The following is a 56,712-nucleotide window of genomic DNA, read 5'->3' as shown; positions in this document are numbered from 1 at the left end:
TGATCGCTTGAACTACGATACCAGTTAATACAACTAAAATGCTCATAGCTGACGAAGTGATAATGCTTGTGATTTGATTCATGCTATTTGTCCTCTTTCTTCTTTATCAATTTTTTAGGCTCTTTCAAGCCGTCCTTGAGTTGAAATTTTTCATGATCGATATTTTGCTTAATAAAGTGATCGAGGCCGGGAATTTCTACCCCCAGCGCCGAAAGACTGGCCAAAATACTTGAGCCGTATGCTGCCATCATCGCAACGATAAAGGTATCAATCACGGGTCCAAGATTCATGTATAACGCGAACGGATAGCCAACTGCAACAATTAAAATCATAGCTGTATGACTGACTAGCCCTTTCCGCCATTTTCGGCTTGAAAACTCATGATAAGCCCATGCTCTGGATACCCCTAAAACGATATCCAAAGCAACAACAACCATCAAGACAAACACGATCATGTGTTCATCAATCCCGTGATCGTAGAAATCACGGACTATTTCAATAATCCCAAAAATTCCGTCTGGTTTTTGATCCATTAATCACCCTCCCTCCTGTCAAGCTACTCGCTTACTGGACTGGTTGAGTTTCAAGCTCTCCTGCCGGTTTTGGCTCGTCCGCTTTTGGCTCTGTCCATTTCCAGATCCCGATTTTTCCGTTCTGGTGCAATGATTCGAGCTGGTCAAGCGTTTCTCCTTGGTAAGTGAACGGTTGATTTACTTGGACCATCACGCGCTTACCTTCACTGAATTTTTCAACGTGGTTAGGATCCTCAAGTGCAAAGATCGCTTGTGCTGGATATGTTGTGCCAGTTTTACCAAGATCAACCAACTCAAGACCGCGTTTATAGACTGTAGGATCTAGTGGGTGGTCAACGTCAGTCACACGAGCGAGTACGCTCCATTCTGCCACGTCTTTCACCTTTTGGATCTCTTCGTCTTTCTTCGCGAGTTTAGCTTCGTACTCTTGGGCCTGCGTATGCAAGTCCTCTTGCAATTTCTTAACCCCTTCCGCTGGGTTTAGCTCGGTCGCGACTTGACCGAGTACAGCTTGGATCAGCACTTCATCTGATTCGTTTGTACGGTCCCCGATCAAGACACGCTCAAAGGCTGTGTAAGGGTTCGCTGAACGAATTGATACAAAAGTACGACCTTCTTCTTGCAAGTATTTGTTAATGATTTTAAATTCCATATTTTTATTTACCTTCTTCTAATTTTTGAGAGGCCTCATCAAAGAGGTCCTTGAGTGCTTGATCGCTATCCAAAACATCGTTAAATTTGCTCAATAGCTCGTTTACGCGTTGATATTCCTCGTTTACGCGCTTGTTTTCTTCGTTTGCTTCCTCGTACAAGACCGAATACTTTGTAGCCTCAACGATAGCATTTGCGAGATTATGCGAGATCGCATTTATAATTTTATCTGATGTATTCATCTATTGCCTTTCTATTCTAAAGTGAGACGTCCCAAAAACCGGGAGAACCCTCGCCGTTAGCAACACGAAATTCTTTCAACCTCTTAAAGTTATCGTTGATATCTCTAAAAAGATCTACCAAAGATTTTGAGGGGGCATTGTTTGATACAGAATCTTTTACAATATGTACATCACCAATAATGACGACCTTGCGATGGCCATATTGGTTAAAAATTTTCAATCCTGTAAAATTAGCGTTAGGGTTACCTTCCCCACGGTCGTTTACTCCCAAGGCGAATGCTGCGTAGTTAGTCCCGCTTGAAATTGTAGGAGCAAGAAACGCTTTTCTTCCGCCAGAGTTAAATTCAAGAGAGTTATAAGGAGATCTAAACTCAATTTTAGCTGTACCGTTATAAGTCGTTACGTTTGAATTTAAGTTAATCTCGGTATTTCCGTAATTTCCGCGAATAATACCACCTTCGAAAGTTAAACCTTTAAACGTTCCAGACGTTACGCTTTTAGCGTTTAGATTGATTAGGTTTACTTCGCGAGCGTCGATGGTCCCAGCGGTTACTTTGTTAGCAGATACGTTAGCGATCATACCGTCTTCTATAACCGCGTTGTCAATAACAGTCTGTCCTGTGATATGCGTTAGACTTCCATCTATTCGGTTCGTACCGTTAGCGAGTAGGTTGATAGAGTTGAGTACGTCGCCCGCGCTACTTAGATTTTTGACCGACCAAGAACCAGCGAGCTGGCTTACTTGTGTGCGTACTGCTTCGATAGGTTCTGCGCTGTCATCTGGGCTTGGTTGCCATAAGCGATCTGATGAACCTTCGTAAAAGTCCAGCTCTGTCATAAATAGACCAGACCAGCCGTTAGGATTTCCTTGATAATTAAATAATAGATACCCTTCATCAAAAGCTCCTGTGTTAAAGCTGAATGATTTTTTGATAGCTCTATCTGAGTTGAAAGCTGGTGATCCAGTTTCGTCAAAGATTATTTGCATTTCGTCGAAGTCATTCGTCGATCCTTTTCTACGCTTACAGAATGCAATTTTAAAGCGTGCTGTGTTAGCATCAAAAGCTATCAAATTAAGCATATAATTTGTATTTTGTTTGATGATAAATCGCGGACTGTGGACAAATGCTCCTGATCTTAGAGAAAACATCCTTTTTTGACCGTTGAGGTAAAATTTGTGAGCTGTGAAGTTCAACCGTCCATTAGCTTCAGTCCAATATTTCAAGCCATCATCAGCGCGGGAATTTCGGAGCATATTCGGTCCACCACTCGTCGAATACTTCCCGACCTCTGTCTGGAATATCTCGCTCGACATGACAAGCCGTGAGAGCTTGTCCGGGGCTTCGGTTTCCGATTTACCAAGAATACGCTCATAAATTTTGTTCGACTCTGTGAGTTTGTTGAATTCGAGCGTTTGTGTTTCGATTTTTTTAGAAAGGGTTAGTAAATCACTCCCTTGCCTATTTTGCTCGCGATCTATATTTTCAAATTGATCTCGTGATGCAAAATTCTTTGCTACCTTCGAATACACTTTGCTATAGATCGTGTCACCATTATCCGCATTGTTAAACGTCTCTGTTACCTTACGACCCAGATCTGGACTATTTAAAATCAGTGTTTTAATCTGATCAGATAACGTAGCCGTGTCTGGAATTGTACCAGCTTTTATCAGCGCTTCCTGTGCCTTAGCGTTTGCCTTTTCAATTTCGATTGCGGTTGACTGCTTGGCTTGTTCAAGCTGTTTATCAACCTCTTTTTTGATCTTATCGACATCTTCCGTGTCGATACGCTTTTCCCACTGAGATCCGTTCCAGACATACATACGGTCATAGATACCGTTCTTCTCAAACCAGATATCACCGACTTTATGCTCTTTGTCGTCTGGTTTGTTGTACCAAACCTTGTTACCTTGAGCGTTTAAGAGGTAGTCTGGCAAGCTATTCTCAAAGTCCTGCTGTGCCTTAGCGATATCATCAACTCGTCCAGCTAGACCACTCTGCATGGTCGCTCTTACGTTCGTACCGATATCACCAAACTCCACGCTTTCGTTTCGCTCGTTGACAAAATCGTAAGTAACAGTCGTTACTTTCGCAGTCTCGTCCGTAAGCCCAATCTGTGGATAGTAGATTGGTACGATATCGCACAACTCCAACTCTTCGATCCAGCCATTGTCTGCATAATCTAGCGTTTTAGCTAAATCAGCATACTCAATTTTGATGTTGATTTTAGGTTTGCCGATTGCATTGCGTTCCATGTAATCAATAGCGATTTTACGCAATTTATCGGGTGTTGGGATATCCTTACTCTTGCTATCAGATTTAAATTCGCTAGAAAAGTCTACGACTTTAATTCTGCGATGAGCGTATAGAGATTTGTACTTACTATCTATATAGTTTTCTGGGATAGTAACCGTGATAGGGTCTGGTTGACTATCGCTCGTATCACCCTCTGGTTTGTCTGGTGTATAAGTCGCAAACGGTAACACACTAGTGTATGCACTCTCGATTGTTTCATCAAGTTCAGCAGATAAGATATTTCTGCCGTACTCTAATACAGTTGGTGCAGTACGACCTAACTGCTTATGCAGTCGCACGGTCATATTGTCAAACTCGTATTCCCCACCGTAGATATCAAGGATAGACCCCTCAACACCACCAAGTGCAAGACGGGCATTCTCCATTTTAGAGATATCAAATACACCCTTACCAGTGGTTTGAATATCCGACCATACATCAAATGTTAGATCACCAATAAGCGCACCTCTCCAAATAGATAGTGCGCTAAATGCTGATCCATTAAATGCAGTGGCATTTCGCAATACCATATATTCCAGTTTGTGACTGATGTGCTGGCCGTAAATCTTAACAATGTTACTGCTATCCTTGACGATACGAGAGATTTCAAACGTTTGGTTCTTCGTCCTTAATCCAGCGTCTGCCTTGAGCTTCATTTCTTTCTCAATGCTTGCTACCATTGGATCGCTCACGGGAATTTCAGCATATAGCGTATAATTCCCGTTACGTTCCCGTGTGACTGTACCCTTGGTTACGTTAAGCTCACCCAGACCGTAAGTGTCAAAAGCAGTCTCACTTTTATTAAATAGTATAGGTCTCATAACTTAACCCCCCAATTCGGGATCATCTCAGCAGTAAAACTGCCGTCCCAGCTAATGAGGTTACGACCATAGTCAAGATATGGCATCTGAAATTGTGGAGACCGCACAACCTTGTCCCACGCTGGAAGATTGTCCTTGTATACTTGGTTAGCTTGCATATCAAGTGTTATCTTACCTTGTACGTCTCGCAACTTAGTCTTGCGTCCATTAATAGTTAGTGTACAGTCGCCACTGCCCACAAGCGTGATAATAGGTTTTGCGTTAACGTTACCCATACCGTTAAGTGTCGCACCATTCATTAATTTCTGAGTGGTATGCCCTTGCTTGTAGAATTTGACTGGATAGCACACAAAATTAATTGTTGTTTTCCCAAATTGTCGCATGGTTTCTTCAATACTAAACGTTTCAAGGTATGCAGCACGATAGATAAAATCTGGATCATAGGAGATAGTTAAATCCTTATAACCTGCCACATTTAACCATTCAGAAATTTTATAAACTTCTGTAGCGATCAAGCCTTTTTCTTTTACAAAATTCACTGGAAAGCTCAATTCAGCAGAATTAAGACGGTTATTACTTATCAATAACTCACCGTCTCTCCCTGCTACTGTCACGCGCTCCACATCAAGGCTGGAAGTAGTGATCTTCTTGCCTTCTGCTATTCGTAAACCGAACTCAGTGTTTTTCTTTCCGTTGAAAGTAAATGTCGTCAAGCTAATCCCCTTCCTTCCTGATTAGTATAGTATGCTAGTTCGCGCATTAAGCGCTTCATAAATTCTGGTGTCAAATCTTGTCCAGTGCTATTTCCATGCACATTCAAGGTATAATTTTGGTTTGGTCGTTCATCACGATTGTTACCGCGTTTAACTTGGTCAATCAACTCTTGAATAAACGGTACAAGGTCACGCTGTTCATTATTCCGTTTCCATTCGTTAACATTCTTAATTCGTTGTGTAACGTTCGCAACTTCCGAACGTTTCCAACCTGCACCGTCTGCAAAGTTCGGTATACCTAATTCACGCATAAAGTTTTTAGTCAAACCAGCACGCATGACCTTTGATCCTCTTGGAAGATCAAGGATCACGTTACGACCTTCTGGGATAAATGAGCTTCCGTCTGGTAGTGTGACCATTTCTTTGTAGAGCGTACCACGTTGGTCATTGACCATTGCAAGTCCACCTTCGTGGTAGTCTGTACCATCTTTAAAACCAATCGCGGCTGCTGCTCCACCAATCATCCGCCTTACGACATCAATGTATACTGTCTTACCTTGAACGCTATTGATATTTGATTGAGCGCTCCAAACAGGGCCTGCAGTATTATCTTGTGCATTGATGCCCTTGATAGGACTTGGAGTGCTATTCCAAGCGTTTTGATTTTCAATAGCTTGCCGTGCAGCAGTTATCGCACCAGTTGGATCACCCAACTGCGGTTTAACTGGACTAGGTGTACTATTCCACTCTTGCTGTTTAGCAATTGCTTGGTTAGCAGCGTTAGTTGCGTTACTTGCATCGGCAGTAAATTGTTTTGTAGGTACTGCGAATCCGTTATACAATCCCAAAGCGCCCATAGCTTGGTTAGTTCCAAGGGTAACACCGTCTGGAGTTGCAATCAAATCCGTCTTATGGTCAGTTGGTAACGTTAAGATGCTAGACATCGCACTAGCGATAGCGCTCTTGGTCTTATCTTCTGCATCCAAATTGACTACGTGGGCCATACCAGTTAGTGAGTCGACTGCTAGTCGTACACGTTCGGCTTTATCACTTGCAGCATCCTTTAAGATCAGTTCTTTCTGCTCTGGTGTGAGTGTATTCCAGCGTTCGATGATTGCTGTAGCACGTTCACCAGATGAGAGAAAGTCAGTGTTCTTCATCAAGAGTTCTTTGACTTCCGCTGGCATAGCGTTGTACTGTTCCAGCAATGTTTTACTATCAAGGACGGCTTTCATACCTTGGTTGTTACCGACTACTAACTCTTTCTCTTGTGGGGTTAAGCTATCCCACTTGCCAACCTCGACCAATGCTTGTCCGATTGTCATCTTAGCATTTGTTTCAAGATTTGCGTGCTTGAGGATAAACTGCATATTCTCCCAGCCATTTTCAGCTTGGAGCGCTTTAGTTACTTCCTCTTGCGCATTGGTCTTGACTTGTCCAGTCTTAGGATCAAATACTAATCCATTCCAGATATTGTTGGCATCTTTGGTCTCCTGTGACATATTTTGCACGCTCTTAGCAACCATACCAGACGAACGACCCACGATGTCGGCGAATTGGTCTGCCTTGGCCATCATCTTGTCGTAGTCAAGTCCAAGCTCTGCCCAACTCTTACGCATTTGATCAAAGTACAATTGACGTTGTCGATCATCGCCAAAATTAAGAGGGACTTTTTTACTCCATTCTTGTTGCAATGCTGCATACTCACGGCCAAATGCTTCCATCTTGGACTTGTGTTGGGCATTTAGTTTTTCCATTTCCTTGTTGTATTCGGACTGGCTATAAATCCCCTTTTCGTGAGCATCTTTCAATGCAGTCACTTGCTCATCATAGAGCTTCTGTTCCTCTTTGAGCCATTTAGCTACAACCCCTGTACCTTTGCGTAGTTGAGTTTCATTTAGATCACTAATCTGGCCATTCATGGCTTTCATGATGGCAGTACGTTCATCAGCAGAATATTTCTGCAATGATAATTGTTTATCAATAAATTGATTTTCGTAGTCGTAGATAATCGCTTGTTCTTCGCGAGTGATCTTTCTGTGTTGGTCAGATGCGTTTTGATAAATCTGCACAATCTCATCTGTCATCGACTGGATGTTTTTCTTTTGCTGTTCTGCTTGCGCTACAGCACGTTTTTGGATTGTTTCACTCGCACCAACTTTTTCAAGACCTTTAAGAGTTTTTTCAAGGTCTTTGTCAATCGCTTTTTGGATATCATCAGCAAGTCCCTGTACGCTCTTACGTACATTCTCAACCGCTTGTGCGCCACCTTGACCAAATCCAACTGTTGCTTGATGCACTTCATCGACTTTGGATTTCAAGCGTGACAACTCTTGATCTTGTAGTTTGCTTACGCTCGTACCCCACGTTTGCGTACGTTCGTTGGCTTCTGCCATTTCTTTGGCGATGATGCCGATACCAATTAATGCAGCACCACCAGCCAAGACACCCCAAGTAACTGGATTACCTAACAACCCAACCGCCGCACTCCACAATCCTGTACTTGCAGCAGCACTCTCTGCAGCCGTACCAGTAGCAGTCATACCAGTAGCCATTCCTTTTAAGCTGTTGATAAATCCATTACCCTCAGAAACAGATTTTAGTACACCGCTAAATTTACCAATTCCTCTAGCGACTGTACCAATTCCTTTAGCAAAAACACTGATGACACTTGCGCCAGTACCCAACACTTTAAGCGCTGGGCCAATTGCAGCAGCAAAAGCACCCCACATTAAAATGCTTTGCTGTTGCTCTGTTGACATTTCACTAAACTTCTTAGCCATGTCTGATAGAGTTTGTAACCACGGTTTAGCAGCGTCCAAACTACTATTTAGCGCTTTTAAGAGTGGACCACCAAACTCAATAGCAATGTCAGTAAGTTTATTCTTAAAAATTTTAAGTTGTGATTCTGTGGTTTCGTAGCGTTTACTTGCTTCATTAGTAAGTGCGTTATTTTCTTTCCAAGCGGTATTAGAGCGACTGACTGCCTCACTCATCTTGTCTGATGCAGAAGCTAGAGATTTCAGCATATTCCCTTGACGAATACCTGTCATTCCAAGTTCATCAAGAATGCCATCCATATTCTTGCCTTCATCATGGGCGCGTTGTAAGCCTTTAATAAATGATTGCAAGGCTTCCGCTGGTTTCTGTTTCCAAGCGGTAGAAAATTGTTCCGCAGTCATTCCTGCTGTTTGTGCGATAACTTCAAGTTTTTCTTTTGCTCCTTTACCTACACCAGACACGGCTTTACCAATACCAGTAAGGGTCTGAGTCATTGCAGTTCCCAATTATGTTATCGTTAGGCTCTTTATCCTAACTTCTCATAGTTTCCTATAAGTTCAGACTATATCATCACCTTCGACTTTATTCGCTAAGGTGTTAAGCGCTCGTGGATATTTCGTCATGCAAAAAAGCAACCTAAAATTAGATTGCTTTTTGTTTAGATTACTTTATCTAGTCGTTGCACCTTCCTGCCGTTTCCGTACAGGCTTGGCTCATGATTGTCATAGTGTTTATTTTTTCTTCGATATTATCGTGATAATCAATTACTAATAAAGGTATATTATTCTTTTCACAATAATCTCTTTTTATTTTGTCATTTCTAACTCTGGAAAGAAAACCTTTCTTTCCTCCAAAGTATTCAACAACTCTATAATGTTGCTCTCCTTGAAATTCTATCAGTTGAATAACTTTATTATTTTCAAAGATAGCAAAGTCAAAAGGTAAACTTCTTATGTTTTTACAATCAGCGGTTTTCCACTGGATTTTAAAATTTATATTATTTTTTTTTAAAATCGACTCGATGGTTTTTTCACCGTGACTTTGATTACAATTAGGACACCTTTTGCCGTTTTTGAAGTTGTATGGTCTGATTTCCCATTGTGTTCCACAAGTTTTGTGAAGCATTTTTAAAGGTGTGCGATTATTTGTATATTCGCTCAATACTTCATACTCACCATTTGTTTCTTTCTTAACTTCCTCGCTGAAGTCGTAGTCCTTAACTCTTATACCGCCTTTGCAGTACGGACACCGCCTTCCAGTTGTTAAGAAATGCCCAGGAGTTACTTCGTAAGTCCTATTACATTTATTGTGAAACATTTTTACTTTTATGTGACCTGAAACATAATCCGACACAACTTCATACTCATCACCAACAAGATTTTTAATTTCTTGTTTAAATTCTTCAGTCGTCTTTTTTATGTTTCTTGCACACTTAGGACATCTAGTGCCATATAAAAAAGCGCTTGGTCTTACGTTAAAAACATAACCACATTTGTTATGTTTCATTTCTATTTTATTGTGCGCTTTTGAATACACACCTAAAACAGAATACTCTTCATCCACAAGGCTTTTGACTTCATTAACAAATTGTTCATGTGTTTTATTAACACCCATCATTTTTACCCCCCAGTAAAAATTCCCTTATAAAATATGGAAGGCAAGCGGGAACTTGCTTTTCGGGAGCTACCCTATCCACTACTTAATTATATCATAAACACCTTAGATTTTCCATGAATTCACTTAATTTTTTATGCTACTTGTTTCCAAGTAGACGGGCAGAATTGTTTACCCGCTTCTGCTTCAATCCCTACACTACTCATGGCAGTTGCAAGACCTAAAATTTCTGGTGTGGTCAGACCAGCGAGCTTACCGCCTGCTGCTAAACGGTTGGTCATTTCGACAATATCACGTTCAGTTGTTGAAAAATGGTTACCCAAATCTACAAGTGAAGATCCAAAGTGAGCCGACCATGTACCAAGGTCTTTACCAGACACTTGCATGATATTACCGATTTTAGCGATTGACGATGCAGCTTCTTCGGAGCTTAGGTTGGTAGACACTCCCAAATTAATCATTGTTTTTGAGAAGTCTTTAATCGCACCAATTGGTACACCCAACTGCCCTGCTGCTTCTGCTACGTGTGCAATTTCAACCGCACTAGATGGCATTTCTTTAGCCATTTCACGGATACTGTTAGATAACTGAGTGAACTGTTGTGGAGTTCCGTCCACTGTTTTTTTAACGCCAGCAAACGCGCTCTCATAATCAATCGCAGCCTTAACTGCCACTCCAGCCCCAGCAAGCAATGGTACAGTCAAGCCTTTGGTAAGTGTCGATCCAACACTTTGCATATTCTTGCCAATACCCTGCATCTTCTCGCCAAACGAATGCAAGCTGTTTCCAACTTGTGTCCATTTGCTGGACTGGATATTAATTTCTTTAGTGAGGTCAGCATACCGCCCCCTCAAATCTGACAAGGTGGTAGCGGTCTGCAACATCGCATTACGTGCGCCTAGCAAATCTTCTTTGTTCTTTGCACTCGCACTACTCAAATCACCAATCTTTGACTTTAGATTATTATAGTGTTCTGATTGTTGCTTCAAAATGCCTTCATAGGCTTTAATGCTGTTAGCAGTTTCACCCAATACGGTTTTCATTCCAGTTAGGTTCTTACCGCCTTTACCAACATTTTTAAAGGATTTTTCCATCGCAGATAAGGAACGATCCAGACCACGCATATAAGAGCTTAATTGCTTGGTATTCCCAATGAATGGTTGGATATCCAGCGATGCAGTTGCTACTAATTCACCTAAATTACTAGCCATTTATCCTCCTTTCTTAACCAAATAGAAGTGGAAATGCTTTATCAAGCGTGGTCTCTTTTTCTGCTTCCTCTTTCTTCGTCTCAAAGGCTTTCACCATTAAATCAAAGTCAGATAGTCGCATCTGTTTAATTTCAAGGATCGTATACCCTTGTTGCATCAGCTCTTGAAACCAGATTAAAAGATTATCACGCGCTTCTTCTGGGCTTATCCCTTTTTTTCATCTTCACCATCAAGATCTTCGATCACTTCTTCTTTGATTCCAAGCGCTGCGAGATAGATTTTTTCAAGTGTTTTTAAAATCGCGATATCTGCTTGCTTCAAATCTTCGACTTTAAACTGACCGCCAAACATATCAACAAACATTTTTAGATATGCTTCATTTAGTTTGCGATTTTCTTTTGGATCATTCGCCTTTTTAGGGTCTTGGATAAGTGCTGATTGTCGCACGTTTTGCTCAGTTGCTAGTAGATTATCCTCTACATTGATATATTCTTTGGTAAATTCTTTATCAATTCCACCGATTTTTAGCTTGATTGTATACATTTCCTACTCCTTAAATAAAAATAAAAAGCATGGAAATAAAATCCATGCTTAGAAAGTGATTATCCTGCGCCTACAGCACTAGCTGGTGCGGCGCTTACGACTTTGGGAAGACTGCAGCACGGAATTTTTCCAAATTGAACGCTGGGTTATCTTCACGGGCGATGATCATTACATCACCGTTTTCATCGTCACCACGGGCTACAAAGTTACCTGTTACGCTGTCTTCTTTAGGTGCTGGTGAACCGTCTTTGGTTTCAGTTTCCATGCCAGGAAGAGAGAATTTACCTTTGAGAAGACCGATCCAGATAGCTTTACCATCTTCTGTAGATGTACGGAAGCAGCAAGCCACATCTTTTGGAGTGAGGTTCTTATTGTAGACTTCCATACCGTCTTTAACTTCGATACCGTATAATACCTTACGTGCTTCTGTTGGCAAGTCAAGTACTGAGATTTCCAACTGTGTACCTGTGATACCAGATGACAATACTACGTATGGTCCATCATCGGCAGCAATCGTTACAAGTTCGTTCGTGATATCAATCTTGGCAGACTTCATACCAGTCAATTTCATAGTTGTTGGGACTTTGTTTTCAGCATTAACTTCACCAAATTCAAATCCACGCAATCCAAATTTAACTTTAGACATTCATTAATCCTCGTTTCTTAGTTTTTCAAGTTGCCAATCAAAAAAACGATACTTTCTTACATTTACTAGTAAGTCAATATCGTTGTCTCTGTATCTTGGCAGTTCATTAGTTGTGTAACGTTCAAAGCCGTTACCTTCTAAAATCTTATCCATCAATTCAGCAATCTGTTCAGACTGCTTAGCGTTCAAGCACCAATAGTTAATTGTGATCCTGTGTTCTGTCGAGATGGCTTTATCATCTGCAAACTCAACATCATTCTCATAAGTTGGATAGATACGCATAAATGGAGCAAGCTCCTTACTCAAAGCATTCGTAGGTCGCTCTGGGATATCATAAGTAAAAATGCCTTGTTTAAATCCAAGACCGAATTTCTTCCCTCGTAACTTATCGAGTAAGTTATTCAGTTCTTCATCGTTGCTTAATAACTTATAAGCTATTGTTTCTACTGTCACAATCCCAATCCCTCCTTTACTTTCGTAGCGTATATTTCCTTTACAATTGGTGTTGCTTCATTAATTGTCTTTTCTTCAAATCCTTGTGCTTTTTGGTATTTCGTACCATCGTCTGGAAAGTGTATCCGCCATCCAGTAGCACGACCAAAGCCGATATCTTTCGAGATTAAACCGTGGTCACCGCCTTTAAAACTGGTTACTTTCGTATCATCTTTGGCATGGACATTATCCATAACAAAATAAACAGGAGTATTTCGTTTTAAAATCTGTTCTGTTTCGTCTGCTGCTTCCTTAACCGCAGATCGTGCAGCCTTTGGAGCTTTGACTTGCAATTCATTCAGTCGTGATAAAATCTGATCCAGACCTTTCGTCATGTCCGCCTCTTGATGCTGATCTTATCCATGTCAAATGATGATTCATCCACATCGACCGATACGATATCATATTCAAACCCGTTAAATTCAACATGATCTGAGCTATCAAATGGTCGTTCTGGATTGTGACGAATATACAAGGTTTTTAATTCGCTCGAAGAAACAATTCCTTTAGCTTTCTTGTTGGCCGTCTGGTTTGCCCCCTCTTGAAAGTCTTTCAAGGAAGTTTTAGCAACCTCCGCCCAGCAAGTATAGAGGTTTTTGCGAGATGGAGAGACAACCTCACCATCTTCATTTTGACCTCCGATCTCACGGAAGAACGTGACTCTGTGATTCATTTTTCTTGTGATCATCGAGTTCCCTCCGTGTGCGTAGTTGATGGATAATATTAAGTACACCGTTAGCAAGTCCATGCCGTTGTGTGTCAGCAGACAAGCCACGATGTTCGTATTCCTCTTTCACTTGCTTTTTAACGGCAAGTGTAAACTTAGCATATTTAGCTAAATCTTGAGGAGTTACATCATTTCCGATAGCAAAACAGATTTCATCTTCTGCAGCTTCGATCATTTCTTCAAGCATTTGATCCTCAAAGTCAAAATCAATTTTGCAATAAAGTTTCACATCTTCTAAATCCGTTACAGCCATGCTATCACGCTCCAATCAATGCAAGTAATTGCTCTTTGGTTTGTGACGAACTGTATGTGATTCCTTTGCTATCGAGATAAGCCATGATGTCGGCTTTGGTGCTACTTGCGGTTGGTACTGCTAGAGTTACCGCTGACCGTGAGACACCCCCGCTAATTGGGGGAGTATTAGGGCATAGTTACGAAGTAACCAGCTTTCGCATCAGCTTTCTTAACATCAAAGCGTACAACCGCTTGCAAGTATTGACCGTAGATTTCGTTATCAGTCCAACGGAGACCTAATTCTTGACGATCTGCAAAGAGTACAGCACGTTGGATATCACCGATAAAGGCATGTGCTTCACCTTCAGCTCCAAGAGTTGTATCAGATACTACAAATACTGGACGTCCAAGGAACACTTTACCAGAAGCAGAAGTGATTGAATCTTGAAGCAAGTAACGGTCATTCTTATCTTTCATTGTGTCAAGTTTTTGGTAGAAACTTTGAGAAACTACAAATGATACATTGTAAGCTGGATCAAGTTTAGTGTTTAGAATCTTTTTAATTTCATCAAGGTTTGTAGCATTTTCAGCAGTAAATGATTTCAATACAGTAGCGATAGCATCATTAGTAGTATTTACTTTAATTTGTTCTGCTGCTTCTGATACCAAACCAAGAAGGTCAACATCTGCATCATCAATAGATTCTTGAGATACTGGAATAGCTCCACGGTAAGTAGTAACTTCCCATGTTACGTTTTCAAATTCTGGTTTAGCAAGAGCAGGGTTCTTTTCCAATTCTGCTGTGCTTGCCATCTTAGAAGTAGCGTGTTTCAAAATTGGGTATTTACCAGTTCCCTTAGTTGCTTTATGGATTGTAGCGAATTGTTTAAGGTCAAGAACAGTTTTTACTTCACGAAGTGGTGTAGTAACGATTTCTTCGCTAGTAACTGGTTTAGAGTTAGCTTTCTTCAATCCATCTGTAGCAGGGTCAACCGCTGCGTTCATAGGAACGATCAATTCTTTGCCTTCAAATTTCAATTCTTTAGATGCTACAGCACCTTTTGAATGAAGCCATTCATTTACTGCTTCACGCATTGTTTTTTCTTCTGTTTGGACTGCATGAGTTTCAGCAGTTTGTGGTTCGTTTTTCATTTCTTTAAACAAATTCAAATCCTCCGTTAATGTGTTCAAAGTTTCTTTCTTAGCATCGATAGACGCACGCATTTCTTTCGCTTCGTTAAGGTCAGCGTTTGCGCTATCTTCCAACTTAGCTTTCAAATCGCTTGTAGCAGTTTCGATTTCTGCTTTAGTTTCAGCGATTTTAGCTTCCAATTCTTTGATTTTTTCATCAAACATTTAGGTATATTCCCCTTTCCTTTAAAGGCCGTTTAAGATGGCCTCTTTTTCCAGCTCAAATAACATCGCTTGAGCTTCTTTTGCGTTCGATTTCTTCCGTGAATAAAAGTCATCGATGACAGCTTGCGGTAACAGTCCACTTTCGAGGCTTGCTACTGCGCCTAAATCTTTCTCAAAAGTCATGATTTCATCAGCAAAACCTTTTTCAATCGCTTCATTTGCCGACATAAAGGTTTCATTCTTCATCATTTCGAAGATTTCATCTTCTGATAAACCAGTCTTTGAGACATACGCATTAATAATCGATTGATCGCTAGATTTAAGAGCATTTACAGCCTTTTCTAAATCATCACTATTCCCAGATGCTCGTGTAAGTAGCGCTTTATGGATCATAATCTGAGCTGTCGGACTGATTTTGATTGTGTCCGCACCCATAATCGCAACACTTGCAGCACTCGCAGCCATTCCTGTCACTTCCACTGTGACGTGGCCTTTGTATTCTTTAAGAGCGGTATATATTTCGCTTCCTACTGTCACTAGACCACCGTTGGAATTGACTTCTAGCGTGATATCCTCGTTGATATCTTCTGGAAATTGATCTGTAATCGACTTTGCGCTGACTGCCTCTAAACCAAAAAACTCATACACTTCGTACTCGTTATTCGAGATCAGAGGCCCTTTCATCTTGATTCTCTTTGCCATTTTCATTCTCACCCCCTTTCATTGCTTGGTATTCCTCTTTCTTATCGAGGAACACGTAATTCAAGCTGGATTGATAACGATCCATGTTAGGATCAGACGAACGCTCTTTACCAAGCTCCACGCGCCCCTCATTGGGTGTGATAACTTGGTTAATAATCAACTTCGTGATTTCATCTACGTTCCGACCTGTTACGCTTCGAGTGTCAAACTCAATCTTAAATAGCTTGCGCTCTTCATCACCCAATACTTTAAGGGCGAGTTCGCTTGAAATAGCGTCAAAATAAAATGGCAAGTCGTTGGTAACGTAGTCTTTTGCTAACTGATCCACGGACTGGTTAGGACTATTCACACCCAGCTTATAGCTTGGTACTCGTAATGCTTTCGCAATTTGAGCGGTTGTAAAGTTATTGGATGTAATTAATTGCAATACATTCGTATCAATTTCGAGTGGTGTGTACTCTTGTGTATCGTCAAATACCAAAGGACTGCCACCAGTCGAACCCTCACGCATCTTCTCAAAGTCCATACGGGCTTTTTTGCGGGCTTCACCATTCAACTGAGCGCCTTTTAATTTAATAATTCCACTAGAGAAGCCATCACGGAAGAATTTAATTAAGGTATTCAATCCGCCATCTTGCAAGCTGATCTCACTGCCAAGGGAAAGTAGTGGAGATCGTCCTAAAATGGTATCGTGACTGAAAAACTTCCAATGGATAACATCAGAAGCGTCACATTTGACCGATACGCCTGTTAGACGGTCACGGAAGGTATAAATCAGTCTGTGGTCGTTCGTCTCTTCTACAGTCGTTTCTGAGGGCCTGTAGAACTGAAATTGAAGTGCCTTACCAGTCTTCGGGTCTCGTAAGATTCGAGAGAATGAATTCCCTGTTAAAATCGCGTTAACGGTCATGGCAAACTTCCATGTACGTGCTGACACGTTACCAGTTGATTTAACATTTAAGAGATAGTTCAAATCTGCATCTTGCTCGATATTCCCCGTAAAGTCTTTCTTTAATAGCGGAAATCGTGCGATATCCCCAGCGATGATGGTTACTGCGGTTAAGATATCACTGTTCTTTAATGCAGAAATTCCCGTGTACTCTGGGGAGTAGTTGCCAGATAACACGGACGAAATGTAATCATCATAAGAGGGCTTGGTTGATCCCAATGGTTGAAAGAAACTCATATAATCTCACCTCCTTTCTATCCATTGAAATCAATGTTTCTTATGTTTGCGTTCGAGTCGTTTGATTTCGTTACCTAAAAATTCAATGACATCTACTGTGTCTTGAGTGAATTTAAAAAAGTCATTCTCTAAATACTCAATACGCTCCAGCAACTCGTATTTCTTCTTGATTCGTTTCTTCATTGCGCACCTCCCCGATCAATGTAAATGGCTAAAATAATTAGGATCAATCCAGTCGAGATAAATCCAACCACTGGATTAATCAAGAAAAGACCGTAAATTAAAAATCCTATGCCAATCAGCAATAGGATTGTGTGTATATATTTCAGTAAGATCAAAACAGGCTACCTCCTCCCAAAATCTTTTCATTCGTCCAGTAACCAGACCCGTCAAATGGTTCAAGGTAGCATACTGCATAAGCGTCTAATAGGGCATCTAGTGGGTCAATTTTATTGCTATTCTTGTCCTTATCAATACGCATACCGTTATTATCAACCTTGACACGCGCATTATTAATAGCCATAGTAAGTAGTTGATTTCCAGCGTGCTTGATTGTGCCTTTCAAAACCTCATCTCGTAGTTGTCTGGTGGGCATATTCAAGACCATTGTGTTTTGTCTAACTTCGATTAGTGGCCATTCTGGATGTCGCTTCTCAATCATTGCGATTAATGAGCTAAACTGGTATGGGTCAAAGCATATCGCTTGTAATTCCCATTCATTCATATAGATCATCTCTTCCAACTTCTCAAGGACACGCTCATCATCAATCACGCCACTCTCAAGTGTGGTTATTTCACACTCTCCCATACGTTCTAAATTCGTATAAGAGACACCATCGCGTTTCTCTTTAGCAACTAGTCCATATTTAGTAGCTACAAAGGAGAAACTATCGCAAAACCAATAGTCGTCCATCTGGACCATCGTGGATATAGCGAATAAGTCGTTAACCTTACCAACATCGACACCAATCCAAACCCTACGCTTACGTGTGTTTGGTTTTTCATCGAGTTTAGCCTGTTGCCAACTCGATTTATCCATATATGAGCTTTCAGATGATTGTCGCCACATATTGAAGTTTTTAACCAGCACTTCATTCACTGTACCAGTCTCAAGTGATACTTTCCTACGCTTTCTTAGGTAGCTCATCATCTTATCATAGAGCGCTTCAACTTCTAAGATAGGGTTTGATTTTATCCAGTTGGCTTCATCTTTGATTTCATCTTCATTATCTTGCTCTGCGACAAATACAAAGTAACCATCATCGGTTATTTCTTCATTTAAAATCCGTTCGATGTATGGATACTCAACTGCGTGCATTGGTACGTTCAAATCAAATCCAGCGGTTGAGATAATTAGAATTAATGGATTATCCAACTGCCCTTGACCAGATTCAAGCAATTCAATCATTTCATTTGTTTTCGATGCTGCAAACTCATCTAAAATGCCTACATACGGCTCAAATCCATCTACTGCCCCTGTTTCACGGCTTAATGCACGTACATAACTTTCATCATTCAAGTTTCTGAGTTCGTCACGCACTATTTTAGTAGCCTTTCTGATATCGTCATTTTGACTTCTTAGCGCATCTAACTGTTTACGAACCATGTCATACGCGATACGTGCCTGTGCTCGTGTGTTAGCTGTACAAAATAACTGTCGTGACATCGCTGGATTACGACCAAATAAAAACTCGTATAAAGCAATACCAGCCACAAGAATCGTCTTACCATTCTTACGGGCCAGTGATATCAAAGCCTTTCTGAATCGTCTGATAGTCTTATCTGTTTTTCTGCGCCAACCGTATAAACTAGCAATGATAAACTTCTGAAATTCTGCTAGTGGATAAGGCTTACCAGTTTTGACATCTGGGAGGATTTCAATGAAATCAATCGGGTTCTGCGCCATGTCTGGAAAGTAGTCGTAGTCGCTATTAGGGATGTTCTCTAAATCTCTCATGTGTCGCTTGCAAGCCTTATAGACTTTCGCACTCACTCTACGCTTTCCGTCAAGCACTTCTTTAGCGTACTTATAAGCTACATCTTGATATTTCTTATCTACGATTGTTTCAATCCTCCTTTCTGACAAAATACAGACCGTGTAGGAATCGAACCCACGACTACAAGGTTGGAGCTTGTCATGTTACCTCTACACCAACGGCCTAAAATAAAAAGGAGGTGTTATCCTCCGAATTTATCAAATATACTGGTTTTCTTTTCTTCCACTTGTGGAACATACAACTTCATCCGACTGTCCACGGTCAAACCAAGTTGTGATGCTGCCCGTGTTAAGTTAGTAGTCGCACGTTCCAGACTGTATAGCATCTTATTCGGTAAGACTTTACCACTGCTTGTCTCGTACACATATCCCTCTTTCTGCAATCCACGGGATATTTCCTTGTAGACTGCGTACCATGTACAATAGGTCTCTAAAATCGCTCGATCCAGATTTCTGAGGGGTAGCTTTCGTAAGTCATTAATCACACGCTTGTATTCAGCTTTTGCAATCGCATCGAAGTGTTTTGGTGGTGTGATCTGCAATGCTTCCAAACCATCAGAAGCCTTATCTTCGATCTTTTTGCGTGCGATTTTTTCTTCTTTGGTTAAATGGCTTTTAGTAGTCGCCACTAGCTTCATTTTTCGTCCCAAATTGACACCTCCTTTACTGAAACGACTTTTTAAAAACGGAATTTTTCGTACAAAAGAGGCCGCGTCCTTTGAATAACGAACCATATAGCCCCGTTCATAAAATTGCGGGGGTAAATTCCGAACATTAACCCCATTTCTCTTTATCTTCGTTCACCCAAGACCCGCAGTCGGGTTCGGTTGGTTGACACGAATGACAATCACAATAGATTGTTCCGATAGAGAATTGCTCTCTTATCATTACATCTTTTGCAACTTGCTTTTAGATTACTTCTATCTAATCTTCGATTCCAATCAGCTTTCAATGGAATCACATGATCTGACATTGTTGCTTCGTCTCCACAATATTCACAAACATAATCATTCTCAAGCAGAACCAATCGAGATAATGCTTTCCATTCTTTTGAATTATAAAATGCTTTGGCTTCTCGATCGTACTTCCATCGCATACGATTGTATTCAGCGTATTCGTCTTGCCTTGAACCATAGTCAGATAAGACTCGCTTACCTCTTGACATCGTTAACTTCTGTGGTCTCATATTATCACCTTTTAAAATAGCAAAAGAGATCCACAAAGCTATTGCAGATCATTGGTACTAAATAAGGAGACAAAACAATTAGGCTTGCGAACGTTTCTGCTGCCTTACGAATCTCTTTCTGTATACTATATTATCAGGTCGTGTGTATCATTTGTTAAATGTTGGTTCATCTTTAATAACTAAATGTTCGATTGCTTTCGCTCTTGCTCTTTGGATTGTCGCATGAGAATAATTTAATTCTCTCTTGGTTTCTTGCCATGAGTAGCCATTAACGTACATCAATCTCAACACGATATTTTCCAACGGGTCATCTAAATCCTCGATGGCATTAATCAAGCGCGTGCGTTCTTCCATGAGCTGATGAATCTCAGCACGGATCTTTTCCACCCCGTCTATTATTTTAATGTTTAAATCTTCCGTTGCATTTCCTTGCTTACTGCCTTTCGGTTCGTCTGAATATACCTGCCCTTTTAAAATAGCTGACTTGAGGTTTTCGATCTCCTGCCGTTTGGATTTGATTTTGATATCAATATACTTTAATGCAGATAGTCTACTTGCTATGTTCACCACTTACCTCCGTTTTGATTTCCGAGAATTTAATTTCAGTCATCTCAAAATCATTCATGAATTTATCATAGCTGGTAACGTACTTCTGACCACTCTTGATAACTTTATAAATAATCATCGTACTGTAATCAAAGTCATATCTTGCGTTAAGAATAACACGTACAAGAGTTTCATCGCTTTTCTTCTTCCATATAGTATGTGGTATTGGTATCTCCATATTAAACCTTACCATGTTAACCTCCCACTCCATTTCTATCAGCCACCTCTTTCAATTCCTCTGCCCTTTGTCGTTCTCGCATTTGGTACTCGCTGTTTAATTTATTTAAAATAACATCCTGCGCATTATTCTGTTCTGCCAGTCGCTGGATAGATAGCTCATGTTCTTGTACTGTCCATTCCAGATCACTCACACGTTTGGTAAGACTTCCAATCCGTGCGTTTAAGTTAATACACACGATCAAAAATACCAGCGATACTGATGCGAGGATTGTATAAAATAGTTTAGTCATGCTTCCCCTTCCTGTTTTTAAAAGCAATCACACTAGCCCAGATCAAGCCAGAGAGCCAGACTGCTGCGAATAATAAATAGATAAAGTTTTGTAAGTTCATCTCGCTACCAAAGTACACCTTTCAATTTATTAAATTCTTCTTTTGAAATATCCTGTCTAATAGTTATTTCAAAAGTTTTAAAGCCAAACCCACTATTCGACAATTTACTTGCGTTAATATTTCCAGAGTTAATGACACTAGAATCTGGAATGTAATCTTCAACAACATTCCCCAGTGCAACAAATGTCTTGCCACCATCTGCACTAAATTTCAAACCTATCGGATGGCTGTTATATAATTTATGATATTTCCTAATCAATCGTTTTCTCGCTTTATTTAATGACATGTCTTGTCTCCTTTGTAATTCTATTTCTTTCTGCTCTCAATTTTAAACTAGTGTTAATGCCGAAATATACCAGTGTTATTTCTTCTTCCCACTGACTCTTAGTGTATGGGTATCTGTTTGGTCGTGTCATTCTGTTATCTCCTAAACTTCTAAATATAGGATTTCCATGTCGAATCCACTATTAATAAACTTGTGTGTCAATTCTTTGTTAATCCCATTTCCTAGACAATGATAAACTACGTCTACATTGATGTCCGCACCTAAATATTTTTCCAAACGCATACGATTGTCTACATAAAAGGCAATATTCCTTTTTTGTTGCTGATATGGCCTGGCTTTAGCTATATCCCTAGTGCACCACATCAACACCTTTGAGATAATATCTTTCTTGGTAAAACAGTCTTTTAAAGAAAAATAGGTGTTAGTTTTTGGGATAAGAATTAGTTCCAGTTGTCTATTTATAAATGAATCAGGAAATAAGCTCATAAGTTTTTCCAGTTCTTCATATACCTCATTGTTCATTCTTCCACCTTCTCAACTTCAATACCTTCACAATCAAACACCCAGCCAAAACCACTTTTTTCAATCTCTTCTTTTGTGTGTTTTCTGTTTTGTGTGTAAATGTTGTTATAAAAACGGTAGCTGTTAGCGGCTGTTTTCACAAGGTAATCATCTGTGTTTTTTAATTTAACTGTGTACCGCTTTTCTTGTTCGACCTCGTAGCCATTAATCCACGCTAGAGCGAATGTTTCTTGATTATCTGGATCATCCACCCAGCTATTAACTTTTCCCGGTGTGTATAAAAGAGATTTAAGTAAGCTCTTCCCTTTTGTTTTACAATCCTCAATCCAATCTGCCACAAACTGCGGTACTGTGACTTTCTCATGTTCCATAGTACTGTCAAACTTACCTTGCTCATACCCAGCTCTATATTTTAGTGATCCATAATCGCTACCCAACTCTTTTAAAATTTTATTGAGCCAAACTTCTTGAATCCCAACATCTAGGCTCTTAATTCGTGCGATGATGTCTTTTAATTTAATCGGTTGCGGTTCGTCTAGTTGTTCAAGCAGTTCAAAAACATCACTAATCGCTATATAATATCTGCTACCATAACCTCCATCGATTATCTTTAGTTTTTCAATTAATTCTTGTTTATTCATTCGGCAAATCCTCTTCTTTCACAAAACTTCCATCAATCCATTTACCTTTGCGGTCTTTGATTTCGTTATATGCCACCTCAAAGCAATCCGCAAAGTCGTAGTTAAGTGCCTTACTAATAGATTTAAGATAAGCTACCGCACGTACTAGATTGTGTTTGCACATTTCTTTGCTCGCTAAATCCTGCGACAACTGGAACTCTGAAATATTAGCGTTCAACAATTTAAAACATTCCATTGCTTCTCTTGGTCTAACACCATCTGCGATCTTGAAGATACTGTGTACATCCTCTTTGATTAACAATGCCAGCCCTACAATCACGACTGCACAATCACCAATACTGTCCTTGGTCAGCTTCTCATTTTGTTTGAGATACCCTGCGCATAGCTCGCCAAACTCCTCGCTTAATTTAAGAGCCTGCTTGTCCAATCGCCCACCATTCTCAAGGTCACGATCCACAAACCATTTCTTAGTTAACGTTACTAATTCGTGTTCTAATTCCATAAACTTTTTATTAATCCTTTCTTTAATTGCCCGTGATCGTCCAATCACTGCTGTTTTGCCGATGTTTTTTTTGTATGAGCAAGTCACTGCTTGTATCTTGTAGTCGCTGTCGATCCAGTCTGATTGACCGTTTAATTAAATCAATTTCCATAATAATCTCTATCTACTTTACTAAAATAGGGGAGTTGCTCTGCTCCCCTTCTTAGAAAAACTAGATAAGAGGGCCTTTCTAAATTTATAGTGAGCAATGGCCAGTAGATGGGGTTGCACCACCCAAGGAGTCTACAACTGGCCAGCTATCGGGACGGGTCGATAGCAGTGAAATAAAGAATGTATCATAAGGAGTCCTATTCCCGTCCTAATCCTATAGAGGGAATCGAACCCTCTGAGGTTTCCAAGCCTCATGCCAATATAGGATGTTAGTCGTAAGCGTATATCAGACTTACTTGTATGTAAATTCTTAAAGAAAGGACTCTCCTTTATTATTTATAGGTTGATATACATTTTTGAATCGTGTGTTAAGGCATAAAACCAGTAGTTTTATCACGATTCGTTTTGAAGCGCCCCACTCGCTTCGGCATCAGTGTCTTATTTTATTGTTTGTGAGGTTATGACTGACAGACCTGTTACAATCTGCCAGCCTTAATCAAGCGCCCAGCGCCCACGCACGTTCTAAATGCAGTTGCGAGGATAGCTTACGTTCTTTTCTTCGCCCCTGCTTGCGATATTTAAACGTGAATTCGTCCAGTGCCAAGTCCATTTTGATTGTCATTTTGTCTGGATAATTGTCACCGTAATATTGCATACATTTGAGTAGGAAATGATTATCCATATAATCCTCAAATCGTTTTAATTGCGTAGGCGGTGGCATCGTGCCATCTCTACGTGAGCGGTTGATATATCCACTCACACGTTTATCGCCAAGGATGGTAAAAAAATTACTAACACCACCGTATTCGCTCATGAGGTTGTCATATTCCTCAAAGAATTGATCTATCAGCGACATTATTCACCCTCATGCTTTAATGCAATCCGTGCCATACCACCGAGGATAAACATACCAGCGAATGAAAGAACCAGTCCACTCTCCGAACCTGTATTAGGGAGCGTGTGAGCGTTTGTTTTAGTCGGTTGATAAATAACATTCACTTGCTCTTTCTGAGGCTCTACGGTCGTTTTAGACGGCTTAGAATTGATTTCAACGGGAATGCTAGGTTTATCTATCGTAACTGTAGGTGTGTTTGGTTTTGGTAAGTCGATGATAAGTTCTGGTTTTTCCAATACTGGAGCTGGTGGCATCATTGGGATATCTTCAATATTGATCTCTGGTTTATCCAAAACAGGAGCGTCAAACGGTACTGTACCACCATTCCATTCTGGCTTGTCATATTGTGGTGCGTCCCACGGAGTTGTTCCGCCTTTCCACTCTGGAATATCCACAATAGGTGCAGGAGGCATTAGAGGGATATCTTTCAAATCGATAGATGGTTTCTCGTATTTCGGAGCGTCATTTGGAATTTCCCAAATTGGTTTATTCTCACCGCTGGCATCACCACGACCTCCGACCAACTGTACATAACTATATGAAACAGCACCATCAGACTCGGCCTTTAACTCAATCTTGTTAGTTGGATTAACTGAATCCTTGACTGCATTAACAAGTTTAGTCTTGTAGTTAACATAAATCATATGCTCTAGGCGATCCATTTTAATTGTGAATCCATGGTCTGATTTGGCGATTGATTTAACCAAGTCCATAGCTGATCCTTTATCAATCCACGGATCTACACTTTCAATATTCTTGATCTCAAAGTAGTCATCAACAAGTTTTTGGTTTTCACTCATTTCGTCAATGATAGTTACATAGTTCAAGACTTTTCGTGCGTAGTTCAAGCGTACAGTCCAGTTAATGACTGTAGGATCATTCTTATCTTGTGATCCCCATTTGGAAATGAGTTCATCTTTACCAATAACTTGTTCTGCACCAATTTGAGCAGTAACAAATGTACCGTTGAAATTAGCCGTGACTGGTTTTCCAGATTCCACTTTGTCAGTCCAAGTCGCATCCATCTTAAGTGACATCTGCTTATTAAGTGGATGATCTTTAAAGTAGTTATTGAATACAGTAGTAACTGTGTTAGTTGCCGTGTCAGTAGTAGCTTTACCAACTACTTGCTTCTCAGGATTGTATACATCAAAGTCAAAGTTTGTTTGAAACTTAACTTCTTCTGGAAGCGTGAACGTTACTTTGTCCCCTTCGTTGATTGTGAGATCGTCTGGAAATTCAATGTTTTTATATTCCACGCTAAAGGGTTGATACTTCCCTGTTCCATTTGACTGGTCCACCACGACCTCTGGATTCGTTACTTGAATGTCACTTCCATTTTTTGTAAATTGTGTAGCATTTCCCGATTGGTTACTATTGTCGCTTTCACTTCCTGTTTTTTCATTTGTAGTTTCAGTAGTTGGCTGTTCAACAACTGCTGTTGTATTATTTTGTTCTGTTCCTGGTGTTCCAACCACCGAAGGTGTGACTCCGCTTGTTTCAGTTCCTGTTCCAGTTGTTCCTTGTACTTCATCTGCTTTTACTCCTTGTGCTGTTCCGACCGCTGCGATTGTTGCGACTGTTGCTAAAATGATTTTTTTATTCATGGTTTGTCTCCTTTATGATTGCCAGCGCATCTTCTACACTACGTGCAATTCCTGCAAGTGCGCCACGCGCTTTTACTGTTTTAATAAATTGTTTTTGTTCTGGTCTCACTCGACCGTTTGCATTTTTTACTTCGATGTAAAATATTTTTCCATCGGGTCTAAATCCGTATAAATCTGGATGGCCCTTCGGTAGTCCCGTATCAAACCATCTGCCATCTGCGGTTTTAACTTTCCCGACATTCGCCCGAAATACTGTATAGCCATTTTCTGTTAAGGCCACCCGTATTTCATTTTGTATAGTATGTTCAGTTTTCACAATGTCCTCCAAAATTTACCGTTTCTGTTTTTTAAAAGGTAAACTCTGTTAGCCTTACAGCCCCAAGGGTTCGATATCACTTTTTTTATATAATTTACCGTTAACCTTACCGTTTCTCTTTATATATATTTTTATTATTTATTTATTTATTATTTTAATAGTAATAGAAAGGTTAAAAGGTAAATAAGGTAATGTAAACCCTTGGTATATAAGGCTTAGAAGTGTTTACCGTTTGCGATTTTAAACGGTAAACAAACGGTTAACGGTTAATTTTTTCATAACCTGTTGTAATGATTTTATTTTCATCATCGCCCCATGAAAAAACAATATAGTAAGGTGGAACATCCACGGACGGGACAAATTTACCTAAAGGCTGAAATTTTTTCTTTACCCATTCGGGAGGGATATTTTTTGCTAACTGATTTTCAAACTTCCGTTTAGTTAGTTTAGTAACTCCCTCATCCTTGCACCATTCCTGATACAACCACCACAAATACCTTGACGGGAGGCGGGTGGATTCGAACTTGTCGAACCATTCCATGACAAACGCTTTGACTGTGTCGTTCGATTCCTTGAAATCTTCGAGGGCTTCGAGCGATGCTTTCGGTTCGATAAACCGATCGAATGAAATTTCTAAGGCTTTTTTTAAAACGTACTCTAAGACTTCCTCACGGTAGATGTAATCATCTTTGATCGCCCAGTTGTCATCTTCACTAGAAAATGATTTCTTAAATGGGATGATTGCGAACCGTCTGTATGTACCATTCGTTTTGTTTTTAAACCGTGGTAATTCGTTTGTAGATTGGATAACAGTTTTCTTAAACACCGTTGTGTAAGGCTGTTTATTTTTTTCTTCTACTAAGACTGGTTCACCAGTTACCACGCTGTTAAAGTTTGAGGATTCGTCCACATAGATACCAGCTTGGACATCATCACCAATCACTACCGTTTTCCCCTCAATCATGGAAAGTGAGAAACGTTCTGCGAATTGATTGATTTTTAAACTAGCCACGTTTTTCATTCCGACTACGTTAGTGATTAACTGCTGGACTGTACCCTTACCATCGTTCCCCTCACCGACAAACCAAATTGATTTTCGGTATGAGTAGTTACCATTAAGACTAGCTGAGATAACTTGCCAGATGAGATGTACCAGTTCTTCATCACCACTCATTAAATCAAGTAACCAATCATCTACGTTCCAACCGTCAATGGTTGGAGACTTAGCAAAGTGATTGTATTCAGTAGCAATGGTTGAGAATGCTACGAATTCATGTGTAAATCCTGTAAGAATTTTCCTTTTTTTGTCGTAGATACCGTTTTTTACTAAGATAAAACGTTTAGGGTCTTTGTATTCCCCTGTGGAGAAGTTACATGAGAAGTGTTCGTGTTGGTTCACTCGTGGGGTAGCTGAGAGCATAAAGAGTACATTCTTTGCGCGTGCCTCGCTGAAATTCGGCTCTAACAATCGAATGATCTTATATGCATAGCTGGGGTCTTTGTGGTAATATCCATGATCTGGATCATAGACCGCTACACGATCATTCGAGAGATTGACGATGTAAAGAATTTCTTCCATTCCTTGCGCCACTGCCAATTCAGTAAGGCGCGTGGGGGGATTCTTCTTTGGGGTTACCGTGTTCGTCACGGGATCATAATCATTCTTATGTTCTTCCAGCCAACGTTCACGATAATCCCGACACGCTAACCGAATTTCTCGCCAGTCGTTTGGCTTTTCGATGATTTCGATGAGATGCCGTTGTTGTTGCATTTCGCGGTACTGTTGTTTTAATAATTCAAGATCCATCCATATCCTTTCTAAGCATACTTTCAAACGTGCGGTCTAATTCACTCTGTGGTAGACTTTCTGGTGTGTAGTGATTCGCTAGTTTTGCAAGCATATATATCGCGTCTACTTCTACTCCTCTAAGAAGCAGACCACCGATAAAACTTGCAAGAGCATTATTTCTACCACCTTTATCACCCAGCCCGTATACGACCTGTTCAAAAAGTTTTGCTGTTTTGCTCGAATACTCATCTTTCTGATAATCCGTGGTAAAATTCACCTTGGATTTTTTCTTCTCAGTTTTTAGAATTTCTAAAATCTCTGGTGGACATTCAGCGATAGGATGCTTATTCTTCCACTTATACTGACCTTTAGAATTATTGCTAGGCGGTACTAAGATGTAATTGTTTTTATTAGCTTTAATGTCTATACCAGCTTTAATCCGTATATCTTGACTTATTTCAACCCCTTGCGGTTTCTTTAAGTAGATATGTTCACCACCGCTTGGGGTTGTAACTCTCAAGGTGTCTGGTATGTATTGTGATAATTCCCAGTCGTTTAATGATTGGTAGCCGTTTTCGGTTTTATTGATATCTATATCAATCACGAAAAAATCTACTGTTCTAAGCGCTATATTCGCTTCTGGTTCTTCGTGCCAAAACCGTTTGATATCGTCAGCGGTAAAGGTGCTATCTTTAAATTTAGTGATAGCACGTTTACTACGCTTGTCGATTGGAATGACAGAAAAACCATTTGCTTGATAATTCAGCGCATAATCTACCATTCCTACCATAGTCTTAGAATGGCAAATCTAAATCTTCGATCTGTTGATTCGTAGATGGTTTGATCTCGCCTGCGAATGCTGGCAACTCTGATTGTTCCATCTTCGTTACGTTCAAATTCTCGTAAGTCTGACCGTTGTACTCAGATGTAACGTTTTTTACGGTTACTTTCAAAGACTTACCACGGATCAGTTCTAGGAATTGGTCGATAGAGTTGATCTCTACCCCCTCTTGGATTTTAACCGCTTTGGCATAACGTTGAAGTGCCCATGTTGGATACTGAAGTGTTTCTTTGTTAATCCAAATCTTGTCAAAAATTAAGTTATTTCGGAATTTTTGCTGAAAATCATCACGAATTTTAAGGCGGATGTCCAGAAAATCTGTACCGTTCTTGCTTGCGTTCTGCTCCGCCTGTGAGACGAATACCTCATACGTTCCATCTGTGATAGATGCGAATTGTTCTGCTGCTTCATAGTTTACTGAGAATAGTGACATAGTAAGTTACCTCCAAATATTTAACCTTTTCTGTTGAAACCACAACCAACCGTTGGCATATCCTTTTAAATTTCGGAACGCTTTTAATTCGGCTAGGTTCTGACATTTTGTATATTGCTTTCCATATTTTTTAACACGACAATATACCATCGCTTCATCTTTTCTGACCTCGATTTCTTCACCATTTACGTTGATGAATACCATCTCTTGGTCTATCTTTGTAAGCTCAATCTCTGAGCGTTTATCGTCTAAGTTTATGACGATTTTTGGTTGAATGATAACCGCCCCACAATATGGACAACAATTATCTTTCATCTGCTCTCTCCAAAATGTTGCAAAACATTGTTCACACGTTTTGGGAGATTTTTCGGCTGGTTTTTTCGTTTTCGAAAGTCCAGTTAGTGTCCAGTCTCGATCATCATTTGGTAATCCGTGTCTTAAATGGTTACCTACGTGGTCGATAAGGATTGCACGTTTCCCCTCTCTGGGGTTAAGTGGTCGCATAGCGAATTGCAAGTATAACGATAATGATGCCGTTGGTCGTAGCATGATACAGACATCTACATTCGGTAAGTCAATTCCCTCAGTAAAGAGGTTAACGTTTACCATGATGGTTATTTCACCGTCTCTAAAGGCTTGCATATATTCTTCACGCGCCTTTTTGTCTGTTTGACCAGTCACGACTACTGCACGATAACCGTTATTATTAAATCGTTCTGCGACTTTATCAGCGTATACTACGCTATGGACATATACGATAGCTTGCTTACCGTCTGCTAATCGTTTGTAGTGGTCAATAAAATCACCATACTCACCTTTAAAATCAAGTGCATCGTCTATCGAACTATTGGTAAATTCTCCAGATCGTTTTCTCAATTTCTTGAGGTCTAACAGATTGATAGAATAGTAATCAAATTCGGATATGTTCCCGTGTTTCTGTAGCCATCGTATGGATTTACCGATGACTAGATCATCTGCTAAATCATCAAACCCAGCCCCGTCTAGTCTGATTGGTGTTCCCGTAAAGAATAACTGAGTAGCGTTTTTAAAGTATTTCAATATCGTCTGATACTGCTTGGCTTTAATGTGGTGAGCCTCATCGACTAATACCACATCGAATTTTGGGAGGGTGTCCAGTTTTCGGACTAGACTGCCAACCGTACCGATGGTTACATAGTCAAGATTGACTTCACCACGTTTAAATGTTTCTTCGACCTGCTCATTTATTTCTTTCCGATGGCTAAAGAATAGTACGTGTTTTTGTTTATCAGTAGCATTTTTCGCGATGTGCGACATGACTACTGTTTTGCCAGATCGTGGTTACGGGGGTGATTGAACCATGATTTTTTTGTTACCGTTCATCATAGATTTTTTAATGTCCATGATTAACTCTTTCTGATAATCACGTAATTCAAACACCACTAATCATCACCCCCTTTAAATAACTCTTCGACCTTACAGCCTTTACGGTTGTCTAAGCGATTTTTAGCATAAACGCTTGCAGATGGTTGTAGGATAAACCCTCGTACTTCTTCACCATCGTCCGTGGTTTTCTTCACCAGACGGGCGACCACATCAGTCAGTCCAAGGAAGTTATTTAAAATTTTAGGGCGAATGTCTGGCATAGCACGGTTGTAGATCATACCGTTTTCGTCCGTCCATTGGTCGCTTGCCTCCCACGCTGTAAATACAATGCGTTTATTAAGTTGTAACAAGGCTCGTAAACTATCTAAGATCGTAAAATCTACCCGTTGGTAATCTGCTTGCGATGGTACACGATGGTTTTTACCGTCACGACCTAAGTTGGCAAGACACGCACGGAATAACTCAGAAACGTTATCAACCACGATTGTGTCGTATGGTTCACCAGCTCCGTTTAACAATTCTTTAACGACTGTTAACCATTCATCCCAGATCTTGTGTGTATCAACATCTGCGATGTCAATGTTTTCGCATCCTGCTAAGACCTTAGCAGACTTGTCGATATTAATGACTAACGTTTTACCATCAATGTATTTAATCGCACTGGTCTTACCAAATCCTGGGTTTCCGTAGATTAAGTAGCACGCATCATCATTCGTGATTTTCGTCGCCTGTGTGATCTTCATTTATCTTTCCTCCATCCATATACTCGCTCAGAATAGCGCTCGTATCGCACATCATTCGTACTTGTTCCTTTCGCTCTTCAAATAATCTATCGACTAAATCCTTTGGGATCGTGTGCCGATAGCGTTTCAAAACTTCATTAACTGCCAGAGCAATTTCTTCTTCTAACATATTCGTAAATGTGCCAGTATTAATCATCAATGAATCTGCTGTACTGTTTCCGAATTTATCATGATAATCCGGAGCGCATACTAGCTCGTATTTTGAGTTAACATAAAATCTCATTGTTACACCTCGTCATCATCGCCTAACCAGCGTTTGAATGATCCCGATCTTAACCATAAGTCTGGGTCGTGGTAGTCGATTTCAATTTCTTCGTTTTCGTCCATTTAATAGCACCCGTAGAACATTCGTATGTTCGATGTCCCTTTTCTCGTAGATTTTTAATAGAGTTTCAAGTTCTTTAATTCTTCTTGCTTTCTTAAAGAACATCTGCTGTACCCCAATCATTATCAGAGTGAGAGTGCTTGCGTGCGTAAGCTAGATCAGCTTGAAATGCTTGATAGCCCTCTTCAAACTTCTCTTGCAAATCTTCCTCGTACTGTTGCATGATCGCTTCCTGTTTGGCCAGTCTTGCTTTCTTCCGTTGCGCACGTTTAAAGTCCCAAACCGCTCCGATAAATCCAGCCGTGAAAAATGTTCCTGCGATTGTTATTCCTGCGATAATGTCGTTATACATGTTGTATTTCCTTTTCTAGTTCCAAAATCTCGTGTACATCGTTTAGATCGTACATAATGTATTTTCCTTGCTTGCGAAATTTCAAGCCTTTGCGTTTCAAGCGTTTTAAGTATTCGTTGCTAAAACCAAACATCTCTTGCAATTCTGCTTGACTGATTGGTAACAGTTCTTTCTTAGCCTGTTCTTTCGCTTCGAGGTAAATTTCTCTGATCTGTTCTTTGATTAGTTCTTCAATCATTGCCCACCTCTTCTTTCTGTGGTATAATCAAAGTGGTTAATTTTGTGAAGCGTTCCATTCTGTGGGGCGCTTTTTTATGTTCATAAAGCATGAACTTTATATTTAAAAAAATAAGAGGGGATATCTTCTGGATTCACTCCAAGAATCTCAACCGCCTTTGAAATCTCACTATCTTTCCAAGATGTTCGATTATTCAATTTCAGCGAGATACTGCGTTCTGACATTCCCATAGCCTCAGCAAAGTTGGCTTGTGTTCCAAACTTCTCTGTGATTTTACCTAAAAGCATTGAATAGTCATTGCTCATTTTATCACTCCTTTCTTGTTCACGTCACGTGAACTTTGATCATGGTTAAAGTATATCATGCGTCATGAACTTTGTCAACACTTTTTTTCATTTTTTTTGAACTTTTTTATTTTTTATTTTCAAAATTTGTGTTATACTATAGTAGAAATAAGGAGTAAAGATCATGAGAAAATTTGAAACTGCGGACAGAATCCGAGAATTAATGCAAGAGAAACAATGGAAACAAGTAGATATAATTAATAATTCGAAGCCTTTCCAAGAAAAATTAGGTGTTAAACTTGGAAAAAGTGCGTTGTCTCAATACGTGAATGGTGTACAAGCGCCAGACCAAAAGAAATTAGCTTTGCTTGCTTTGACTTTTAATGTATCAGAAGCATGGTTAATGGGTTATGATGTCCCAAGGGAGCGTGATACTTCTACTTCTACCACCACCACTGGCTATACCGAAACCGACCTCCGCAAAATGGCAGAAAACGCAAAAACATTTGACGGTAAACCACTAAACGAAAACGATATACAAGCAATACAGAACATTATAGAAATATATTTAAAAGGCAGACTATGAGTATAGAAGAAATTTGCGACCTGCATGGTGTCCGTATTGCCTATTTCGATCCCGATCTATGGAATAGGCACGGCATCTATGTGGACGAAATAAAGATAGTATTTGTGAACAAATCACTATCTAGTGAAGCCCAGAAGAGGGTTATACTGCACGAATTAGGCCACCTCGACCATTCGAAGGGAGAATACACCATCAACCCGATTAAATGCGAAAACGAGGCCAATAGAGCCATGATACATGAATTATTGAAGGAGGAATTGAACCACGTAGACAAGGAAAATTTCAACTATTTAAATTTTATGGAACGGCACAAATTAAAAACGACCACGGACGAACTCATGGTCATTGATGAATTTTATAGATTGGTAGGTTAGATTATTATGGATTTAGAACAAGCAAGATTAAAATTAAAATGTGAACACTGTAAGAATGACATTATCTTAACATTCCACACTCAGCGATGCCCAAAATGTGGGTTTAGATTTAATCCAGATGAAGTGAAACAGATTTTTTATGATTATGAAAGTCATGTTGAAAATAGCAAGGCCACGCAAGTAGGCAATGCTCTTGATGGCTGTGGTACTGCTCTGCAAGGCTGTGGACAATCTCTTAGCAGTCTAGGTTGTTTAATCATGATTATCTTGCTACTAATACCACTACTGCATTTTATTTTTAGTTTAATGTAAATAAAAAAACCGCCCCGAAAAACGGGACGGTAGATAGGAAAGATATTGAAATCTATATAGATTATATCATATCAATGGTAGATTGTCATGATCAAAAAATATTTAACAAAGGACGGAGAAACACGCTATATGCTCCAAGCGTATCTGGGTGTTGATCCATTTACAGGAAAGCAAAGGCGCACGACCCGTAGAGGGTTTAAAACTCAGAAAGAGGCTAAGAAAGCAGAACGAGAGCTACTGCTCTCTGTGGAAGAGAATGGATTTACAGATCACTCCAGCAAACCAACATTTAAAGAAGTAGCTGATATGTGGCTGGAGAGTTATGAAACGACTGTGAAGCCTACGACATACCAGAATACAAAGAATTATCTCAATGCCATCATAGAGCATCATTTTAAGGATATCCGAATAGAGAGCGTGTCCGTGGCCAAGATGCAGAAAATTGTCATTGAGCTAAGTAAGAAATACGTGACTTACTTAAATTATCTATCTATCATCAATCGGGTATTTAAGTATGCTGTACATCTGGATATTGTCCAGACCAATCCAGTCGATAGGATCATACGACCAAAGCAACAGAAACCACGAAAAGAAAAAATCGCACTCACTAAAGAGGAATTAAACAAATTTCTCACGCTGGCAAAGAAAGATGCCAGACCTGTCCTATACACTGCATGGCACACACTGGCTTATACTGGATTAAGGCGAGGGGAATTGCTAGGCCTGGAATGGTCTGATATTGATTTTAAAAACAAGACGATATCAGTTAGTAAGACACTTGTTACAATTAATGGGAAGCTATCCACTCAGTCGCCAAAAACCAAACGAAGCGCACGCACGATCTCGCTAGATGATAGTACGGTACAGATTTTGAAAGATTGGAAATTAGAGCAGAAGAAACTATTCTTTAAATATGGTGTTAAGTCAAAAAATATCGTCATCACCAATACCAAGGGTGGCTACTTCGACTTTGCACATTTTCGGGATGAACTGCGATACTTTCTTGGCAAGCACAAACTAAAACAATTTAGCGTGCATAGTCTGAGACACACGCACGCAAGTTTGTTATTCGAAGCTGGCATAGAACCTAAAACGATATCAGATAGATTAGGTCACTCGAATATCCAAACGACACTCGATATGTACACACACTTAAATGACAAACAGCGGTCAGATGTTGCAGATCGCTTATTAAAATTTCTTGAAGCGTAGTCAAAAACGTAGTCAACATACTAAAACCCTTGATACACAAGGGTTTTTACTTTTATACCAAAAAAGAAGCACGAACGCACTTCTTTTCCTAGTTCTAGGGCCTGAATTCTCCAATTTTAATCAGGATTTTCTTCTGTTGGATTTTCAGGCTTATTAGGGATCACTTTTAAGAGATAATAGGTGATAAAAATCGTCAAAGCCCCTAGAGCAAGCTTCACCCAAATAATCGGTGCCAGAAAGAGCGAAATCCCCATCAGAATGTAGATCTGAAGAAGGATCCATTTCTTCCGTTCTTTGGCAATCGATTTGGTCTCTCGGTAATCCGCTACATAGGTTTGATAAAGCTTGGTTTGGTAGAGCCACTCTTCAAAGCGTTTGGAACTTTTAGCAAAGCAGGCCATCGATAGCAATAAAAAGGGAGTCGTCGGTAAAATCGGTAAAGGAATCCCAATAATTCCTAATCCCAAAGACACAAAACCAATCGTAAGATAAACAAGGCGCATTTACTTCTCCTTTGTATGATTCATTTTTTGCTATCACTCTACAGCGTTCACATCTGACATTTGAAGCTTCATCTTAGGTGGGTCTGACATTCCATCGACAATCTTCATTTGCTCCTCGTTCAATGGTAATAATATCATAGTTGCTGTATGAGAGGGTAATTCACCACTATCTTTGATGAAATAGCTAACCTTTTGATTCTCAAAAATAGTCTTGCTATCATAAGACCACGTAATTGAAAAATTTAAATCTTTCTTGATATCTACATCTGTCTTATTGACCAGCATGAGTGCAGCTCTTCCTTCAGAAATAGCTCCCGTGAAGTAGAGCGCCATATTACCTTCACTTCCGAGTTCAGGATGTTCCTTGACCAATTTTTTTCCTAGCTCGATGAGATCAGACGTTTTACCTTCATACTGAGGTGCTACTACAAATTTCAAACCTTTTTCTTCTTTATCTTTAGAAGACTCTGATACTTTTGTTTCCTTCGTCGTTTGATTGGAAGTCGACTCTTTCGTAGCTTGCTTAGACTGACTACAAGCAGTTAAAGCAACCAAACTAGCCAGTAATAACATCATTTTTTTCATTTATTATCTCTCCTCTACTCTCGTGACTCTCACTCAGAATTCATTCTTTCCTATCATACACGAATTTTGGGTAAAGAGCAAATTCATTACTAACTATCTAGATTTTCAACAGCAATCAAAAAACCACCCACGGGTGGTTCTATAATGTAGACAAACTATTTTAAAGTAAAATAAATTAAGCGATTCTGATGAGAAATAATAATGAGTTCCAATTTTTAGATTGAATCAAGATAAAACCGAAACTTTCCGCCGTGAGTAAAGTGCCTGAAACAATAACGTTTCAGGTACTCGGAATTATTGAGACCTTAGGCTCAATAATTAGTCATGGAACTTCGTAGAAGTTCGCTGACGTCCGTACTCACCTAAGAAAAGTTTTCAAGTTGAATTTGTCTTCAATTTAAAACCACCCGCGGGTGGTTTTCTATCTTATATCTTCGTCAAAGGGGTCGCGGTGTCTGGTGAGGTATCCAGCACCTCAAAATCATGACCGACTGCTAGATCTGCTCTGGCCAGTTGGTTCTCCATGGTCATATGGGCTAATTCTTTGATATTGTTCTCTTTTGACAAATGCCCCAGATAAATCTTCTTGGTACGATTTCCCAAGGTCCGGATCATGGCATCTGCCCCATCTTCATTAGAAAGGTGACCCAGATCAGACAAGATCCGTTGCTTCAAACGCCAAGCATACGAACCTGCTCGAAGAATTTCTACATCATGGTTGGACTCAATTAGATAGCCATCCGCATCCGCGACGATTCCTGCTAAGCGATCACTCACATAGCCCGTATCCGTCAGCATGACAAAGCTCTTCCCATCCTTCATCAAGCGATAGAATTGAGGGGCTGCAGCATCGTGACTGACCCCAAAACTTTCGATATCGATATCGCCAAATGTTTTGGTCTTCCCCATTTCAAAGATATGCTTTTGAGCATCATCGACCTTTCCTAGATACTTGGTACCTTCCATAGCCTTCCAAGTGGCTTCATTAGCATATAGATCCATCCCATATTTCCGCGCTAAAACACCCACACCATGGATATGGTCTGAGTGTTCGTGCGTAATCAGAATGGCATCTAAATCTTCTGGTTTGCGATCAATTTCAGCCAATAGTCCCGTAATCTTTTTCCCTGAGAGCCCTGCATCAATAAGCAGTTTTTTCTTTGGTGTCTCAAGGTAGAAAGAATTTCCACTAGAACCTGAAGCTAAAATACTGTACTTAAATCCCTCTTCTGTCATTGACTCCTTATTCTTCCTCTTCTGTATCCCAGTCGTCTTTAATCGCATCTTTGTCGTACGGCAAGACAATGGTAAAGGTAGATCCCTTGCCATATTCACTCTTGGCCCAAATAAAGCCTTTGTGTTGCTTAACGATCTCCTTAGCAATGGCTAAGCCCAGACCAGTCCCACCTTGGGCCCGGCTACGTGCCTTATCCACTCGGTAAAAGCGATCAAAAATGCGCGGCAAGTCTTTCTTGGGAATCCCCAAGCCCTCATCTGAGATGGAGATAATCAACTGGGCGTCTGTCGTTTTCATCCCTACCTTGATCTTTCCACCATCAGGTGAGTACTTGATGGCATTGTTCAATATATTGTCGATCACCTGGGTCATTTTATCCGTATCAATTTCCACCCAGATCGGAGTGATCGGGTATTCCCGGATCAGTTCATACTTCTTGGTATCTTCTTGCGATTGACTCTTGATCTTATCAAAGCGGTTCAAAATAAAGGTGATAAAGGCCGTAAAGTTGGTCAACTCGATCTCCAACTGACTAGTTTCATTGTCGATTCGAGAAAGACTCAAAAGATCTGTGACCATGCGCATCATGCGGTTGGTTTCATTGAGTGAAACCTTGACAAAATCTGGTGCTACTGGCTCTGACAAAGCGCCATCGTCTAGGGCTTCCAGATAGGATTTCACACTGGTCAAGGGAGTCCGCAATTCATGGCTCACATTGGAGACAAAGAGGCGACGTTCCCGCTCTTCCTTGTCCTGCTCTGTCGTATCGTGCAAGACAGCTACCAGACCAGAGATAAAACCTGACTCGCGACGAATCAAGGCAAAGCGCACACGAAGACTTATGTATTCCCCATTTTCATCCTGGGAATCGATGGTCAACTCTGGTACTTCTGTAATCAAGCTTCGCAGATCATAGTCATCTCCAAGCGAAAGCAAATCCAGAATACTGGTATTAAGCACCTCATCTGGATTAACATTCAATTGCTTGGCTGCCATTTCATTGACCATGATGATCTGACCACGTCTGTTGGTCGCAAGCACCCCGTCTGTCATGTAAGAAAGGATACTGGTCAAACGCTTGGTTTCTTGTTCCAAGTTTTCATGCGTCAGGCGAATAACCTCCGACAGATCATTAATGCTATTGGTCATATCTGTCAGTTCTGGACTCCCTTGCATGTCGACCACTTCAGAATAGTCCCCTGCAATCAGATCCTTAATTTTGGCGTTTAATTGTCTGAGCTTAATATTGTCCCTACGGTTTTCTAACAAAAGCAAGGCTACCACAATGATAAACCCAACCGTAATTAGAACAAAGACAAAGTTCGACGACATTACAAATTGTTTTAGTTGATCAATCATTGTTTCTCATATAATATCCAACACCACGGCGGGTCAAGATATATTCTGGACGTCCCGGTGTGTCCTCGATTTTTTCACGCAAACGACGAACCGTCACGTCTACTGTCCGAACATCACCAAAGTAATCATAGCCCCACACCGTCTCAAGAAGGTGCTCACGAGTCATCACTTGACCGACATGGGTCGCAAGGTGATAGAGCAATTCAAATTCGCGATGGGTCAAGTCCAATTCTTTGTTGCCTTTTTGAACCAAGAAGGCATCTGGAAGAATGTGAAGATCACCAATGACAATTTCCGTATCGGCCTCATTTTCAAGCTGAGGATCAGCCGCAAACTCAGAACGACGCAACAAGGCTTTCACACGCGCTTGCAATTCCCGATTCGAGAAGGGTTTGGTTACATAGTCATCCGCCCCGATTTCAAGCCCGATGACCTTATCAAATTCCGTATCCTTAGCAGATAGGACAATGATCGGCACATTGCTGGTCTTACGAATCGTCCGCGCTACTTCCAAGCCATCAATCTCTGGCAACATCAAATCTAGAATAATAATATCCGGATTTTCAGCCGCAAAGACCTCTAAAGCTTCCCGACCATCAAAGGCTGTCAATACCTCATAGCCTTCTTTTGCCATGTTAAATTTGATAATATCTGAAATTGGTTTTTCATCATCAACTACTAATATTTTTTTCATCTTACATACCTGTTTCTAATGCTACTTTTCCTTATCAATCTCTATCTTCTTATTATATCAAACTTATGCAGAAATGTGGAGCCTCAATTGCTGGACTTTCTAATAAGACAAAGCAAAAAGACTGAGATCATGAAATCTCAATCTTTTCTTTGTTCATTATTTCTCAACACGTGATTTGTTGGCGATATCTGCTAGGATTGCTGCTACAAACTCATACTGTTTAAACATTAAAACGGTATCTACTTTCAGAGGAGATATCGTTTTTCTTCTTCAGATAAGGAGACAAAAATTTCTTCCTTTCTCTATCTTTTAAATGAATTGATTTCTTCAGAGAAAGAATGTAAAATTTTTGATATAATATGCAGGATGGACTGATGGATATTTAAAAGATAATGTTCAAAAGAATCACAGGTAAGAATTAAAAACATGTCAGTTTGGACAGAAGTCTCTCTACCATCATCCATGCAGAAACAAGATTATATGAAATAAAAGGAGTAACCAATGTCCGGAAACTATTCAACACGTGAATTCCGCGAGAAACTATATGATGACCTTCATGTTCGATTAAGAGATACAGTGATTTTGATGTGTTCGATTTTTATTGCCTCTATAGGTCTAAATATGAATTCAACAGCTGTCATTATTGGAGCCATGCTGATTTCCCCTCTTATGACACCGATTATTGGACTGGGGTTTGGTTTAGCTATTTTTGATACGCGTTTAATCAAGCAATCTCTAGGGGTTTTATTTACTCAAGTATTGGTCAGTTTGCTTGTCTCGACTCTATATTTCTGGATTTCTCCCTTATCTTATGCAAGTAGCGAATTGATTGCACGAACCTCTCCAACCATTTGGGATGTTCTCATTGCTATTGCGGGTGGGATAGCAGGTGTCATTGGTTCAAGAAAAAAAGAAGCAAACAATATCGTGCCAGGAGTAGCTATTGCAACAGCTCTGATGCCACCTATCTGCACTGCAGGCTATGGTTTAGCTAATGGAAATGTACGATTTTTATTTGGGGCTCTCTATCTTTTCTTGATCAACTGTGTCTTTATCATGCTAATCAATATTGTTGGAACAAGAATTATGATGAGACAATCTCCCTTAAGTTCATTTAAAGAGCTAAACATGAAAATGAGAATTGGGTTGATCTCCTTGATTGTATTATTGGTTCTTCCAGCCAGCTATTCAGCAGTCACTCTGACGATGGATCAAGCACGAAAAGAAGGGATCAAACAGTTTGTAGGAAAAGAGTTTGCCAATCATACGATCATTAATCAAGTCTACAAGTCAAGTAGCAATGAATTGGTCTTGACAGTTGTTGGAGATCCGATTTCAGAAGAAGAATTAGAAACCATTCGCCAAAAACAAGACTCTTACGGTATTGAATCTGTTCAATTGAAAGTCAATCAAGTCCATAATTCGACAAAATTAGATAGTGAGACGACCAAGGAATTTTACGAAAACATTGACAAGTATATCGATCAAAAACTCTCTGAAAAAGATTCACAAAACGATCTCGTAAAAGAAAATGAAGCAGACAAGGATTGAGGATAGTCAACTTATCTAACTCATGGAAGCAAATCTTGGGAGGATATCCTATATCCAAAAGTTCATGGATAGAAAGGATTGTTGATGAGGATACTATTTGTGGCGATTTGACCGATCACTACTAGCTCAGGTTAAACAAAATAGAAAAAGCAACAACTGAAATAGTTGTTGCTTTTTCTTACTAAAAAATATTTATCAGACTGTGATCGTTTTATTTCTCAACACGAGATTTATTTGCAATATCTGCAAGAATCAATTCTACAAATGTATCTACCGGCATGGTTTCTGTTTCTTTTTGACCATAACGGCGAACGTTTACAGCCTGCTCTTCCATTTCCTTGTCACCAACGATTAATTGGTAAGGAATTTTTTGAGTTTGAGAAGCACGAATCTTGAACTGCATTTTCTCATTGCGTTCGTCTACATCGGCACGGACACCACGGTCACGAAGTTTCTTAGCTACTTCCCAAGCGTAGTCCACGTGTTTTTCGTTCGATACTGGGATGAGAGTTACTTGGTGAGGGGCAAGCCAGGTTGGGAAAGCTCCCTTGTAGTTTTCAATCAAGATCGCAGTAAAGCGTTCCATGGTTGAGATTACCCCACGGTGGATCATGACTGGACGGTGTTCTTCCCCGTCTGCTCCAATGTAATGAAGATCAAAGCGTTCTGGAAGCAAGAAGTCCAATTGGATCGTAGAAAGAGTTTCTTCTTTACCAAGAGCTGTTTTCACTTGGATATCCAATTTTGGTCCGTAGAAGGCTGCTTCTCCTTCAGCTTCATAGTACTCAACACCCATATCATCAACGGCTGCTTTCAACATGCGTTGAGCATTTTCCCACATTTCATCGTTATCAAAGTATTTGTGTTTGTCTTCAGGATCACGGTAAGACAAGCGGAAACGATAATCTGTCAAGTTAAAGTCTTCATAAACATCGATGATCAATTGAAGGATCTTCTTGAATTCTTCCTCGATTTGTTCTGGAGCCACAAAAGTATGACCATCATTCAGAGACATTTCACGCACACGTTGCAAACCAGTCAGAGCACCAGATTTTTCATAACGGTGCATCATACCGATTTCAGCGATACGGATTGGCAATTCACGGTAAGAGTGCACATGGTGTTTGTAGACTTCAATGTGGTGAGGACAGTTCATTGGACGAAGAACAAACTCTTCTCCATCCCCCATATCCATTGGTGGGAACATGTCTTCACGGTAGTGATCCCAGTGACCTGAAGTTTTATACAGTTCTACAGAAGCAATTGGTGGAGTGTAGACGTGTTGGTAGCCTGCTGCTACTTCTTTATCAACGATATAGCGTTCCAACTCACGACGGATGGTCGCACCATTTGGCAACCAGAATGGAAGACCTTGACCAACTTCTTGAGAAATCATGAAGAGGTCAAGCTCTTTACCAAGTTTACGGTGGTCACGTTCCTTAGCTTCTTCACGCATTTGAAGGTAGTTCTTCAAGTCTTTCTTGTCAAACCATGCTGTACCGTAGATACGTTGCATCATGGCATTGTCGCTATTCCCACGCCAGTAAGCACCAGCAACGTTAAGAAGGTGGAAGATTTGGATGCGACCAGTTGATGGGACGTGTGGGCCACGGCAAAGGTCAACGTATTCACCTTGACGGTAGATGGTCAACCCACCTTCGTCTTCTGAGTGTTCTTCAATCAATTCTAATTTGTATGGATCATTTTTGAAGATTTCACGCGCTTCATCTTTGGTCACTTCTTCACGAACAGATGGGAAGTTTTCTTTCACGATTTTCTTCATTTCTTCTTCGATACGAGGAAGGTCTTCGTTAGAGATTTGACCAGCTTGGTTGTCTGTATCGTAGTAGAAACCATCTTCAATCGCTGGACCAACACCCAAGTGGATATCTGGGAAGAGGCGACGAGCTGCTTGGGCAAACAAGTGAGCTGCTGAGTGACGCAAGATTGGAAGAGCGTCTTCGTGATCAGGTGTCACGATTTCAATGCTTCCATCTTCGGTGATGGCACGAGTTGTGTCAATCAATTTGCCGTTGAATTTACCAGCAAGAGCTTTTTTAGCCAAAGAATTGCTGATAGATTGGGCAATTTCAAAAGTAGTAACGCCAGATTCGAATTCACGAACAGCGCCATCTGGGAAAGTAATCTTAATCATGATTTTCTCCTTATAAAGTTTTTAGTAGCTAAATGGGTGGGAGGTGTCTTTGAACATTGGAATCGTCACTCCTTTTGATGTCTTCATGAAGAAATCAAAAAAGCGACCTCCTCGAAAGGACGTCGCAACGTGGTTCCACCTTCATTTATGTTCCTCAAAAAAGAGGGACACCTCTGATTGGCTCTAACGTAGCCACCGTTTTATGTTTGCATAAAAGAATCACGAGTAGTCCCAAACCTATCCTCTACGCGATTTCCAGCCCCACGCGCTCTCTATCAGATTTCCTAGATTTGATATGTCTCTGTCAGTTATTATAGCACGATTGAAAAATTTTGCAAGAAAAAGTTTCATTTTCAATCAAAGAAATGCGTGATTTTACGGATTTTCTTCACTTGTTTGACCGAAGCCTTCATCATCTTCACAGATCCATTGACCGGAAGAGCAATCACCTTGGTCGGGATTTTCACAATGGTCTTAGACATCCGCTTAACCCGACTTTGCTCAGGATTCAAATCATTTGAAAAGTCTTTAGAGATGATTTTATCCAAGTAAAATTCGTAGACCCGACGGCCAAAGGTTGCTGCAGAAATATCATCAATCTTTTCTGCCCACTTGGTCTCATCGATTGGAGGCATCTCCTCAATCGCTTCAAGAATCGCTTGTGCCAGATCACTCTCTTCATAAAAGAGCTTTCCAAACATAGGGTCATCAATCACATGATCGAGATAAGGATTGCCATGAGCGATGATCGGGGTACCACTCGCAATACTCTCTAAATAAGTCAACCCTTGCGTCTCACTCGTTGAAGCTGAAATAAAGAAGTCAGCCGCCTTATAGTAAAGAGCTGTCTCATTTGGTGGGATCATCCCTGTAAAGACAACCGCATCTGAAACGCCAAGTTTCGCCGCTTGTTTTTTCAGATCATCCAAATAAGGTCCATCCCCAGCCACAATCAACTTGACTTTTTGATTGACCTGAAGGACATCAGGAAGAGCCGCAATAACAGCCTGAATATTTTTTTCATAAGAGACCCGCGACAAGCTCAATAAAAGCGTTTCATCTTCTGCGACTTCATATTTTTCACGAAGAGCCGCAGTCTCTGTCGGAGTAATTTCTGGCCGGTCAAACTTGGCCAAATCAATCCCTGTCGGAATAATGCGTTTTTCTGCCTTGACCTTGTACTTTTGGAGCAAGTCATAGACGATCTCGCTTGGGCAGATCACGCCGTCCAGATCATTCATGTAACTTCTCACAATGTATTTGACCATACTTGGGCGAATGACCATGCCTCTCGCAATATAGCGGACATAGTCCTCATACTGGGTATGGTAGGTATGAATGACTGGAATCCGCAATTCGCGTCCAATCCAAACTCCCAAAAGGCCTAATGAAAACTCAGTCTGGGTATGGATAATATCCAACTGGTATTGCTTGGCAATGGCAAGTGCCTTTGAAAAACCACGATAAGCAACGCGGCGGTCCTTAAAGGCGAAGAAAGGCACACTTGGAATCCGAATAATCTGCCAATCTTCATAGCGGTTCACATCTTTATCCGTTGTCGTAAAGATAAAGACCGTGTGACCCAATTTTTCTAATTCTGTTTTGAGCGTCCGAATGCTGGTCGCCACTCCCGAAACTTGCGGGAAATAGGTATCTGTAAATAATCCTACACGCATCTTACATCTCCAAAACTGTTTGATAGGCTTCGACCAATTGATGAGCCACTAAGTCGATCGAACGACTCTCAGCAACCTTGTAGCCAGCCTCCCGCTTATCTACTTGTCCGTTCAAGACCTTGTTCAAGGAATCCACAAATTCATCCACATTGTGGCACAATTCAGATGAGCTCTCGTCGATCCAGCCATTGTATACGGGAATGTCCCGCAAGACCGTATGCTGATGACTAGCCAAGGCTTCTAAAACAACGATTCCTTCCGTTTCTTCATAAGATGGGAAGAAGAAAGCATCTGAACCCGTCATAGCCCCTTGGAAGACCGCTCCCTTGAAATAGCCAGGGAATTCCACATTACTAGGATGATCCTTTTCCACTATGCGACGAATCTTACGCGGAATGATCCATTTGTTAATCGATCCAAGCCAAATAAAGCGCACATCCGGCATGCGACGAGCCACTTCTACGAAATCTTCAATCCCTTTGCGTTTAAAATACAGACCCGCACAGATAACAACTTTTTGGCCTTCTTGGATATTAAAATGCTTGCGAAAGACTTCTTCTTTTTTCGGATCCTTCTTGTATTTTTCCAAATCAATCCCATTGGAGACCGCAATAATCGGTGTTGTCACTCCATAGGACTGAATCAAGTGTTTGGAATACTCCGAAGGCGTGATGACATAGTCCGCCTTTTGGTACATGTGAGCCAAATATTTCCCAAACAAGGGCGCAAAAAAGTTAGACCCGATAAAGGAATTTTCAAAATCCTCACGGGTTGAATGGCCATGCATGATGACTTTCTTTCCACGACGTTTTGCTGCATGGAGCAAAAGGAAACTCCGTGGGCCATAGGTATTGATATGCACCACATCATAATCTCCTAAAATATCTGTCGTATACGGAATCCCAGCCAAATCAAGCGCATGCATTTGATGCTGCAAGGCTCGACCAATTCCTGATTTTTGTAATACGGATTTTCCTTCTAAATACAGTAAAACTTTCATACCTTCTATTATACCGAAATAAAGAGTGCCCAGCAAGTCTCTACCTGTTTGCAGTATAAAAAAGAGGTTAGAACAGTTTTGTTCTAACCTCTCAGACTAGTAGACACATCTTCCCAAGTCGAGACTCTAGTCTACTAATCCTTATTTTTTCGTCGTTCCACGTTGGTTGATCGTATGAGACAACAACACTTCGCGTTCTTCCAACTCTTCTTTGTGCATGATCTTGGTCAACATACGCATACTAATCGCACCTAGGTCATACAAGGGTTGGCCAATCGTTGATAGATTTGGACGCGTGTAACGTGTTACTTGTGAATCATCACTAGTAATGATTTCAAAGTCTTCTGGTACTTTGATACCGTGATCAGACAAGCCGTTCAAGAGACCTGCAGCCAATTCATCACCTGTCACAAAAGCAGCTGTTGCTTTTGACGCAATGATGCGTTCTGCCAAGTTGTAACCTTCATCATAACGGTATTTCGATTCAAAGACAAGTCCTTCGCTGTAGCTCAATTTTTTCGTTTTCAAAGCTTCTTTATAGCCCGCCAAACGGATTTTTCCATTGATATCATCCACCAATGGGCCACTTACAAAAGCAATTTTCTTGTTGTGTTTTGCCAATTGTGCAACAGCATCAACTGTCGCTTGCTTGTAGTCGATATTGACACTTGGTAATTGGTGTTCTACATCGACTGTCCCAGCAAGGACGACTGGCGTCCGAGAGCGTGAAAACTCTGAGCGAATCTTTTCTGTCAAGTGATAGCCCATGAAAATGATTCCATCCACTTGTTTTGAAAAGAGGTTGTTTACTACTGAAACTTCTTTGTCATCGTCTTCATCGCTATTTGCAAGGACGATGTTGTACTTGTACATTTCCGCAATGTCATCAATCCCTTTAGCCAAGGTAGAGAAATAGCTGTTGGTAATGTTTGGAATCACAACACCGACCGTTGTGGTTTTCTTGCTGGCAAGACCACGCGCAACAGCATTTGGACGGTAATCCAAGCGTTCGATCACTTCCAAAACTTTTTTACGTGTATTTTCTTTAACGTTCTTATTTCCATTCACTACACGACTAACGGTTGCCATTGAAACCCCTGCTTCACGGGCGACATCATAAATCGTTACTGTATCGTCTGTATTCATAAGATTTCCTTTCATTGTTGAAAATTTCGTTTTCATTCTCTAATTAATCCTATTTTATCATGGATTGTAAACACTTTCAAGTATTTTGGTAAAATTTTGTAAACTCTTGCTTTTTTAGGGAAAATTTGACAAAATAGATCCATAGAAAGAAGGTAGCATTATGTCTAAATTAGATCAAATCGTCGATTTTCTTGAAACTGAAAAAACAGACGTCGCTGTTGTATCTGATCCTGTCACGATCAATTACCTGACTGGATTTTACAGTGATCCCCACGAACGCCAACTCTTCTTGTTCGTCTATACAGACCACGAACCCCTTCTCTTCGTTCCTGCACTTGAAGTGGAACGGGCGACTGCTGTTGTCGATTTCCAAGTAGTTGGCTATGTAGATTCTGAAAACCCTTGGGAAAAGATTAAAGGGGCTATCGCTAAACCAGATGCCAAAACTGTTGCACTTGAATATGATAACTTGATTCTGACCAAGTACAATGGTTTGCGCACTGTCTTTGAAAAAGCGGAATTTACTAACTTAACACCACGGATTAACCGCATGCGCTTGATTAAATCTGCTGATGAGATCCAAAAGATGTTGGTTGCCGGTCAATACGCAGATAAGGCTGTCAATATGGGGTTTGACGCCATCTCACTGGATAAAACCGAAACGGATATCGTTGCAGAAATCGACTTTGGCATCAAACGCTTGGGCTATGAAATGAGCTTTGAAACTATGGTCTTGACGGGGAATAATGCAGCTAACCCACACGGAATTCCTGGAAGCAATAAAGTCGAAAACAATGCTCTCTTGCTCTTTGACCTTGGCTGTATGGTCAATGGTTATGCATCAGATATGACCCGTACCGTCGCGGTTGGAAAACCGGATGATTTCAAAAAAGAAATCTACCACTTGACGTTAGAAGCTCAACAAGCAGCCATCGATATGATCAAACCTGGTGTAACCGCACATGACGTTGACCGTGCTGCACGGAGCGTCATTGAAAAAGCTGGCTATGGTGAATACTTCAACCACCGCCTTGGACACGGTATCGGTATGGATGTGCATGAATTCCCTTCTATTATGGAAGGAAATGACCTGGTACTTGAAGAAGGCATGTGCTTCTCAGTCGAACCGGGGATCTACATCCCTGGAAAAGTCGGGGTTCGAATTGAAGACTGTGGCTATGTAACAAAAGATGGCTTTGGACTCTTTACAGAAACCAGCAAAGACTTGCTGTATTTTGACTAATCCTTTTGTAGATCCAAGTCGCAGCAAACAGAATGTTTCGTCAATAAATATAAAAAATGAGGCTGGGACAAAAGTCCTAGCCTCTCAATTGTCTTTGGATTGTCGAGCAAGACGCAGTGGTTGAGTGGGCTCTACTGCGCTGATTTCATCAGCTTTTACAGCCCTACTCAACTGTGCGGAGGTGGGACGACGAAATCGAATTCTAACGAATGACCGATTCCTGTCCCATTCTCATTTTCTTATGAAACCGATTCGAGGTCCATTCTTTTCTGCGCGTCTTCTACGACTTCTTTTAGGCTGGTTTGAGCCATCTCTTTTTCCATAGCAGTCTGAATGTCTTCGAGCTTCCCATCTAAGACATGGTGGATATTGTGACCTATTGGGCAATTTGGATTGGGTTTTTCATGGAAACCAAATAATTGGCCTGTCGAACCTAAGCATTCGACCGCTTGATAGATATCCAGCAGACTGATCTCATCGGCTGCTTTAGCGAGTTCAGCTCCTCCTGTCCCACGCGCTACATGGATCAATCCCGCTTTCTTTAACTGAGACAAGGTCTTTCGAATAATGACCGGGTTCACCCCAACACTCTCAGCAATCATATCACTGGTCACCTTGGTACAGTCCCCTTTTAGGGCAATCATCACTAGTACATGGGTTCCAATGGTAAACCGACTCGAAATTTGCATGTCTTTTCTCCTTTCTGCCTGTTCTGAAAGTGGCATCTATTGGACGATTGTCAATAGACGACTCTTACTACCCTTATTATACTAGTTTTTGTTGTAATGTCAACAGTTACACTATTGGAAAAAGTCCTCTAACCAAGCATCGATTTCTCGATCATGACCTTCTCTCTGCTCAATTTCATGAAGTAGCTCATGATTGTGGGTATGATGAATGCCATTGACCAAACTTTCATAATACACTTGATAATAAGGAAGATGGAGGTCTTTTGCCAGTTGAAGTTCTTTTTGCACATCATAATCCACCCGTTTAAAATCGATATCTTTTAGCCCCGTTTGATCAAATTCAAGAATGGCATACATGGCCCGAAGATCCTTGCGAAGATTCTTTTCCAAAAAGAAAGGTTGACCGATCGACCCAGGATTGATGATCAGTTCTCCTCCTGTCCCGTAGCGAAAAAACTGCTGGTGAATGTGTCCGTAAACTGCAATATCACAAGACGGGTTTGTCACCAAGCGATCAAAATCCTTCTGCTCACCAATGTGGATCAATTCCCGACCCCAATTCTTATCGGGTAAGTGGTGGGTAATGCCGATCTTTAAACCGGCGATTTCTCTATGGACCTGCATGGGCATTTCCTGCATGGCTTCAATTTCCTGAGGCGTGATTTCTTCAAGAATATATTGACACTGGCGCATAAGGTAGCGATGACTTGGTCTAGTCTCATCCAACATCCCCCTCATGGCGCGCCAAAGACTATCTTCCCAGTTTCCAAGGACTTTCACCGTAATAGGAAGCTCCTCTAACAGCTCCAAAAGAGCGCGTCTGCCTGTTCCAGGCATCAAACTATCTCCCAAGAGCCAATATTCATCCACCTTGGCTTTTCGACTATCCTCTAGGACAGCTTCCAAAGCTGTCGTATTTCCATGAATATCTGAAAGTAAAGCAATTTTAGTCATGATCTTCTCCTACTCTCCATTATAACAAAGAGAAGAAAAACTTCCACCCTGAGGTGAACGTTTTATGAGAATTCTGTGCTGCTCGAAATGAAAAATAAGGTTAGAGGGCTCATTTTGTCGCTATCAGCTACGGGCTTTGTATCTTATAAACGAACACGCCTACAACTCTTTGGAAAAAGATAAATCCAACTAGAAGCGGACGCTTCGTCGTTGGATTTCCTATTTTCCTTTGAGTTGCTTAACGGCTTTGTATCTTAGTCTACTGATTTGAGGGCTTCGAGCATATCTACTTTTCGGAGATAATGGTCAACATAAATTCCTAACAGGACCAAAAGAAGGATCAGTCCTCCTACAGGGAAGAGGAAAACACCAAGTCCTACTTTGGGGTAAAAGAGAATGGCATCTGGTGCAATCATGGCAATAAGAAATTGATGAAGATAATAGCCACCCACTAACCCCATGAGGATCCCTATGATAGACAATAAGATGGTTTCGCGGTAAATATAGAGTGTCACTTCCTTATTATGGAATCCCAAGACCTTGATGGTCGATAATTCACGAATCCGTTCTGCTACATTGATATTGGTTAAATTATACAAGATCACGATAGCTAACAAAACCGATACGACTACTAGAATCATCATGGTGGTGTCCAACGATTTGGCAACTGAGTTAAAGAGAGAAATCATCGAAGCATTTTGGCTGACTGCCTTCACAGCTGCAAGAGCCATCATGTCCCGACTAACTGCTTGCACTTGTTGTGTGGATGAATTTCGCAGCTGTACCAAATAGCTGTTTTCTGAAGTCCGCTCTCCGTAGATTTTTTGGTAACTTGCCTGATCCATATAGATAAAATGGCCGACATAATTTTCAGTGATTCCTGCCACCTTAAAAGTGTGACCATCTAGGGTCAGTCGATCCCCAACTGTAACCTGGGCTAGTTGTGCCAGTTTGCTACTGATGATAACCCCTTTCTTTAGAGACAAGGACTCCCCTTGCTTGAAAGAACGCAGGCTGACAAAGGGAGAAAAATCTGCACGATCCGTAACCAACATCATAACGGTCTGTTTGTCGTGTCCATTTTTTAAAGAAGCTTCAATGACCTTACTATAGATAGCTCGATAATCCTTGATGTCTGATTTTGCCAGACGATTGGTTAGTTCTTTGCTTTCTTGGTAGGAGGCATTCGTTTTTTTGGCTACAATCAACTCATAAGATAGGATCTCTTGAAATTGGCGTTTGGAAACACTTCCTACAGAAGATTGAATCCCTAGCCCTGCAAAGAGAAGAGCAACAGAACCCGCCACTCCAAAAATGGTCATCAGCATCCGTTGTTTGTAACGAAAGAGATTGCGAGCAGTAACCTTGTGCGTGAAATTCAGACGTTTCCAAATAAAATGGAGACGCTCCAGAAAAATTTTCGAACCGGATACCGGTGGCTTGGGCAGTAATAAGAGATTGGCTTCTTCTTTTAATTCCTTACGAGCAACCCAGTAAGCTGGAAGCACACTTGCAATGAAAGACAGTCCGAGCGCAATCAGAGTTATATCCCTATAAAAATACTCTCTGCTCTCTCCTATAACCATCCCTTGCATAATAATGTTGGAGATGATTCCCGATAGGAAATAATGCCCCAACAAGCTTCCTAGAAGGGTTCCAATCGTACCAGCAAAGAATCCATAGAGGACAAATTTGAAAATGATGTCCTTGGTTCGATAGCCCAACGCCTTAAAAACGCCTGCATTGGTCCGCTCTTCATCGACAAAGCGCGTCATCGTGGTGAAGGTCACCATGGCTGCTACCAGATAAAGAACGACCGGAAAAATATTTCCGACAGCAGAGATACTGCTACTAGCATTGCTATACATCAGGTAACCTTGTCCGCCTGGCATGGTCTTGCGATCATAAACATGATAAGTTGGAATTCCCAGCTGATCTCGCTCGGTTTGGGCTTTTTTTAGCTCCTCCTCTTTTTTTGCAAGCTCCGTTTCACCTTTGGTCCAGTCCTTCTTTTTCTGATCTAGTTGTTCTTTAGCTTGATGGATTTTTTCTTGGCTGGCTACTCGCTCTTTAGCTGGCAGAAATGGAGCTAGTTTACTGAGTTGCGTCTCCTGCAAGTCTAATTGCTTTTGAGCCTGATCGATCTGATTCTTGGCTGACTGGAGTGTTTCCTTGGCACGACTGAGTTCTTTCTGGCCTTTTTGGATCTGCCCATCCGCCTCCTTCTTGAGTCTTTGATAGCGAGCCCTTCCATTGTCTTTCAGAAGTTTTTCTAACTCTTCTTGGTGAGCTTCGAGCCGTTTTTGGTAGACTTGCGAAAAAGAATCCAAAGATCGCAGATCATCAAACTGGATCCGCGCTATCACAGGAAGTTTAGTCGTAAAGACCTCTTTTGAAACCAGAGCATAGGCATCCAGATTCCCACTGCCACTCATGGCAGTGCCTAAATTCTTTTGAGACCACAGCTCAGAAGATTGAACAAAACCAACAATGGTGAATTGCTTTTGCTTTAAACTAGAGCGAGTTCCAGCCTTTTCTTCAAGTGTGAGGGTATCTCCTATCTGATAGCGAGCCTCCAAAAAACTAGCTAGAGCGAGTTCCTCTTCTTTCTTTGGTAGGCGACCCTTGGTCACACGAAAAGAAGAAAGGCTCTTTGGGGCAGAAAAAAGTCGAATTGCCTCTCCTGTTCCTTTCACTGTCAGATCTAGCAGTGAACCAAATTCGACACGCGCCCCTTTGACTCCTAAAAGCTCTTCTTGATCTGCCTGGTCTAATCCCAAGTCCCCCATGACAGCAAGATCTAGCATCTTTTGTTGCTGAATAAACTGGTTAGCCGTTCGATGCATATTTGGAGTAGTCACCTTTAAGCCTACCAAGGCCAAGCTTCCCAACAACATCAAGGTTAAGATGGAGAGAAAACGTCCTTTTGAATGTGTAAAAGAACCAAACAGATCCTTCCAATAGATTTTTCGTTTCATGCTAGCACCTCTTCTAATACTCTAGTGTAGTAATATCTTGAGGAAACTCATTGATTTCTATAGACTTGACCTTGGCATCATGCATGCGAATCACACGGTCTGCAATCGGAGCTAAAGCAGCATTATGGGTTACGATGATGACCGTCGCTCCCTTTTTACGAGACATGGCCTGTAAAATCCCCAATACTTGCTTACCTGTCTGGTAGTCTAAGGCTCCTGTAGGCTCATCGCAAAGGAGAATTTTAGGGTTTTTCGCCACTGCTCGAGCGATCGCCACCCGTTGTTGCTCTCCACCTGACAATTGGGCAGGAAAATTATCAAGACGATTGCCAAGTCCTACTTCTCTTAAAACGGCTTCCGGATCCAAGGCATCAGAGACGATTTCTGAAGCCAATTCGACATTTTCCTTGGCTGTCAGATTGGCTACTAAATTATAAAATTGAAAGACAAAGCCAACGTCATCTCGTCGATAATCCGTTCGTTGATGGGAATTGAGCTTAGAAATATCCACCCCATCAATCAGGACCTGCCCTTCGTCATTCGTGTCCATCCCTCCTAAGATATTGAGAACCGTTGATTTTCCAGCTCCTGACGCCCCTAAAATAATGACCAATTCGCCTTTTTCAATCTCAAAAGAAACATCCTGATTAGCGAGAATCTCCGTTTCTCCACTAGTGTATCGCTTGTAACAGTGCTGCATTTCGATGTAGGCCATTTTTTCTCTCCTCCCTCCTATTTCCTATCTATATTATAGTCCTTTTCGTATAGATTACAAAGAAATCGAGGTAGTGAAAAACAAGGTTATCCTAAATTATCATGAAGGATTATAAATTTTATGCTATAATTAGAGACAAATTTGATTTATTCTTAGAAAGAAGGCTCATTGTGAGTTTACAACAGTTTGAAAGGAAATCACTTCAAGAAATCAACCAATCTATTGACGTGCCAAAAGGGATCCCTTTTTGGAAGACTCTCCTGCTCTTTTCAGGGCCAGGAAGTCTAGTAGCTGTCGGCTATATGGATCCGGGAAACTGGATTACGAGTGTCGTTGGAGGGGCCCAATACCGCTACCTCCTCTTATCAGTGGTTCTTCTCTCGTCTTTAATCGCCATGCAGTTGCAACAAATGGCTGGTAAACTAGGGATTGTCCATCGTAAGGATCTGGCCCAAACAACCGCCCATCATTTGCCAAAATGGCTTCGCTATACTCTTTGGATTGTGATCGAGCTTGCCTTGATGGCGACAGATTTAGCAGAAGTCATTGGCTCAGGGATTGCCCTTCACCTCCTCTTTGGTTGGCCTCTGCTCTTTTCCATTCTGATTACTATCTTTGATGTCTTCCTATTACTGGGGCTCATGCATCTAGGATTTCGAAAGATCGAGGCCATCGTTTCAACCTTGATCCTCACGATCCTTGCAATTTTTGGCTATCTGGTTTTTCTATCGAAACCTGATATCGGAGGAATCTTCGCTGGCTTCCTGCCTCAAAAAGAGGTGCTAGGAATTGGGCTTCCAAAAGGAAATGAGGCCTTGACCTTGGCGCTTGGAATCATCGGGGCAACCGTAATGCCCCACAACCTCTATCTCCACTCTTCCATTTCGCAAACGCGAAAGGTGGACTACAAGGATCCAGCAGATATCAAACGGGCAGTGCGCTTTATGACCTGGGATTCAAATATTGAATTGAGCTTGGCCTTTGTCGTCAACTCCCTCCTCTTGATTCTTGGAGCGGCCCTCTTCTTCGGTCACGGGGATAAGATCGGTGCTTTTTCTAGCATGTACAATGCCCTCAAGGATAACCACATTGCCGGTGCTATCGCTAGTCCCTTCTTGTCCACCCTCTTTGCCATCGCTTTGTTAGCTAGTGGTCAAAATTCAACCATTACTGGGACCCTAACTGGTCAAATCGTTATGGAAGGTTTCTTACGATTCCGACTGCCACAATGGGTGGTGCGTCTCATGACTCGGATCATCGCCCTTCTTCCTGTCATCATCGTTGCGATCTTATTTGGAGATCAGGAACATGTCCTCGACGACCTTCTAGTCTACTCTCAAGTCTTCCTATCAGCAGCTCTTCCATTCTCCATCTTCCCTCTGGTTTATTTCACCTCCAACAAGGAAATCATGGGAGAGCATGTCAATGCGAAATGGAATACGTTCTTAGGCTATCTCGTTGCGATTGTCTTAACTATCTTAAATTTCAATTTGATCGTGACAACTTTTATCAAATAAAGAGAGAGTGGGACAGAAATCGGTAATTCGTTAGAATTCGATTTCGTCGTCCCACCTCCGCACAGTTGAGTAGGGCTGTATAAGCTGATGAAATCAACGTAGTAGAGCCCACTCAACCACTGCGTCTTGCTCGACAATCCAAAAATAATTGAGAGGCTAGGACTTTTGTCCCAGCCTCTTTTGGTTTATTACACTCCCTTTTCCATCTTGTTCCTCCTTTTCCTAAAAATTTCCTGACCATTTTTTTAGGAGGGAATTATTTTAAATCACTAATTGTTGTGAGGTTTTCACAAAATCTTGCCAGTGCCCGTCATTCATAAACTTATAAAATTTTTGTACACTTTTCGTTATCTGTACAAAAATGAGAATTGTTGTCTAATTTATTCTTTTGGAGTATAATGCTCTTTGTTAGTGTCGTGAAATTATTTAACATATAAATTATTTTAACGTCAAATAAATAAGAATAAATTTATATAACTACAGAAAGGAACATATGGTACGCCAAAGACAAACAACAACCAAGTCAGACTTACGAAATGCGCTCTCAAAACTCCTCTTGCAACAACCTTTTGAAAGCATCACTATTCGACAATTAACTGAAACCGCTGGGATTAACCGCGGGACCTTCTACTTGCACTATGTCGATAAATACGACATGTTTGAGCAAATGAAAATGGACATGATGCAAGAATTGGATAGCCTCTTCGTTGAAGGAAGCCCTGTCAAGGTAAACTTTCTCAATGTCTTGACTACTATTAAAGAGAATTATGATTTTATTTATGCATTGTCCCAATCCTGTTGCTCGGACTTCCGTAAATTAGTAAGAAGTTTTACCCTCCATGCACTAGACGATACTCCTCATTCGAAAGAACACATCATTTCAGACTTTCAAGTTCCATACAAGTTTGGTCTAGAAATTTTCATTGCTACCATCGAATCTGTGATTGTGACCTGGCTAGAATCCGGTGCGAAAGAAGAGCCAATCGAAATTGCAACCATTATTCTCAGTGTCTGCGACTTTGCTAGCTGGAACTAAATCCCCCAACCTTTTCCTACCTTTATGGAGAAGGTTTTTCTTTTTGGCAAATGAACAACATTCAGATCACCTTGTTCAACTTGTTTGTAGAAAGCAAAAAGCAGGATGCTAGGATCCTGCTTTTAGAATGTAGACAAATTACTTTAAAGTAAAATAAGTTAAGCGATTTTGCAAAAAAAATAAAAATGAGTTCCAATTTTTAAATCGATTCAAGAAAATATCGAAACTTTCCGCTGTGAGAAAAGTGCCTGAAACAATAACGTTTCAGGCACTCGGGAGTTTTGAGACCCTAGGCTCAAAACTAAGTCTTGGAACTTCGAAGAAGTTCGCTGACGTCCGTACTCACCTAAGGAAAGTTTTTTATATGACTTTGTCTTCAATATGAAGGCAGGATCTTAACATCCTGCTTTTTCTTTATTTTTTCTTTGCCAACATGGTTGCAAATCGAAGTTGAATCCGATGGCCATTCTCATCTCGACGATGGAGATGGCCTGGATTTTCATTGTACTTGACCAATTCCCAATCCTTGTAATACTCCGCCAATTCTCCTTCTTTAAAGGTAAACGAGAAGGGCATATGGCAAGGATAATCTTCCGTATCCATGGCACAGACAATGAGATTGTAGCCCCCTGGATTGGTATGCTCTTGCATATTGCGGATAATCGCTGGAATCCGATCAGCCTCTAAAAACATGAGGACCACAGTCGATACGATGAAGTCATAGTTTTGGGTAAGAG

At 40.8% G+C, this 56,712-nt stretch carries 63 protein-coding genes, 1 tRNA gene and 2 pseudogenes (2 of these 66 running past the window's edge); 8 read left to right on the top strand and 58 right to left on the bottom strand.

The genetic code is table 11. The features are described 5' to 3' along the window. The 44 genes and pseudogenes from SM123_RS03780 to SM123_RS03565 all read right to left on the bottom strand — a co-directional run. Window positions 1-82: the start of a phage holin gene (locus SM123_RS03780; protein WP_150905639.1), read on the bottom strand. 248 nt of this gene lie to the left of the window's left edge; only the first 82 of its 330 coding nucleotides appear in the window; the start codon lies at window positions 80-82; its stop codon lies beyond the left edge, outside the window. A gap of 1 nt (window position 83) precedes the next feature. After that, window positions 84-533, bottom strand: coding sequence for a phage holin family protein (locus SM123_RS03775; protein ID WP_320909872.1), 450 nt, complete (start codon window positions 531-533; stop codon window positions 84-86). Window positions 534-564: 31 nt separating this feature from the next. Beyond that, window positions 565-1,185, bottom strand: coding sequence for a hypothetical protein (locus SM123_RS03770; RefSeq protein WP_320909871.1), 621 nt, complete (start codon window positions 1,183-1,185; stop codon window positions 565-567). A gap of 4 nt (window positions 1,186-1,189) precedes the next feature. After that, window positions 1,190-1,426 carry a hypothetical protein gene (locus SM123_RS03765; RefSeq protein WP_320909870.1) on the bottom strand — a complete coding sequence of 79 codons (237 nt, stop codon included), beginning with the start codon at window positions 1,424-1,426 and terminating at the stop codon, window positions 1,190-1,192. 16 nt (window positions 1,427-1,442) lie between these two features. Then, on the bottom strand, window positions 1,443-4,541 hold the full coding sequence (locus SM123_RS03760; RefSeq protein ID WP_320909869.1) for a phage tail spike protein: 3,099 nt from the start codon (window positions 4,539-4,541) through the stop codon (window positions 1,443-1,445). Continuing rightward, window positions 4,538-5,254: a distal tail protein Dit gene (locus SM123_RS03755; RefSeq protein WP_320909868.1), complete on the bottom strand. Its 717-nt coding sequence runs from the start codon at window positions 5,252-5,254 to the stop codon at window positions 4,538-4,540. The genes SM123_RS03760 and SM123_RS03755 overlap by 4 nt, the downstream gene beginning before the upstream one ends. Further along, a complete protein-coding gene (locus SM123_RS03750; RefSeq protein WP_320909867.1) occupies window positions 5,251-8,529 on the bottom strand; it encodes a phage tail tape measure protein in 3,279 nt (1,092 codons plus the stop codon). The genes SM123_RS03755 and SM123_RS03750 overlap by 4 nt, the downstream gene beginning before the upstream one ends. 178 nt (window positions 8,530-8,707) lie before the next feature. Further along, window positions 8,708-9,652 carry a hypothetical protein gene (locus SM123_RS03745; protein ID WP_320909866.1) on the bottom strand — a complete coding sequence of 315 codons (945 nt, stop codon included), beginning with the start codon at window positions 9,650-9,652 and terminating at the stop codon, window positions 8,708-8,710. A gap of 170 nt (window positions 9,653-9,822) precedes the next feature. Next, window positions 9,823-10,416: pseudogene (locus SM123_RS10270) on the bottom strand (phage tail tape measure protein); the annotation flags it as partial. A gap of 457 nt (window positions 10,417-10,873) precedes the next feature. Further along, window positions 10,874-11,017, bottom strand: coding sequence for a hypothetical protein (locus SM123_RS03735; protein WP_320909864.1), 144 nt, complete (start codon window positions 11,015-11,017; stop codon window positions 10,874-10,876). A gap of 47 nt (window positions 11,018-11,064) precedes the next feature. Further along, a complete protein-coding gene (locus tag SM123_RS03730; protein ID WP_134974321.1) occupies window positions 11,065-11,403 on the bottom strand; it encodes a hypothetical protein in 339 nt (112 codons plus the stop codon). A 94-nt stretch (window positions 11,404-11,497) separates the two neighbouring features. After that, on the bottom strand, window positions 11,498-12,049 hold the full coding sequence (locus SM123_RS03725; protein WP_134974319.1) for a major tail protein: 552 nt from the start codon (window positions 12,047-12,049) through the stop codon (window positions 11,498-11,500). 3 nt (window positions 12,050-12,052) lie between these two features. After that, a complete protein-coding gene (locus SM123_RS03720; RefSeq protein ID WP_320909863.1) occupies window positions 12,053-12,502 on the bottom strand; it encodes a hypothetical protein in 450 nt (149 codons plus the stop codon). Continuing rightward, the gene (locus tag SM123_RS03715; protein WP_320909862.1) at window positions 12,499-12,876 is read right to left on the bottom strand and encodes an HK97-gp10 family putative phage morphogenesis protein; all 378 of its coding nucleotides are present in this window, start codon (window positions 12,874-12,876) and stop codon (window positions 12,499-12,501) included. The genes SM123_RS03720 and SM123_RS03715 overlap by 4 nt, the downstream gene beginning before the upstream one ends. After that, a complete protein-coding gene (locus SM123_RS03710) occupies window positions 12,873-13,229 on the bottom strand; it encodes a head-tail adaptor protein (RefSeq protein ID WP_320909861.1) in 357 nt (118 codons plus the stop codon). Before SM123_RS03710 ends, SM123_RS03715 begins: the two co-directional genes overlap by 4 nt. Continuing rightward, window positions 13,186-13,521 carry a head-tail connector protein gene (locus SM123_RS03705; protein ID WP_320909860.1) on the bottom strand — a complete coding sequence of 112 codons (336 nt, stop codon included), beginning with the start codon at window positions 13,519-13,521 and terminating at the stop codon, window positions 13,186-13,188. Before SM123_RS03705 ends, SM123_RS03710 begins: the two co-directional genes overlap by 44 nt. 167 nt (window positions 13,522-13,688) lie before the next feature. Continuing rightward, complete coding sequence (locus SM123_RS03700) at window positions 13,689-14,858, bottom strand: phage major capsid protein (RefSeq protein ID WP_320909859.1); 1,170 nt, start codon at window positions 14,856-14,858, stop codon at window positions 13,689-13,691. 21 nt (window positions 14,859-14,879) lie between these two features. Then, the gene (locus SM123_RS03695) at window positions 14,880-15,560 is read right to left on the bottom strand and encodes a head maturation protease, ClpP-related (protein ID WP_134974309.1); all 681 of its coding nucleotides are present in this window, start codon (window positions 15,558-15,560) and stop codon (window positions 14,880-14,882) included. Beyond that, window positions 15,517-16,746 carry a phage portal protein gene (locus tag SM123_RS03690; protein WP_320909858.1) on the bottom strand — a complete coding sequence of 410 codons (1,230 nt, stop codon included), beginning with the start codon at window positions 16,744-16,746 and terminating at the stop codon, window positions 15,517-15,519. Before SM123_RS03690 ends, SM123_RS03695 begins: the two co-directional genes overlap by 44 nt. 30 nt (window positions 16,747-16,776) lie before the next feature. Beyond that, on the bottom strand, window positions 16,777-16,929 hold the full coding sequence (locus SM123_RS03685; RefSeq protein WP_320909857.1) for a hypothetical protein: 153 nt from the start codon (window positions 16,927-16,929) through the stop codon (window positions 16,777-16,779). A 151-nt stretch (window positions 16,930-17,080) separates the two neighbouring features. After that, window positions 17,081-18,808, bottom strand: a complete 1,728-nt coding sequence (locus tag SM123_RS03680) for a terminase large subunit (protein WP_320909996.1) — start codon at window positions 18,806-18,808, stop codon at window positions 17,081-17,083. Between the two features lie 28 nt (window positions 18,809-18,836). Next, window positions 18,837-18,907, bottom strand: a tRNA-Trp gene (locus tag SM123_RS03675). A gap of 17 nt (window positions 18,908-18,924) precedes the next feature. Then, a complete protein-coding gene (locus SM123_RS03670) occupies window positions 18,925-19,392 on the bottom strand; it encodes a phage terminase small subunit P27 family (protein WP_254729138.1) in 468 nt (155 codons plus the stop codon). A gap of 197 nt (window positions 19,393-19,589) precedes the next feature. Next, a complete protein-coding gene (locus tag SM123_RS03665) occupies window positions 19,590-19,928 on the bottom strand; it encodes an HNH endonuclease (RefSeq protein ID WP_320909856.1) in 339 nt (112 codons plus the stop codon). Between the two features lie 147 nt (window positions 19,929-20,075). Next, the gene (locus tag SM123_RS03660) at window positions 20,076-20,495 is read right to left on the bottom strand and encodes a DUF1492 domain-containing protein (RefSeq protein ID WP_320909855.1); all 420 of its coding nucleotides are present in this window, start codon (window positions 20,493-20,495) and stop codon (window positions 20,076-20,078) included. Further along, window positions 20,479-20,727, bottom strand: a complete 249-nt coding sequence (locus SM123_RS03655) for a hypothetical protein (RefSeq protein WP_320909854.1) — start codon at window positions 20,725-20,727, stop codon at window positions 20,479-20,481. The genes SM123_RS03660 and SM123_RS03655 overlap by 17 nt, the downstream gene beginning before the upstream one ends. 1 nt (window position 20,728) lies before the next feature. Beyond that, the gene (locus SM123_RS03650) at window positions 20,729-21,004 is read right to left on the bottom strand and encodes a hypothetical protein (protein WP_320909853.1); all 276 of its coding nucleotides are present in this window, start codon (window positions 21,002-21,004) and stop codon (window positions 20,729-20,731) included. A gap of 104 nt (window positions 21,005-21,108) precedes the next feature. After that, on the bottom strand, window positions 21,109-21,390 hold the full coding sequence (locus tag SM123_RS03645) for a hypothetical protein (protein ID WP_320909852.1): 282 nt from the start codon (window positions 21,388-21,390) through the stop codon (window positions 21,109-21,111). Between the two features lie 141 nt (window positions 21,391-21,531). Beyond that, window positions 21,532-21,912: a hypothetical protein gene (locus SM123_RS03640; RefSeq protein ID WP_320909851.1), complete on the bottom strand. Its 381-nt coding sequence runs from the start codon at window positions 21,910-21,912 to the stop codon at window positions 21,532-21,534. Beyond that, the gene (locus tag SM123_RS03635; RefSeq protein ID WP_320909850.1) at window positions 21,909-22,553 is read right to left on the bottom strand and encodes a DUF1642 domain-containing protein; all 645 of its coding nucleotides are present in this window, start codon (window positions 22,551-22,553) and stop codon (window positions 21,909-21,911) included. The genes SM123_RS03640 and SM123_RS03635 overlap by 4 nt, the downstream gene beginning before the upstream one ends. Then, window positions 22,546-23,055 (bottom strand): MazG-like family protein, encoded by a 510-nt coding sequence (locus SM123_RS03630; protein ID WP_320909849.1) that lies wholly within the window; start codon window positions 23,053-23,055, stop codon window positions 22,546-22,548. Before SM123_RS03630 ends, SM123_RS03635 begins: the two co-directional genes overlap by 8 nt. Window positions 23,056-23,701: 646 nt before the next feature. Continuing rightward, entirely contained in the window at window positions 23,702-24,061 is a 360-nt protein-coding gene (locus SM123_RS03625) for a hypothetical protein (RefSeq protein WP_320909848.1), read from the bottom strand. After that, the gene (locus SM123_RS03620; protein ID WP_320909847.1) at window positions 24,061-25,707 is read right to left on the bottom strand and encodes an SIALI-17 repeat-containing surface protein; all 1,647 of its coding nucleotides are present in this window, start codon (window positions 25,705-25,707) and stop codon (window positions 24,061-24,063) included. Before SM123_RS03620 ends, SM123_RS03625 begins: the two co-directional genes overlap by 1 nt. Continuing rightward, a complete protein-coding gene (locus SM123_RS03615; RefSeq protein ID WP_320909846.1) occupies window positions 25,700-26,023 on the bottom strand; it encodes a VRR-NUC domain-containing protein in 324 nt (107 codons plus the stop codon). The genes SM123_RS03620 and SM123_RS03615 overlap by 8 nt, the downstream gene beginning before the upstream one ends. Window positions 26,024-26,282: 259 nt before the next feature. Beyond that, window positions 26,283-27,830, bottom strand: a complete 1,548-nt coding sequence (locus tag SM123_RS03610; RefSeq protein ID WP_320909845.1) for a DNA primase family protein — start codon at window positions 27,828-27,830, stop codon at window positions 26,283-26,285. Continuing rightward, window positions 27,820-28,602: a bifunctional DNA primase/polymerase gene (locus SM123_RS03605; RefSeq protein WP_320909844.1), complete on the bottom strand. Its 783-nt coding sequence runs from the start codon at window positions 28,600-28,602 to the stop codon at window positions 27,820-27,822. The genes SM123_RS03610 and SM123_RS03605 overlap by 11 nt, the downstream gene beginning before the upstream one ends. A 4-nt stretch (window positions 28,603-28,606) precedes the next feature. Then, window positions 28,607-29,086, bottom strand: a complete 480-nt coding sequence (locus tag SM123_RS03600) for a DUF669 domain-containing protein (RefSeq protein ID WP_320909843.1) — start codon at window positions 29,084-29,086, stop codon at window positions 28,607-28,609. 6 nt (window positions 29,087-29,092) lie between these two features. Beyond that, window positions 29,093-29,962, bottom strand: coding sequence for a DEAD/DEAH box helicase (locus tag SM123_RS03595; protein WP_320909995.1), 870 nt, complete (start codon window positions 29,960-29,962; stop codon window positions 29,093-29,095). A 141-nt stretch (window positions 29,963-30,103) separates the two neighbouring features. Then, window positions 30,104-30,388, bottom strand: a pseudogene (locus tag SM123_RS03590) (DEAD/DEAH box helicase family protein); the annotation flags it as partial. A gap of 119 nt (window positions 30,389-30,507) precedes the next feature. Next, window positions 30,508-31,194 (bottom strand): AAA family ATPase, encoded by a 687-nt coding sequence (locus SM123_RS03585; protein WP_320909842.1) that lies wholly within the window; start codon window positions 31,192-31,194, stop codon window positions 30,508-30,510. After that, a complete protein-coding gene (locus SM123_RS03580) occupies window positions 31,160-31,477 on the bottom strand; it encodes a hypothetical protein (RefSeq protein ID WP_320909841.1) in 318 nt (105 codons plus the stop codon). The genes SM123_RS03585 and SM123_RS03580 overlap by 35 nt, the downstream gene beginning before the upstream one ends. A 196-nt stretch (window positions 31,478-31,673) precedes the next feature. Further along, the gene (locus tag SM123_RS03575) at window positions 31,674-31,931 is read right to left on the bottom strand and encodes a hypothetical protein (RefSeq protein WP_320909840.1); all 258 of its coding nucleotides are present in this window, start codon (window positions 31,929-31,931) and stop codon (window positions 31,674-31,676) included. After that, window positions 31,924-32,169 (bottom strand): helix-turn-helix domain-containing protein, encoded by a 246-nt coding sequence (locus SM123_RS03570; protein ID WP_155169989.1) that lies wholly within the window; start codon window positions 32,167-32,169, stop codon window positions 31,924-31,926. Before SM123_RS03570 ends, SM123_RS03575 begins: the two co-directional genes overlap by 8 nt. Window positions 32,170-32,249: 80 nt before the next feature. Then, window positions 32,250-32,474 carry a DUF739 family protein gene (locus SM123_RS03565; RefSeq protein ID WP_320909839.1) on the bottom strand — a complete coding sequence of 75 codons (225 nt, stop codon included), beginning with the start codon at window positions 32,472-32,474 and terminating at the stop codon, window positions 32,250-32,252. A gap of 163 nt (window positions 32,475-32,637) precedes the next feature. On the opposite strand from SM123_RS03565, the gene SM123_RS03560 reads away from it, so the two are divergent. The 4 genes from SM123_RS03560 to SM123_RS03545 all read left to right on the top strand — a co-directional run bounded on the left by SM123_RS03560 (window position 32,638) and on the right by SM123_RS03545 (window position 34,937). Next, window positions 32,638-33,039 (top strand): helix-turn-helix domain-containing protein, encoded by a 402-nt coding sequence (locus SM123_RS03560; RefSeq protein WP_320909838.1) that lies wholly within the window; start codon window positions 32,638-32,640, stop codon window positions 33,037-33,039. Next, complete coding sequence (locus tag SM123_RS03555; protein ID WP_320909837.1) at window positions 33,036-33,413, top strand: ImmA/IrrE family metallo-endopeptidase; 378 nt, start codon at window positions 33,036-33,038, stop codon at window positions 33,411-33,413. Before SM123_RS03560 ends, SM123_RS03555 begins: the two co-directional genes overlap by 4 nt. A gap of 6 nt (window positions 33,414-33,419) precedes the next feature. Continuing rightward, a complete protein-coding gene (locus SM123_RS03550; protein WP_320909836.1) occupies window positions 33,420-33,725 on the top strand; it encodes a hypothetical protein in 306 nt (101 codons plus the stop codon). A gap of 87 nt (window positions 33,726-33,812) precedes the next feature. Then, window positions 33,813-34,937 (top strand): site-specific integrase, encoded by a 1,125-nt coding sequence (locus SM123_RS03545; protein ID WP_320909835.1) that lies wholly within the window; start codon window positions 33,813-33,815, stop codon window positions 34,935-34,937. A 116-nt stretch (window positions 34,938-35,053) separates the two neighbouring features. Here SM123_RS03545 and SM123_RS03540 read toward each other — a convergent pair whose 3' ends face one another. The 5 genes from SM123_RS03540 to yycF form a co-directional block, all read right to left on the bottom strand. Next, on the bottom strand, window positions 35,054-35,440 hold the full coding sequence (locus tag SM123_RS03540) for a YbaN family protein (RefSeq protein WP_320909834.1): 387 nt from the start codon (window positions 35,438-35,440) through the stop codon (window positions 35,054-35,056). A 33-nt stretch (window positions 35,441-35,473) separates the two neighbouring features. Then, the gene (locus SM123_RS03535) at window positions 35,474-36,025 is read right to left on the bottom strand and encodes a putative periplasmic lipoprotein (RefSeq protein ID WP_320909833.1); all 552 of its coding nucleotides are present in this window, start codon (window positions 36,023-36,025) and stop codon (window positions 35,474-35,476) included. A 426-nt stretch (window positions 36,026-36,451) separates the two neighbouring features. Then, window positions 36,452-37,261: an MBL fold metallo-hydrolase gene (locus tag SM123_RS03530; RefSeq protein ID WP_049475139.1), complete on the bottom strand. Its 810-nt coding sequence runs from the start codon at window positions 37,259-37,261 to the stop codon at window positions 36,452-36,454. 7 nt (window positions 37,262-37,268) lie between these two features. Next, window positions 37,269-38,621: a cell wall metabolism sensor histidine kinase VicK gene (gene vicK / locus SM123_RS03525; protein ID WP_118227948.1), complete on the bottom strand. Its 1,353-nt coding sequence runs from the start codon at window positions 38,619-38,621 to the stop codon at window positions 37,269-37,271. Next, window positions 38,614-39,315: a response regulator YycF gene (gene yycF, locus SM123_RS03520; RefSeq protein WP_003008151.1), complete on the bottom strand. Its 702-nt coding sequence runs from the start codon at window positions 39,313-39,315 to the stop codon at window positions 38,614-38,616. The genes vicK and yycF overlap by 8 nt, the downstream gene beginning before the upstream one ends. A gap of 501 nt (window positions 39,316-39,816) precedes the next feature. On the opposite strand from yycF, the gene SM123_RS03515 reads away from it, so the two are divergent. Beyond that, window positions 39,817-40,866, top strand: a complete 1,050-nt coding sequence (locus SM123_RS03515) for a DUF389 domain-containing protein (RefSeq protein WP_320909832.1) — start codon at window positions 39,817-39,819, stop codon at window positions 40,864-40,866. A gap of 211 nt (window positions 40,867-41,077) precedes the next feature. Here the strand turns inward: SM123_RS03515 and thrS are convergent, their stop codons facing one another. The 4 genes from thrS to ccpA all read right to left on the bottom strand — a co-directional run bounded on the left by thrS (window position 41,078) and on the right by ccpA (window position 46,843). Next, window positions 41,078-43,021 (bottom strand): threonine--tRNA ligase, encoded by a 1,944-nt coding sequence (gene thrS, locus SM123_RS03510; protein WP_150906396.1) that lies wholly within the window; start codon window positions 43,019-43,021, stop codon window positions 41,078-41,080. 353 nt (window positions 43,022-43,374) lie between these two features. Next, window positions 43,375-44,697, bottom strand: coding sequence for a glycosyltransferase family 4 protein (locus tag SM123_RS03505; protein WP_320909831.1), 1,323 nt, complete (start codon window positions 44,695-44,697; stop codon window positions 43,375-43,377). A gap of 1 nt (window position 44,698) precedes the next feature. Then, the gene (locus SM123_RS03500) at window positions 44,699-45,697 is read right to left on the bottom strand and encodes an LTA glycolipid anchor biosynthesis glycosyltransferase, IagA/BgsA family (protein ID WP_037599374.1); all 999 of its coding nucleotides are present in this window, start codon (window positions 45,695-45,697) and stop codon (window positions 44,699-44,701) included. 141 nt (window positions 45,698-45,838) lie between these two features. After that, entirely contained in the window at window positions 45,839-46,843 is a 1,005-nt protein-coding gene (gene ccpA, locus SM123_RS03495; RefSeq protein WP_061591300.1) for a catabolite control protein A, read from the bottom strand. Window positions 46,844-47,003: 160 nt separating this feature from the next. Between ccpA and SM123_RS03490 the strand changes: the two genes are divergently transcribed. Beyond that, window positions 47,004-48,086, top strand: a complete 1,083-nt coding sequence (locus SM123_RS03490; RefSeq protein WP_024055142.1) for a M24 family metallopeptidase — start codon at window positions 47,004-47,006, stop codon at window positions 48,084-48,086. 239 nt (window positions 48,087-48,325) lie between these two features. On the opposite strand, the gene SM123_RS03485 is transcribed toward SM123_RS03490, so the two are convergent. The 4 genes from SM123_RS03485 to SM123_RS03470 form a co-directional block, all read right to left on the bottom strand. Continuing rightward, window positions 48,326-48,775, bottom strand: coding sequence for an Rrf2 family transcriptional regulator (locus SM123_RS03485; protein ID WP_320909830.1), 450 nt, complete (start codon window positions 48,773-48,775; stop codon window positions 48,326-48,328). 111 nt (window positions 48,776-48,886) lie between these two features. Then, on the bottom strand, window positions 48,887-49,729 hold the full coding sequence (locus tag SM123_RS03480) for a metallophosphoesterase family protein (RefSeq protein WP_061591427.1): 843 nt from the start codon (window positions 49,727-49,729) through the stop codon (window positions 48,887-48,889). A gap of 254 nt (window positions 49,730-49,983) precedes the next feature. After that, the gene (locus SM123_RS03475; RefSeq protein ID WP_320909829.1) at window positions 49,984-52,707 is read right to left on the bottom strand and encodes an FtsX-like permease family protein; all 2,724 of its coding nucleotides are present in this window, start codon (window positions 52,705-52,707) and stop codon (window positions 49,984-49,986) included. A 13-nt stretch (window positions 52,708-52,720) separates the two neighbouring features. Beyond that, complete coding sequence (locus tag SM123_RS03470; protein ID WP_320909828.1) at window positions 52,721-53,422, bottom strand: ABC transporter ATP-binding protein; 702 nt, start codon at window positions 53,420-53,422, stop codon at window positions 52,721-52,723. Window positions 53,423-53,592: 170 nt separating this feature from the next. Here SM123_RS03470 and SM123_RS03465 point away from each other — a divergent pair, with 170 nt between their 5' ends. Then, window positions 53,593-54,939: an Nramp family divalent metal transporter gene (locus SM123_RS03465; protein WP_003013089.1), complete on the top strand. Its 1,347-nt coding sequence runs from the start codon at window positions 53,593-53,595 to the stop codon at window positions 54,937-54,939. 493 nt (window positions 54,940-55,432) lie between these two features. Then, complete coding sequence (locus tag SM123_RS03460; RefSeq protein WP_320909827.1) at window positions 55,433-55,975, top strand: TetR/AcrR family transcriptional regulator; 543 nt, start codon at window positions 55,433-55,435, stop codon at window positions 55,973-55,975. Between the two features lie 414 nt (window positions 55,976-56,389). On the opposite strand, the gene tehB is transcribed toward SM123_RS03460, so the two are convergent. Then, a protein-coding gene (tehB, locus tag SM123_RS03455; RefSeq protein ID WP_320909826.1) for an SAM-dependent methyltransferase TehB crosses the window boundary here: on the bottom strand, window positions 56,390-56,712 show its 3' end. It continues 538 nt past the right edge of the window; only the last 323 of its 861 coding nucleotides appear in the window; its start codon lies off the right edge, out of view — the gene reads right to left on this strand; the stop codon is at window positions 56,390-56,392.

This window comes from Streptococcus sp. S5 (assembly GCF_034134805.1).
GTDB lineage: Bacteria > Bacillota > Bacilli > Lactobacillales > Streptococcaceae > Streptococcus > Streptococcus lingualis.
This window is presented reverse-complemented; position numbering and strand designations above follow the sequence as displayed.

What these genes read in the sequence shown, in the direction of transcription:
- SM123_RS03490 (WP_024055142.1), top strand. Translation starts at nt 47,004, where the DNA reads ATGTCTAAATTAGATCAAATCGTCGATTTTCTTGAAACTGAAAAAACA.
- SM123_RS03600 (WP_320909843.1), bottom strand. Translation starts at nt 29,086, where the DNA reads ATGTCACTATTCTCAGTAAACTATGAAGCAGCAGAACAATTCGCATCT.
- SM123_RS03690 (WP_320909858.1), bottom strand. Translation starts at nt 16,746, where the DNA reads ATGAGTTTCTTTCAACCATTGGGATCAACCAAGCCCTCTTATGATGAT.
- SM123_RS03630 (WP_320909849.1), bottom strand. Translation starts at nt 23,055, where the DNA reads ATGGAATTAGAACACGAATTAGTAACGTTAACTAAGAAATGGTTTGTG.
- SM123_RS03725 (WP_134974319.1), bottom strand. Translation starts at nt 12,049, where the DNA reads ATGTCTAAAGTTAAATTTGGATTGCGTGGATTTGAATTTGGTGAAGTT.
- SM123_RS03505 (WP_320909831.1), bottom strand. Translation starts at nt 44,697, where the DNA reads ATGCGTGTAGGATTATTTACAGATACCTATTTCCCGCAAGTTTCGGGA.
- SM123_RS03535 (WP_320909833.1), bottom strand. Translation starts at nt 36,025, where the DNA reads ATGAAAAAAATGATGTTATTACTGGCTAGTTTGGTTGCTTTAACTGCT.
- SM123_RS03635 (WP_320909850.1), bottom strand. Translation starts at nt 22,553, where the DNA reads ATGAATAAACAAGAATTAATTGAAAAACTAAAGATAATCGATGGAGGT.
- SM123_RS03685 (WP_320909857.1), bottom strand. Translation starts at nt 16,929, where the DNA reads ATGAAGAAACGAATCAAGAAGAAATACGAGTTGCTGGAGCGTATTGAG.
- SM123_RS03650 (WP_320909853.1), bottom strand. Translation starts at nt 21,004, where the DNA reads ATGACTAAACTATTTTATACAATCCTCGCATCAGTATCGCTGGTATTT.
- yycF (WP_003008151.1), bottom strand. Translation starts at nt 39,315, where the DNA reads ATGAAAAAAATATTAGTAGTTGATGATGAAAAACCAATTTCAGATATT.
- SM123_RS03550 (WP_320909836.1), top strand. Translation starts at nt 33,420, where the DNA reads ATGGATTTAGAACAAGCAAGATTAAAATTAAAATGTGAACACTGTAAG.
- SM123_RS03610 (WP_320909845.1), bottom strand. Translation starts at nt 27,830, where the DNA reads ATGGATCTTGAATTATTAAAACAACAGTACCGCGAAATGCAACAACAA.
- SM123_RS03460 (WP_320909827.1), top strand. Translation starts at nt 55,433, where the DNA reads ATGGTACGCCAAAGACAAACAACAACCAAGTCAGACTTACGAAATGCG.
- SM123_RS03665 (WP_320909856.1), bottom strand. Translation starts at nt 19,928, where the DNA reads ATGAGACCACAGAAGTTAACGATGTCAAGAGGTAAGCGAGTCTTATCT.
- SM123_RS03645 (WP_320909852.1), bottom strand. Translation starts at nt 21,390, where the DNA reads ATGTCATTAAATAAAGCGAGAAAACGATTGATTAGGAAATATCATAAA.
- vicK (WP_118227948.1), bottom strand. Translation starts at nt 38,621, where the DNA reads ATGATTGATCAACTAAAACAATTTGTAATGTCGTCGAACTTTGTCTTT.
- SM123_RS03695 (WP_134974309.1), bottom strand. Translation starts at nt 15,560, where the DNA reads ATGGCAAAGAGAATCAAGATGAAAGGGCCTCTGATCTCGAATAACGAG.
- SM123_RS03480 (WP_061591427.1), bottom strand. Translation starts at nt 49,729, where the DNA reads ATGACTAAAATTGCTTTACTTTCAGATATTCATGGAAATACGACAGCT.
- SM123_RS03775 (WP_320909872.1), bottom strand. Translation starts at nt 533, where the DNA reads ATGGATCAAAAACCAGACGGAATTTTTGGGATTATTGAAATAGTCCGT.
- SM123_RS03715 (WP_320909862.1), bottom strand. Translation starts at nt 12,876, where the DNA reads ATGACGAAAGGTCTGGATCAGATTTTATCACGACTGAATGAATTGCAA.
- SM123_RS03565 (WP_320909839.1), bottom strand. Translation starts at nt 32,474, where the DNA reads ATGAGCAATGACTATTCAATGCTTTTAGGTAAAATCACAGAGAAGTTT.
- SM123_RS03475 (WP_320909829.1), bottom strand. Translation starts at nt 52,707, where the DNA reads ATGAAACGAAAAATCTATTGGAAGGATCTGTTTGGTTCTTTTACACAT.
- SM123_RS03545 (WP_320909835.1), top strand. Translation starts at nt 33,813, where the DNA reads ATGATCAAAAAATATTTAACAAAGGACGGAGAAACACGCTATATGCTC.
- SM123_RS03625 (WP_320909848.1), bottom strand. Translation starts at nt 24,061, where the DNA reads ATGTCGCTGATAGATCAATTCTTTGAGGAATATGACAACCTCATGAGC.
- thrS (WP_150906396.1), bottom strand. Translation starts at nt 43,021, where the DNA reads ATGATTAAGATTACTTTCCCAGATGGCGCTGTTCGTGAATTCGAATCT.
- SM123_RS03575 (WP_320909840.1), bottom strand. Translation starts at nt 31,931, where the DNA reads ATGTATAACGACATTATCGCAGGAATAACAATCGCAGGAACATTTTTC.
- SM123_RS03730 (WP_134974321.1), bottom strand. Translation starts at nt 11,403, where the DNA reads ATGTATACAATCAAGCTAAAAATCGGTGGAATTGATAAAGAATTTACC.
- SM123_RS03700 (WP_320909859.1), bottom strand. Translation starts at nt 14,858, where the DNA reads ATGTTTGATGAAAAAATCAAAGAATTGGAAGCTAAAATCGCTGAAACT.
- SM123_RS03760 (WP_320909869.1), bottom strand. Translation starts at nt 4,541, where the DNA reads ATGAGACCTATACTATTTAATAAAAGTGAGACTGCTTTTGACACTTAC.
- SM123_RS03655 (WP_320909854.1), bottom strand. Translation starts at nt 20,727, where the DNA reads ATGGTAAGGTTTAATATGGAGATACCAATACCACATACTATATGGAAG.
- SM123_RS03620 (WP_320909847.1), bottom strand. Translation starts at nt 25,707, where the DNA reads ATGAATAAAAAAATCATTTTAGCAACAGTCGCAACAATCGCAGCGGTC.
- SM123_RS03485 (WP_320909830.1), bottom strand. Translation starts at nt 48,775, where the DNA reads ATGCAAATTTCGAGTCGGTTTACCATTGGAACCCATGTACTAGTGATG.
- SM123_RS03540 (WP_320909834.1), bottom strand. Translation starts at nt 35,440, where the DNA reads ATGCGCCTTGTTTATCTTACGATTGGTTTTGTGTCTTTGGGATTAGGA.
- SM123_RS03530 (WP_049475139.1), bottom strand. Translation starts at nt 37,261, where the DNA reads ATGACAGAAGAGGGATTTAAGTACAGTATTTTAGCTTCAGGTTCTAGT.
- SM123_RS03605 (WP_320909844.1), bottom strand. Translation starts at nt 28,602, where the DNA reads ATGGTAGGAATGGTAGATTATGCGCTGAATTATCAAGCAAATGGTTTT.
- ccpA (WP_061591300.1), bottom strand. Translation starts at nt 46,843, where the DNA reads ATGAATACAGACGATACAGTAACGATTTATGATGTCGCCCGTGAAGCA.
- SM123_RS03640 (WP_320909851.1), bottom strand. Translation starts at nt 21,912, where the DNA reads ATGAACAATGAGGTATATGAAGAACTGGAAAAACTTATGAGCTTATTT.
- SM123_RS03710 (WP_320909861.1), bottom strand. Translation starts at nt 13,229, where the DNA reads ATGATCACAAGAAAAATGAATCACAGAGTCACGTTCTTCCGTGAGATC.
- SM123_RS03560 (WP_320909838.1), top strand. Translation starts at nt 32,638, where the DNA reads ATGAGAAAATTTGAAACTGCGGACAGAATCCGAGAATTAATGCAAGAG.
- SM123_RS03500 (WP_037599374.1), bottom strand. Translation starts at nt 45,697, where the DNA reads ATGAAAGTTTTACTGTATTTAGAAGGAAAATCCGTATTACAAAAATCA.
- SM123_RS03705 (WP_320909860.1), bottom strand. Translation starts at nt 13,521, where the DNA reads ATGGCTGTAACGGATTTAGAAGATGTGAAACTTTATTGCAAAATTGAT.
- SM123_RS03570 (WP_155169989.1), bottom strand. Translation starts at nt 32,169, where the DNA reads ATGATTGAAGAACTAATCAAAGAACAGATCAGAGAAATTTACCTCGAA.
- SM123_RS03750 (WP_320909867.1), bottom strand. Translation starts at nt 8,529, where the DNA reads ATGACTCAGACCCTTACTGGTATTGGTAAAGCCGTGTCTGGTGTAGGT.
- SM123_RS03770 (WP_320909871.1), bottom strand. Translation starts at nt 1,185, where the DNA reads ATGGAATTTAAAATCATTAACAAATACTTGCAAGAAGAAGGTCGTACT.
- SM123_RS03735 (WP_320909864.1), bottom strand. Translation starts at nt 11,017, where the DNA reads ATGCAACAAGGGTATACGATCCTTGAAATTAAACAGATGCGACTATCT.
- SM123_RS03555 (WP_320909837.1), top strand. Translation starts at nt 33,036, where the DNA reads ATGAGTATAGAAGAAATTTGCGACCTGCATGGTGTCCGTATTGCCTAT.
- SM123_RS03470 (WP_320909828.1), bottom strand. Translation starts at nt 53,422, where the DNA reads ATGGCCTACATCGAAATGCAGCACTGTTACAAGCGATACACTAGTGGA.
- SM123_RS03765 (WP_320909870.1), bottom strand. Translation starts at nt 1,426, where the DNA reads ATGAATACATCAGATAAAATTATAAATGCGATCTCGCATAATCTCGCA.
- SM123_RS03515 (WP_320909832.1), top strand. Translation starts at nt 39,817, where the DNA reads ATGTCCGGAAACTATTCAACACGTGAATTCCGCGAGAAACTATATGAT.
- SM123_RS03580 (WP_320909841.1), bottom strand. Translation starts at nt 31,477, where the DNA reads ATGAGATTTTATGTTAACTCAAAATACGAGCTAGTATGCGCTCCGGAT.
- SM123_RS03745 (WP_320909866.1), bottom strand. Translation starts at nt 9,652, where the DNA reads ATGATGGGTGTTAATAAAACACATGAACAATTTGTTAATGAAGTCAAA.
- SM123_RS03585 (WP_320909842.1), bottom strand. Translation starts at nt 31,194, where the DNA reads ATGAAGATCACACAGGCGACGAAAATCACGAATGATGATGCGTGCTAC.